Origin of the sequence: Catellatospora sp. TT07R-123 (assembly GCF_018327705.1) — a bacterium.
Lineage (GTDB): Bacteria > Actinomycetota > Actinomycetes > Mycobacteriales > Micromonosporaceae > Catellatospora.
Genome location: NZ_BNEM01000002.1, coordinates 3,037,018 through 3,093,140, shown reverse-complemented (window position 1 = coordinate 3,093,140; position 56,123 = coordinate 3,037,018). Strand labels below are relative to the sequence as shown.

Here is a 56,123-nt window from a genome sequence, read left to right as displayed (position 1 = left end):
CCCAGCCAACCGCCCATATCCCCCCAAATCTTGGTGCCTGATCCTTACCGATCATGAATTTTGGAAACGGACATCCATGCCAAGATTCGCATAATTTCTTGATCAACATGAATGGAGGGTGAGCTGACGGCACGAAATGGACAGTGCGATCGTCCAGGTTGGAGGGGGGAGGATTTGGTATCGAATACTGTACGTATGGACATTCTCCACCCCTTGTTATATCGGTCAGCCTCGTCGTACGATCGGCCGTCTGGAACGGGGGAAGCGCAACCAGACAGCGGTTTCATAGCTCGATGTAAGGACTCAGCGAAGCTCGTCGCGGACGAGGGGGGCGCGTGAATCCGTACAGCCACAGTGGACGGAAAGCAGTCGTCGCGGGACTCGTCGCCGCGATCCTCGGCCTGTCCGCCGGATGTGGCGGCCCGCGCGCCGTCGACCCTGACATCAAGCCCAACCGGGCCTCGGCCAAGCCGGTTGAGCCCGGACCCTCGCTCAGCCCCGAGGACCAGCAGAGCGTCGACGCGGCCTGGGCCAACTTCCTCAAACTCAACGGCATCTACATAAAGGCCGCCCAGACCGGCAAGTACGACTGGGCGCCCGACATCACCGCCCGCCCGATGTACGCCTACTCCGGCGGCCGTTACATGTCCGCGCTCGAACGCGACCTGGACGTGCTGGCCGAACAGGGCTACGTGCGCACCGGCCAGCCGAGCGTGGCCCTGCGCCGGGTGGTGTCGGTGAGCGAGACCTCGATCGTGGTCGAGGCCTGCGTCGACGACGCGGGCACCGACACCGTCGACAAGAAGACCGGCAAGTCCGTCGCAGCACCGAAGCAGAACCAGCGCTACCCGGTCACCATGCGCGCGGGGCTCTACCCCGACGGTGCCTGGCGCTGGGTCGAGTCGCAGGCAGACAGGGGTGCGTCATGCTGATCCGTCCGATCCTGACCCCGCGCCGGGCGTTCGCCGGCCTGGCCGCCACGCTGCTCGCGGTGGTGGTCGGCCTGGTGGTGACGCCGCCGGCGGCCTGGGCCGACTACATCTACTGCCCGCCCAACAGCGGCGACTGCATCCTCATCGTCACCGGCGGTGGCGGCGGGGGAGGCGGCGGCGGTGGGGGTGGCGGCGGTGGCAGCGGCGACGCCGTCTGCGAGCACGAGCAGCTGGGCGAGATCTCCTGCTACAAGCCTGGCCTCGGCTGGTTCAACCACACCGACAGCTGCTACTACGACCGGCTTGAGCTGTCCATCAACGACCCGGTGTGGGGAGGCCACAACCCGGCCAAGGGCTCCATGTACGCGGTCTGGTGCTGGGGCGGCCTGTCGGCCGGCTGGCAGCAGGCGACCACGCAGTACCTGACCGACCCGCCGCCGGGCTACGGCGGCCTGCCGTCGCCGATCAGCGTGGCACTGCGCGCGATCAACCAGCTCCCGCTGCGCGGCCCGGACATCGGCCTGGCGCCCGACCCCGGCAACGGGCCGGGGCTGGTCGGCCTGCCCGTGTGGATGTGGAACGACACCACGAACACCACCAACACCTGGGGTCCGGTCTCCGCGACCGCGTCGGTGCCGGGACTGTCGGTCACGGCCACCGCGCAGGTGCGCCGGATCGTCTGGACCATGGGCGACGGCAACAGGGTGACCTGCTGGAACGCGGGCACCGCGTACACCCCGTCGCGGGGGAACAGCTCTTCGCCCAACTGCGGCTACAAGTACGCCAAGTCCTCCCGCGACACCAGCTCCGGCAAGTACACGGTCACCGCCCGCAGCTACTGGCGCGTGACCTGGTCCGGCGGCGGCCGCAGCGGCACGGTCAACATCACGCGCGTGTCCACGACGTCGATCCGGATCGACGAGATGCAGGTGGTGAACAACTCATGAGCGATCCGGGGCGAGTGAGCGCACGGCAGGCAGGAGAAGAGCACATGAGCGAGCGGAACGAGCCGATGGGGCGTACGGCATGAGCATCTCGACGACGAACCCTCCCGCCCGGGCGCCGCTGCCGCCGATCGGGGTGGCCCGCTCGGCGCCGCGCCGCCGCTCGTGGGCCGCCGCGTCGCTGGCGGTGCTGCTGATCGTGCTCGGCGCGCTCACCGCCGGCTACGTGGTGCTGCAGATGGGCAGCACCCATGACTTCCTCGCCGTCGGCCGCCCGCTCGGGGCCGGGGCCGAGATCACGGCGGCGGACCTGCTGATCGTGCGGGTCAACGAGGCCGCCGGGCTCAAGCCGATCCCGGCCGCCGACGCCGCTGACGTCGTCGGCAAGCGGACGCTGATGGCGCTGGTGCCGGGCTCGCTGCTGACCATGGACCAGATCACCGACACCCCGGTGCCCGCCCCCGGCAAGGACCTGGTGGGCCTGGCGCTGGAGGAGGAGCGGATGCCGAGCCTGTCGCGCGTCCCGGTCGGCGCCACGGTGCTGCTCGTGCTGGAGCCCGAGCAGCGGCCGTCCGGCGAGACCGCGACTCCCGAGCTGGTGCCGCCCCGCACCATCGAGGCGAAGGTCATCGACGTCATCCCCAGCACCCGGGTCGGGATGACCATCATCAACGTCGAGGTCGCGACCGCCGACGCGCCGACCGTGGCGCTGTTCGCGGCCGACAAGCGCCTCGTGCTCGCCCTCGACGGACCGTAGGCGGCCGCCATGACGCTGATCGCCCTGGTCTCGGCGAAGGGTTCGCCGGGGGTCTCCACCGCCGCGCTGGCCTTCACCCTGACCTGGCCGGCGCCCACGATGCTCGCCGAGTGCGACCCGGCGGGCGGCGACCTGCTCGCCGGTTACCTGTCGCGCTACGAACTGCCCACCAACCGGGGCGTGCTGCCGCTGGCCTCCTCGGCCCTGCGCGGCACCGCCGAGCAGGACCTGGCCGGCAACCTGATCGACCTGGACTCCCCGCGGCAGCAGCGGATGGCGCTGCCCGGCCTGACCGAGCCGTCGCAGAGCTCGTCGCTGAACCTGGCCTGGACCAGCCTCGGCGACCTCTTCGCCCGGATGACCGGCAGCACGGTGCTGGCCGACTGCGGCCGCCTGGCCGCCGCGAACGCGCCCTGGGCACTGCTGGGCCGGGCCGACCTGGTGCTGCTCACGGTGCGGGCGCGGTCGCTGCGCACGGTCTCCCCGGCGGTGTCGGCGGTGGGCGCGATGCGGCGCGAGCTGCCGCCCGGGTTCGTGGAGAGCAGCGTCGGGCTGCTGCTGGTCGACAGCGGCATCTCCGGCCGTGACATCTCCCGCAACCTCGGCGTGCCCGTGGTCGCCTCCCTGCCGTGGGACACGGGCAGCGCCGCGGCGCTGGCCGGCGAGGGCCGGGGCCGGCGGCGGGCGCCGCTGATGAAGGCCGCGGCCGCGGCGTACGACAGCGTCTGCACGGCGCTGGCCGTGTCGCGGCCGGAGGCCTCCCGCCGCGACACCGAGCGGCTGCCGGTGATCCGATGACCGCCCGCCCGTACATCCCGCTGCCGCCGCCGGAGCCGAACCCGCCGATGCGCGTGAACGGTCACGCCCGGGTGCCCTCGCCGCACGGCAGCGCCGTGGCGTACGCCGGGCCGGGGTCCCCGGCGGCCGCGATCGCCCCGCCGAACCTGCCCGTGCCGATCGACTACGGCGTGGTGCGCCAGTTGCAGAGCCGGGTCACCGAGACGCTGACCCGCCTGCTCACCGACGCCGCCAACGTCACCCCGGCCTACCGGCGCGAGGTCGCCTCCCGCATCGGCCGCGAGATCATCGCCGACTACGCGGTGGCGATGGCGCACGCGGGGCAGCCGATCAGCCCGGCGCAGGAGCAGGCGCTGCTGGACGCGGTGGTGGCCGGCATGTTCGGCGCGGGCCGGTTGCAGCGGCTGCTGGACGACCCGCACGTCACCAACGTGCACATCATCGGCTGCGACCAGGTGCTGCTGCACCACGCCGACGGCTCCCGCAGCCGGGGCGAGCCGGTCGCCGACAGCGACGACGAGCTGGTCAGCATGCTCCAGGTGCTGGCGATGCGGGTGGCCTCGACCGAGCGCCAGCTCTCGGAGTCCAACCCCGAGCTGGACATGCAGCTGCCCGACGGCTCCCGGATGACGGTGCTGTACAAGGTGTCGCCGCGGCCGGTGGTCTACATCCGCAAGCACACCCTGTTCAACGCGTCGCTGGAGGAGCTGCGCGACCGGTTCGGGATGATCGACCTGCTGCTGTACCGGTTCCTGGTCAAGGCGCTGGAGTCGGGCGCGAACATCATGGTCGCCGGGCTGGCCGCCTCCGGCAAGACGACCCTGCTGCGGGCGCTGGCGCGCACCATCCCGGCGGGGGAGCCGTACATCACGCTGGAGGAGTCGCGGGAGCTGGGCCTGCACGAGGCCGCGATGCCCCACGACGAGAACTGGGTGATCAGCCTGGAGGCCCTGCAGGGCCACGGGGAGTACGACGCCAGCGGCAAGCGCCGCGGCGAGAAGACCCTGCACGACATGATGCCGATCACGCAGCGGCTCGGCGTGCGCCGGGTGATCGTCGGCGAGACCCGCGGCCGCGAGATCGTGCCGATGCTGCGGGCGATGACGGTCAGCCGGGGCGCGATGTGCACCATCCACGCCCGGCAGGCGCGCGAGGTGATGGACTCGATCGTGCAGCTGGCCTGCTCGTACGGTGACAACATCGGCGCCGAGCAGGCGCTGCGGATGGCGTCGCAGGGCATCGACCTGATCGTCTACACCAGCGTGGTCGACGAGCGGGCCATCGGCGGCGGCGAGCACCGGTTCGTGTCGCACGTGATCGAGGTCGGCGGCATGCGCGACGGCCGGGTGATCACCACGACGGTGTTCGGCCCCGGTCCCGACGGCCGCGCGGTGCCGCGCCACCTGCCCGAGCGCATCCGCGACGACCTGATGGACGTGGGCTACGACCCGCGCGAGCTGATCCCGTACATCGAGGCGGGGCCGCACAACCGGGGCTCGTGGACGCGCGAGCTGATCACCAAGCGGGTGCGCTCATGATCCAGATTCTGATGGTCCTCGCGGTGCTGCTCGTGTGCGGCGGAGTGGCGATGGCGATCATGTTCCTGGTCGGCACGACGAAGCCGATCGGCCCCGCGTCGCCGACGCGGCTGTGGTGGCGCCGGTTCTGGGCCGGTCCCGGCCGCACCGCCGCGCAGCGCCGTACCCACCGGGGTCTGCTGATCTTCGCGGTGATCGCGGGGGCGGCGGCGTGGCTGTTCACCGGCTGGCCCATCGGCGGGGTGATCGTGGCGCTGGCCATTCCCGGGGTGCCGTGGCTGTTCGCCGCGGCCAGCGCCGAGAAGAAGGCGATCGTCCGCCTCGGCGCGCTGGAGACCTGGACCCGGCGCGTCAGCGACTACGTCCGCAACGGCATCGGGTTGCAGGCCGCGATCATCGCGACCGCGCGCACCGCCCCGCCGCTGCTGGCTGTGGAGGTCAAGACGCTGGCGGCCCGGTTGCAGGCGGGCACCGACGCGCCCACGGCGCTGCGGCTGTTCGCCGAGGAGCTCAACGACCCCAGCTCCGACGAGGTCATCGCGCCGCTGATCCTCCAGGCGGCCGACGCCGGCGAGGGCCTGTACTCCGCGCTGGTCGACATCGCGCAGTCGCTGTCGGACGAGATCGTGGCCCGGTCCACCGTGGACAGCGAACGGGCCAGCGCCCGGTTCACGGTGCAGTTCCTCACCGCGGTCACCGTCGCCCTGCTGGTGTTCGGCGCGTTCAGCGCCGAGTACGCCGCGCCGTACCGCACCGGGATGGGCCAGACGGTCCTGGTCGGGCTGACGGGGCTGTACATCGGGCTGATGCTGTGGATCCGCGGGCTGTCGCTGCCGCCGAAACTGCCACGCCTGCTGCGCGCCGAGTCCGACAAGCCCCCGGTGGCGGCGTCATGACCGTCGACTTCTGGTTCGGCCTCGTCGTCACCGGCGGCGCGGTCGTCGGGTACGGCCTGTACCTGCTGGTCATCCAGTTCGTCCCGGCCAGTCCCGCGCTGGGCCCGGCGCTGCGCCGCCTGCACCCGACCCTGGGCGTCGACGGCGACCTCACCGTGACGGCCCCGGTGCGCACCAGCTGGCTGGCCCGGTTGCAACTGCCCACGGCCGACCTCAACATCCTCGGCCGCACGCCGGGCCGCCACCTGCTGAGCATCGGGCTGTCGGCGCTGATGGCGTTCCTGCTGCCGGTGCTGCTGACCTTCCTGGCCGTGCTGGCCGGGATCTACCTGCCGCTGATCATCCCGGTCGCCGCGACCCTGGTGCTCGCGCTGCTCGCCGCCGCGCTGGCGCACCTGGACATGATGGCCAAGGCCAGCTCGGCCCGCGCGGAGTTCGTCCGCGCGCTGTGCACGTACGCGGCGCTCACGGCGCACCAGGTGCGCTCCGGGCACGGCGCGGTCGAGGCGATGGAGCGGTCGGCGAGCATCTGCTCCGGGTGGCCGTACACCCGGCTGCGGACCACGCTGCTGACCGCGCAGCTCCAGATGCGCCCGCCGTGGGACGAGCTGAAGACCCTGGCCGGCGACATCAAGGTGGTGGAGCTGGACAGCTTCGCCGACATCATGCGCAGCGCGGGCAACGACGGGGCGCAGGTCTACCAGACCCTGCGGGCCCAGTCGTCGTCGCTGCGCGACCAGATCCGGGTGCGGGCACTGGAGGAGGCCAAGACCCGCACCTCGAAATTGGACATCCCCTCCACCCTGCTCATCGTCATCCTGCTCGTGCTCGTCGGATATCCCCTGATGGCGAGCTTGATCAACCAGAGGTAACACAGAAGGGAGCAACACGTCATGTTCCTGAAGCTGTCCGTGTCCGCCAGCGAGAAGTTGCGGACCCTGACCGACCCGGCCCTGCGCGACCGGGGCGAGGGCCCGGTGCCGCACGTCGTGATGATCTTCGTCATGGCGGCGGGGGCCATCGTCATCGGCGGCATGGTCATCGCCGTGGCCAAGGGCTGGGTCAACCGGATGCCGACCACGGCGCCCGCCCCGTAAGCCGATGCCCGCACAACCGCTCGTACGCCGTCGCCGGCCCCCGTCGCGGGGCCGGCGAGGGGTGCGCGCACCCTGGTTGCTCGACCCGGCCCGCCGCGACCGCGGCGGCGCCGCCGTCGAGATGGCGATCATGGCGCTGCCGCTGCTGATCCTGACGTTCATGGTGGTGCAGGCCGCGCTCGTGTACCAGGCAAAGGGCCTGGCCCTGGCCGCCGCGACCCAGGGTGCCAACGCGGCCCGCAACTACGGCTCCGACGCCACCACCGGCCGCGACCGGGCCCGCGCCTTCCTGCGGCGGGTCGGCTTCGGCATCACCGACACCGACATCTCCGCGTCGGTCAGCGGCGGCACGGCCACCATCACCGTCAAGGGCAAGGCCCAGAGCATCATCCCGTGGATGACCTTCGAGGTCTCGCAGACGGCGTACGGCCCGGTCGAGAGGTTCACCCGATGAGGGCGGGGACGGCGGACCGGGGCTCGGCGGCGATCGAACTCGCCATCCTGGCCCCCGTCGCGATCATCTTCTTCATCGCCGTGATGATGGCGGGGCGCCTCGGGCTGGCCCGCCAGGCCGCCGAGGCGGCCGCCTACGACGCGGCCCGCACCGCCAGCCTGGCCCGTACCGAGGACGCGGCGGCCGACCAGGCGCGCGACGCCGCCGCGCGGTCGTTCGCCGCACAGGGCATCCGGTGCCAGTCCATGACCATCGCCACCGACACCCGCGGCTTCGCGGTGCCGGTGGGCCAGCCCGCCACGGTCAGTGTGTCGGTGACCTGCGTCGCCGACTTCACCGACATCATCCTGCCCGGCATGCCCGGCCGCGCCAACCTCACCTCCACCTTCACCAGCCCCCTCGACACCTACCGGAGCCGCAGATGAGGCGCTGGTACCGGCGTGACGACGGCAAGGTGACCGTCTTCTTCACCATCATCGCCACCGCGTGGATCGTCACCATCGGGCTGGTCGTCGTCGGCAGCGGCCGCACCCGCGCACTCCAGCGCGCCGACAACATCGCGGCCGAGGCGGCCCGCGCCGCCGGGCAGGCCATCGACCCCGAGGACGCGATCCAGGGCAAGCCCAAGGTCGTCGACGCGACCCTGGCGGCCGCGGCGGCCCAGGCATACCTGCGCACCGTCGGCGCCACCGGCTCCGTCACGGTCGCCCCCGACCGCCAGCACCTGACCGTACGGGCGACGGTCAGCTACGACAACCCGGTCGGACTCGACTTCTTCGGCGGCGCCACCTGGACGGCGACCGGCGAAGCCACCGCAACACTCCTCATCGGATAGCGACCACGGAAAGGGCGCACCCATGGCCATCGACCAGCGCACCAGGCCGAACTGGTTCGTGCGCCTGCTCGCCGGGCTCGCCGCACTGGCGCTGCTAGCCGCGGTGCTCGTCGGCGCGCCCATGGCGCTGCTGAAGGTGGCGGGCAACCCGCTGCCCGACCACGTACCGTCCGTGGACGAGCTGACCACGCTGCTGACCTCACCCGACGACGGGCGGCTGTTCCTGCGGCTGCTGGCGCTGGCGGGCTGGTTCGCCTGGTTCACGTTCGCGGTCAGCGTGCTGCTGGAGATCCCGGCGCGGCTGCGCGGGCGGCGCGCCCGGCGCATCCCGGGCCTCGGCGTCCAGCAGCGCATCGTCGCGGCCCTGATCGGCGCGATGATCGCCGTCTTCGCCGGCACCAGCGTCGCCACCGCCGCCGTCAGCTCGGTGCCCCCGCCCTCGGCGGGCCGCGCGGTCGCGGTCGTGCCGGTCACCGCCCCGAACGCCCTGGCGCCGATCGGCGGCTCCGGCGTGCTGGCCCTCGGCCCCGCCACCACCGCGCCGCAGGCCGGTGCCCTGGTGCCGGTCTCGGCCCGCCCGCCGACCGACCTCGTCCGGCTCGCCCCCACCCACCAGCTCGTCGAGCGCCCCGTATACGTGGTCCGCCAGGGCGACTACCTGGGCTGCATCGCCGAGCGGTTCACCGGGGACTTCGACCGGTTCCACCAGATCGCCGCGCTCAACCCGCAGCTGGTGCGCAACCCCAACCACATCGAGCCCGGCTGGCGGCTGGTGCTGCCCGCCGACTCGTACGACCGGGGCAGCGCCCGCCACGCCACCGGCAAGCTGCTGCTGCCCGCGGTCGAGGACCCCACCGCGCCGCCGCCCGCCACCCAGACCCCGCCGCCGCCCACCCAGACCCCGGCCCCGGCCCCGTCCCCCTCGGCGATCCCGGCTCCTGCCGTACGCCCCAGCCTGCCCGCGACCTCGCCGACCGCGATCCCGTCCCCGGTGGTCACCACCCCGGCGAGCAGCACGCCCGCCAACCCGCCCGGTCTGGACGAGACCGACCCCGGCACCGGCCACATGAAGGTGCTCGCCACCGGCGCCGGGCTGGCCCTGGCCGGAGTGATGGCCGGGCACATGGTGGTGCGCCGGCGCATCCGCCGCATGCACCAGCTGCGGGTACGCCGCAAGCGCCGCCGCGGCTCGCGGGGCGCGTTCGACTTCCAGGTGCGCGAGGTGCCCCGCCACCAGGCCGCCGACCGCCTCGACGCGGGGCTGCGCCACCTCACCGTGGGCCTGCGCGGCCGGGCGCCGTGGGAGATGCCCGACGTCGCCGCGGCCTGGGAGAGCGGCGGCGACCTGGCCATCATCCTGGCCGCGCCGTGCGCCGACCCGCCTGAGCCGTTCGAGGTGCAGTGGCCCAACACCTGGTCGCTGCCGAGTGCCGCCTGGCTGCCCGACGCGCACACCGCCCCGTCGCTGCTGCCCGGCCTGCTGAAGGTCGGCAGCTGGCCGCAGGGCGGGGAGCTGTACGTCGACGGCGAGCGTACGGGCCTGCTGACCCTGGTCGGCGACCCGCAGCGCTGCGACGACCTGCTGCGCTTCCTGGCGGCCGAGGCGGCCACCGCGGCCTGGGCCGACGAGGCGTCGGTGGTGGTGGCCGGGTTCAGCAGCGCCGACGTACGTGCGCTGACCTCGCTCAACGAGCGGGTCCGGTACAGCTCGTCGGTCAGCGACGCGCTGGCGCGCATCGGGCGGCGGGCCGCGGCCAACGCGGCGGTGCTGCACGACACCCAGACCGCCGACACCGTCACCGCGCGCATCAACAACGTCACCACCTGGGCCACGCACGTGCTGTTCATCGCCGACCCGTGGGGCGAGCACACCGAGCAGCTGCGCGACCTGGACGCGCTGCTGGCCGACCTGGGCCGGGTCGGCGTGGTCGTGGTCACGACCCACCCGACCGCGACCCGCTGGTCGGCCACGATCGGCGGCGACGGCGGCGTGCACATGTCCTGGCTGGCCGTCACCGACATCATCGCCGCCGGCCTGAACAGCCCCGACCTGGTCACCCACGCCGAGGGCCAGGCCGAGGCGGCCCGCATCCCCCAGCAGCCCACCGGCGCCCGCCACCGGCTCCGTACCTGAGCCGCCCGCCGCCCGCCCCGGCCGCGCCGCGCCGCGCCGCGCCGCGCCGCGCCGCGGGGCGGGGCGGCCGGGGCGGGGCGGGGCGGGGCGGGAAGATCGCTGTCTGCGGTCACTTTCCGCGGTCAGGACCCGCTTTTCGACCGAGGACGGCGATCTCCGCGCGGAGATCGCCGTCCTCGGTCCGTTCCGGCGTCCGGCGTCGGGCGTCGGGCGCGGGCGTCGGGCGCCCCGGCGCCCGGGGTGCGGGTGGGCGGGGGTGCCGGTAGCTTTGCGGCATGCCGAGGCAGGTGGTCGATCGGGCGCTCACGCTGATGTGCGCGCATTACGTGTTTCCGGAGCGGGCCGTGCTGGCCGCGGCGAACATCCGGGAGCGGCTGGACGCCGGGCGCTACGACGGCCTCGACGAGGCGGGGCTGGCCGAGCGGCTCGGCGCCGACCTGCGGGAGCTGTGCGCCGACCAGCACCTGCGGCTGCGGGTGCGCCGCGCGCGACCCGCGAACACCGAGGCTGACGTGCTGTCGGCGTACCGGGAGCAGCTGCGGGCCGACAACCACCGGATCAGCCGGGTCGAGCGGCTCGACGGCAACGTCGGCTACATCGACCTGCGTGGGGTGACCGATCCGGCGGTCGGCGGCCGCGCGGTCGCCGCCGCGATGGAACTGGTGTCGCACACCTGCGCGCTGCTGCTGGACCTGCGGCACAACCGGGGCGGCTCACCCGACGGGGCGGTCTTCTGGTCCAGCTACTTCTTCCCCGACAGCGGCACGCACCTCAACAGCGTCGAGTCGGCCGAGACCGGCGCCACCCGGCAGTACTGGAGCCTGGCGTACCTGCCCGGCGAGCGCTACCTCGACCGTCCCGTATACGTCCTCACCGGCCCGGACACGTTCTCGGCGGGGGAGGAGATCTGCTACAACCTCAAGGCTCAGGGCCGGGCGGTGCTGGTCGGGGAGCCCACGGCCGGGGGCGCGCACCCGGCGCGGTCGCTGCCGCTGTCGCCGACGCTGGAGCTCACCGTGCCGTACGCCCGCTCGGTGAACCCGGTGACCGGCACCAACTGGGAGGCCGTCGGCGTCGAGCCGGACGTGCCCGTCCCGGCCGGGCAGGCGTACGCGACGGCGTACCGCGCCGCGCTGGAGCACGTGCTGGCCACCGCGACCGTGCCGGGGCTGCTCGACGAGGCCCGCGCCGCGCTGGCGGCGCTGTGACCGACGAGGTGGTGGCGCGGCTGCGCGCCGCGGGCTGCGTGTTCGCCGAGGAGGAGGCGGCCGTCCTGCGCGACGGCGACCCCGACCCGGTCCGGCTGTCCGAACTGGTGGCGCGGCGGGTGTCCGGGCTGCCGCTGGAGCACGTCGTCGGCTGGGCCTGGTTCGGCGGGCGGCGCGTCCTGGTCGACCCGGGCGTGTTCGTGCCGCGCCGGCGCACCGAGGTGCTGGTGGCGCGGGCGGCGGCGTACGTGCGGGGCGGGTCGGTGGTGGTGGACCTGTGCTGCGGCTCCGGCGCGCTCGGCGCGGTGCTGGCCGCGGGCGCGGACGGGCCGGTCGAGCTGTACGCCGCTGACGTCGATCCGGCGGCGGTGCACTGCGCCCGCCGCAACGTCACTCCGCTGGGCGGCACCGTGTACGAGGGGGACCTCTACGACGCCCTGCCGCCCTCGCTGCGGGGGCGGGTGGACGTGCTGGTGGCGAACGTTCCGTACGTGCCGACCGGGGAGATCGGGCTGCTGCCCGCCGAGGCGCGGCTGCACGAGGCGCCGGTGGCCCTGGACGGCGGCGCCGACGGCCTCGACGTGGCCGGCCGCATCGCCGCAGGGGCGGGAGCCTGGCTGGCCCCGGGCGGCCGGGTGTTCCTGGAGTGCGGCGAGCACCAGTCATCGGCCGCGGCGGCGGCGCTGCGCGCGGGCGGCCTGACCCCGTCCCTGCACCACGACGACGACCTCGACGTCACCGTCGCATCCGGCCACCACCCCGGCCTTTCATAGACGTTGGCCTATTACATCGACTGGTGCACACGATTACTCGACGTAATAGGCCAACGTCTATGAAAAACGGGTGGCCACGCCACGCCACGCCACGCCGCGGCGGGTGCGGGTGCGGGTACGGGTGAGGGGTGCGTGGCCGCGTGGTCGCGTGCGTGGCGGGTTGCTCGTCGGGGTTGCGGCGGCGCGCTACCGTTGCCGCGTGCCGATCGCCCTGCCGTCCCGCTGGACCGCCACCCTGTGGCTGGCCCTGCTGTGCACGGGTGTCGCCGCCGCCGGTTCCCCCGGCCTGACCGGCATGCTCGCCTCCGCCGCCGTGCTGGTCGTGGCGTCGATGGTCGCGTTGCGGGCGCTGGCGGGCATCACCGCCTCCGGCCACGGGCACGCCGCCTTCGGCAGCAACCTGCGCGAGCGCGCCAGGCGCCAGCGCGTGCCCCGGCACGCCGACCCGGACGCACCGGGTCGGCCCAGGCCACGCGCACCCGGCCACTTCTGAGGATCCACCGCTGATTCACCCGCCGCGCGGGTCGCTGCCGCGTGTGCGGATTCCGCCATCCTCAGAGGGGTCAGTCCATGCTTTCGTTCGCTCCGGTGGCCGATGCCACCGAATTCGCCTACTCCGCCGTCACCTGGCTGTCGGAGGTGCTCGCCCCGATCGGCGGCGCCACGGCCGGGGTCGTCCTGTTCACCTTGGTGGTGCGGCTGCTGCTGCACCCGCTGACCCGCGCCGCCGTACGCGGGGAGCGCGCCCGCGCCGTGCTGGCCCCGCAACTGGCCGCGCTGCGGGAGCGGCACGGCAAGGATCCGGTCGCCTTCAGCCAGGCCATGACCGAGCTGTACCGCGGCGCGGGCGTGTCCCCGTTCGCGGGCATCCTGCCGATGCTGCTCCAGGCACCGGCGTTCATCGTGCTGTACCAGCTGTTCGTGCGCACCTCGATCAGCGGGCACGCCAACACGCTGCTGGACAGCACCCTGTCCGGGGTGCCGCTGGGCGCGCACCTGCTCGTCCCGGCGGGCGGCCCGCACCTGGCCGTGTTCGGGCTGCTGCTGGCGGCGCTGGCCGGGCTGGCCTGGCTGTCGGCGCGGCGCGCGGTGAAGCTGGCGTCGCTTCAGCCGAAGCCGCCGACAGGGCTGCTCGCGGCGCTGCCGCGGCTGCTGCCGTACGCCATCCTGATCAGCGCGGCGGTGCTGCCGCTGGCCGCGGGCCTGTACCTGCTGACCAGCACGGCCTGGACCGTGGCGGAGAACACCGCGCTGCGGCGCGGCATGCCGGTGCCCGCGCCCGCCTGACCTTGGCCGACGGTCGGATAGCCGATCGCGATCGAGGGGGCTGCCTCGGTAGCCTGCTGGACCGTGAGCAAGCATCGGCGAGACGACCGCACCTGCCGCGAGCCGCTGCTCCCGGCGACCGTGGAGCAGCTGGCGGCGCAGGAGCGCGCGGCGGCGCCGGTCCGGCGCCGCGTGGTGATCGCAGGCGCGGCGGTGGCGGCCGTGCTGGCCGTCGCCGCCACCGCCTGGGCGGTGGCCGGGCCGGGCGGCGGCACGGCCGCGCCCACCGGCGGCTGGGCCACCGGCGCGGACCAGAACTACTCCGACGGGTTCGGCGACGCGCCGTCACCGAGCAGGTCGCCGTCGCCGCGCCCGCAGGCCTCGCCGTCGCCGTCGGTCTCGCCGTCGCCGTCGCCGTCGCGCGGCTCGGGGCTGGCCCCGAGTCCCGGGGCCGTCCCGGCTCCGGCAGGGCTGGCCGCGGGCAGCGTGCGGTCGCTGCGGATCGGCGGCAGCGCCGACACGTATGTCTTCGTCGCCGACGGCCTGGCCGTGGTCGGCCGGGTGGCCCCGGACAGCTCGGCGCAGGCGCGGCTGGCCGCCACGTTCACGGTGGTGGCGGGGCTGGCCGACAGCCGCTGTTTCTCGCTGCGGGCCGCCGACGGCCGCTGGCTGCGCCACCGCGACTACCGGCTGCGACTGGACCCCGACGACGGGTCCGCGCTGCTGCGCGCCGACGCGACGTTCTGCGCCCGTGACGGCGAGCCGCGCGGCACGGTACGGTTCGAGTCCCAGAACTACCCCGGCTACTACCTGCGCCCCCGCGACGGCGGCCTGTGGCTCGACCAGGGCAGGCGCGGCCGGGCGTTCGAGTCCGAGTCGTCGTTCGTCGTGACCGGACCCTGGGTATAGGTACCGCTGTCATCCGTACCGCGACACGGTTGTTTGCGTATGTCCTACCTAGCGCTCTACGGATTGTCGCCACGTCGGCCCTGACCGATCGTTATGGGTATGGGTGGACCACCTGGTAGCCGCCGTACGACTCCCCAGCGGCACGTGACAGCGTCTCCGTGTCGCTGGGTGGAAATCGTGCCCCCGACGGCGGCTCCGAACGGTTTCAGGTCTGGGCCGGTCACCGCCGGTCGAGGCCAGCGCGCTCGATGAGCGGTGTGGCAGAGCGGTGCGCCGTAAACCAGAGCTGGCGGCGTACTGCTTTGAGGCAGGGGAGCAGCCGATCGTTGCTCCCCTGCCACCAGCACAGGGCCAGGAGAGGCTCCCTGCCGGAGGCGCGTGCCGCGTCCGGCGGGCCTGGGGAGGAGGCGGCCTCCGGGACCGGCGACGGTTCCGGAGGCCGTTCAGGTCAGGTCTGCCCGGCCACGGAGGCGGTCAGGGCAGGTCCGCGACGGCCCCGGCCAGCTCGGCTCGGGAATGGACACCCAGTTTGTGCAGCGCCCGCGCCACGTGCTGCTCGACCGTACGCGGTGACAGGAACAGCACCTGCGCGATCTCCCGGTTGGTGCGCCCCTGCGCCGCCAGCTGCGCCACCTCCCGCTCGCGCGGGGTGAGACCGCCGCCGTAGCCGGGACGGCCGCCCTTGGCCACCACGCCGTGCTCCCGCAGCGTGCGCTGACATCGCGCGGCGTCCCAGCCGGCCCCGAGCCGGGCGAAGACGTTGCCCGCGTTGGTGAGCACGGCCAGCGCCTCACCGGCCTGCTCGGCGGTGAGTTCGCTGCGGGCCATGCCCTCCTCGGCCAGCGTCGCCTCGTACGGCCTGGGCAGCGCGGCGAACTGGAGCGCGGCGTCGCGGAAGTGCTTGGCGGCCTCGTCGTGCTCGCCGCGGGCGACGGCCAGGTTGGCCCGGCACATCTGCAGCGCCGCCGCCGCGTTCGGGGCGACCAGCCCGGCCATCCCCGCCTCGAACTCCTCGATCAGCCCCTGCGCCTCGTCGGCGCACCCGGCCTCGGCCAGCGCCTGCACCGCGTACGGCGCGAGCCCCGCCGCCCAGGACCACACGCCCTTGGCCCGTACCCGGTCCATGCCGCGCCGGGCCTCGGCCACCGCCTCCTCGCCCTGCCCCCGGGCCAGCAGCATCCGGATGTAGGCGCCCGACGCCGCCGCCACCACGTGCACGGTGCTGTTGTGCGGCGCGCTGAGCCCGGCCGAGGTCAGTGACGAGTCGGCGGTGTCCCAGTCGCCGCGCGCCACCGCCAGCAGGCCGGTGATGAGGTGCCCCTCGACCTCGGTGGTCGGCCCGTCCGGGCCGGTGAACTCGGCGGCCCGGTCGGCCAGGCCCGACCAGCGGCCCATGGCCCAGTCCAGGTGCAGCGCGGTGCAGCGGCCCGCGGTGGTGATGACCGACGCGCCGACCCGCCCGGCGAGCTCGGTCGACTGGCGCAGGAAGTCGTCGGCCTCGGCGTGCATGCCCAGCCATACCGTGGCGTCGGCGAGGTTCTGCAGGCCGCGCGCGGCCTGCTGGCGTTCGGCCAGCGTGGTCGCGTTGGCGGTCAGCCGCCGCGCGGCCTGCCAGGCCTCCGGGTCGCCGCAGTTCATCAGGAGGGTGGCCCGGTTCGCGGCGACCGCCATCTGGATCGCCACGTCGTCGCCGGCGGCCGCCGCCTGCTCGGCCCGCTCCAGCCAGCGCCGGTCGTCGGCGAACGAGGAGCCGTGCAGCACCGGCCAGGACAGCACCGACATGGCACGGGCCGCCAGCGCCGGGCGCTCGTGCAGCTCGTCCACGGCGCTCTCGACCTCGGCGGCACCCCCGGGGAAGTCGCCGACCTGGTTCATCAGCACCAGGCCCAGCATCAGCCGCAGCTCGCCGCGCGCCGCCATCGGCAGCCGCTCGTCGGTCATGATGCGCCGCAGCAGCGCCACCGTCTGCTCCGACCGCAGCCCCAGCTCGGCCGTCTGCGCTAGCCGGATCGTGAGCCGGGTACGGGTGGCCCGGGGCACGGTCTGGTCGGCCAGCACCTCTTCCAGCTGGGCCAGCGCGGCCTCGTTGTCGCCGTCGGCGATGTACCGGTCGGCGGCGGCCTCGGCGTAGCGCATCCACGCCCGCTCCTGCCCGCTGCGCCGGTTGTGGTGGGCCAGCCGGGCCAGCGCGCCGGCGCCGGTGCGCCGCGCCAGCGCGTTGGCGGCACGGGCGTGCAGCTCGCGGCGGCGCGGGCCGGGCAGCGCGTCGTACAGCGCGCGGGCGGCCAGCGGGACGCGGAAGCCGTACCGGCCGTCGGCGGTCTCGTCGAGCACCGCCCCGGCCAGCACCTCTATCAGCGCGGTGCGGCCGGCGGCCGGATCGAGTCCGGCCACATCGGACATGACCTCCTCGGGCGCGGACTCGTCGAGCACCGCCGCCGCCTCGGCCACGGCGCGCGCGGTGGGGGACAGGGCGGCGACGCGGGCGGCGGTCAGCTCGCGCAGCCGGGGCGGCGGGCACAGCTGCCCCGGCTCGGTGTCGTCACCGAAGCCGTTGAGCTGCGCCAGCAGATCCTCGATCACCCGGGGCACGCCGCCGGTCAGCACGGTCAGCCGGGCCACCATGTCGGCGGGCGGGTCCTGCCGCCGCACCTGTTTGACCAGCAGCCGCACGTCCTCGGCGGCCAGCGGGTCCAGGCGCAGCGCCGCCTGCCGCAGGCCGGGGGCGTACGCGGCCGAGACGCCCAGCGGCAGCCCCGGCACCGCCAGCTCCTCCGGCCGGTACGACAGCACCAGCGCGATCCCCGGCAGCGGCGCCGACAGCAGCAGGCACAGCAGGTCCCGCGAGTCGGGGTCTATCCACTGGAGATCCTCGACGACCAGGGTCGCCGGGGCCAGCGAGCCGAGCAGCGCGCACATGCCGCGCAGCAGCCGGTGCCGCTCCTCGGCCGGCTCGGCCAGCGGCGGCAGCGGCGGCGGCAGCTTGTCGGCCAGTTCCGGCAGCAGCGGGACGAGCGCGCCCAGCAGCGGGTTGAGCGTGCCCGGCGCGGGCAGCACCGGCCCGGCCGCCAGCAGCAGGCCGATGGCGGCGGCGAACGGCAGCGGCGGCCGGATCGGCGGGCACGCGGTGGCCAGCACCAGCGCGGTGTGCTGGCGCCGCCACTCGTCGATCAGGCGCGTCTTGCCGCTGCCCGCCTCACCTTCCAGGAGCAGAACCGAGGGCCGGTACGCGACAGTGGACCGGAGCAGTTGCAGAGTCTCTTGGCGCCCGACGAACAATCGGTCTGTCTGCACTTCCGTATCTTCCTCGGACCGGCGTGCGTACGCCAACTCGGACTCGCGGACGCGGCGGCACCCGGACGGGTGGTTGTCGCAGCCGGTAGTCTGGGCGGCCAGGCCGGACCGGTGGGAGCGTCATGGGCAGGATCATCGTCATCGGTGACGTCGGCGGGCATCCCGACCAGCTCACCCGGGCCCTGGTCGCGGCGGGCGCCCGCCGCAGGGATCTGCGGCTGCCGCCGGACCTGACCGTGGTGCAGGTCGGCGACCTGGTCGACCGGGGGCCGGACAGCGGGGGCGTGCTCGACCTCGTGCGCCGCCGCCTGGACGAGCAGCCGGACCAGTGGGTCCAGCTCCTGGGCAACCACGAGTCGCAGTATCTGGTCGAGGGCGAGCGGTTCACCTCCGACAAGCTGAGCAGATCGGACATACGGCTGCTGCGCGAGTGGTGGGCCGACGGGCGGCTGCGGGTGGCTGCCGCCGTACGCACCGCCGAGGGCGACGACTACCTGGTCACCCATGCCGGGCTGACCGCGCTGTGCTGGCAGGAGCTCGGCGAGCCGGCCACCGCCACGGCCGCCGCGCGCCTGCTCGACCAGCGCCCCGAACCGCTGCTCTGGCGCGGCAACGGCCCCGGCCTCGACCCCAAGGCGGGACCGCTGTGGGCGGAGGCGGGCACCGAGCTGTACGAGGAATGGCTGCGCCACCACGCCGCCGGCGGGTTCGTCTGGTTCGGACAGATCCACGGCCACTCCTCGATCGTCCGCTACCGCGACCGCAGCTGGCGGGCCCCGGGCCGGGTGCGCCAGCGCGCCACGGTCGACTGGGAGGCCCGCCACGTCCGGGTCCGCATCGGCGGCCGCGTCTTCTTCGGCGTCGACCCCAAGCAGGGCGTCTCCGGCACCTCCCACTGGCGCCCCCTCGACCTCCCCGACGCCGTCCTCCTCTCCCCGCCCCCGCCCCCGCCCCCATCCCCGTCCACCGCACCCTCCTCCTCCTCCTCCTCGCAAGTTGCCGGGCAATCGGGCACTGAAGGGCTCGTGATAAGCCCGATTGCCAGGCAACTCGGCCAGGAGGCCGGGCGCGGCGAGCGGGACTTCGATCTCGTCCTGTTCGGAGCGACCGGGTTCACCGGGGGCCTGACCGCCGAATACCTGGCCGCGCACGCGCCGCAGGGCTGCCGCTGGGCGCTGGCGGGACGGGACCGGGCCAGGCTGGCCGCGGTACGCGAGCGGCTGGCCGCGATCGATCCCGCCTGCGCCGACGTGCCGCTGCTGCCCGCCGACGCGAGCGACCCGGACTCGCTGCGTGAGCTGGCCCGGCGCGCCCGCGTGGTCGTCACCACGGTGGGCCCGTACGTCGCGCACGGCGAGCCGCTGGTCGCGGCGTGTGCCGAGGCGGGCACGGACTATGTGGACCTCACCGGCGAACCGGAGTTCATCGACCGGATGTTCACGGCGTACCACGAGCGGGCGGTCGCCTCCGGGGCGCGGATCGTGCACGCCTGCGGCTTCGACTCCGTGCCGCACGACCTGGGCGCCTACTACACGGTCGGGCTGCTGCCCGCCGACGCCCCGATCCGCCTCGACGGGTACGTCCGCGCCAAGGGCACCGTCTCGGGCGGCACGCTCGCCTCGGCGCTGACCGCGTTCGCCCGGCGGCGGCAGACCGCCGCGGCCGCCCGCGGCCGCCGCCGCCTGGAGCAGCGGCTGGCCGGGCCGGGCGACCGGAAGGTGCGCACCCCGCTGGGCAGGCTGCGCCGCGCCCGCGGCGCGAAGGGCTGGGCGGTGCCGCTGCCGACGGTGGACGCCGCGATCGTGGGCCGCTCGGCGCGCGCCCTGGACCGCTACGGCCCGGACTTCCGCTACCGCCACGCCGCCGCCGTACGGTGGCTGCCGGTCGCGCTGGCCGGGCTGCTCGGCGCGGCGGTCCTGCTCGGGCTGGCCCAGGTCGGCCCGATCCGCCGCGCCCTGTCCCGGCTGCGCCGCCCCGGCACCGGCCCGGACGCCGCGACCCGGGAACGGAGCTGGTTCAGCGTCCGCTTCGTCGGCGAGGGCGGCGGGCGCCGCGTGGTGACCGAGGTGCGCGGGGGCGACCCCGGCTACGGCGAGACCGCGAAGATGCTGGCGGAGTCGGCCCTGTGCCTGGCCTTCGACGAGCTCCCGCCGACGAGCGGGCAGGTCACCACGGCCGTCGCCATGGGCGACGCGCTGCTGGCCCGGCTGACCGCCGCCGGCCTCACCTTCCGCACCGTGGAGCCCGCAGGGGTGGGCGGGGATCGATTAATCGGTTAAGCTGTCCGCGGGTGCATGTAGGGAGCCAGGGCCAAGGGCAGGCCGGGCTGCGCCCAGACCTCTCGTCCGCCCCCGTCCCGGTCGAACCGGCGGGGCACCCTACCCGAGGTGTTTCCCTTGAAGAAGACAATCGCGCTCGCGGCCGCGTCCGCGCTGGCGCTGGTCACCGCGATGCTCGCGTTCAGTCAGCCCGCCCAGGCCGCCACCGGCATCCGGGTCAGCAACGGCAAGCTCGTCGAGGCCAACGGCACCGCGCTGAAGCTGCGCGGCATCAACCACCCGCACGCCTGGTACGCCACCCAGACCAGCTCGTTCGCCAACATCAAGGCGGCGGGCGCCAACGCGGTCCGCGTGGTGCTCAGCGGCGGCCGGTGGACCGCCAACACCGCCTCCGACGTCGCCAACGTCATCTCGCTGTGCAAGACCAACAAGCTGATCTGCGTGCTGGAGGACCACGACACCACCGGCTACGGCGAGCAGAGCGGGGCGTACACCCTGGACCAGGCGGTCAACTACTGGATCAGTGTCCAGAGTGCGCTGACCGGCCAGGAGAACTACGTCATCCTCAACATCGGCAACGAGCCGTTCGGCAACAACGCGACCACGCCGAACTGGACCGACGCCACCAAGAGTGCCATCCAGCGGCTGCGCAGCGCGGGCTTCCAGCACACCATCATGGTCGACGCCCCGAACTGGGGCCAGGACTGGGGCTTCGCCATGCGCGACAACGCCCCTGGCGTGCTGGCTGCCGACACCACCGGTAACACGATCTTCAGCATCCACATGTACGGCGTCTTCGACACCGCCGCCGAGGTGACCGCGTACGTCGACTCGTTCACCAGCCGCAACCTCGCGCTGTGCGTGTGCGAGTTCGGTGACATGCACTCCGACGGCAACCCCGACGAGGACACCATCATGGCCAAGACCCAGTCCGCCGGTATCGGCAACATGGGCTGGTCATGGAGCGGCAACGGCGGCGGCGTCGAGTACCTGGACATGGTGACGAGCTTCAACCCGGCCCAGCGCAGCACCTGGGGCACGCGGTACATCACCGGTGCCAACGGCCTGTCGACCACCTCGACCCAGGCGACCATCTACAACACGAGCACCGACACCCAGGCGCCGACCGCGCCGGGCACCCCGACCGCGTCCAACGTCACCAGCTCGTCGGGGAGCCTGTCCTGGGCCGCATCGACGGACAACGTGGGCGTGACCGGCTACGACGTGGTGCGCGTCAACGGTTCGACCGAGACCGTGGTGGCCTCGCCGAGCACGAACTCGGCCTCGGTCACGGGGCTGACGGCGTCGACGGCGTACACGTTCGCGGTGTACGCCAAGGATGCCGCGGGCAACCGTTCGACCCGGTCCGGCACGGTCGCCGTGACCACCTCGACGGCCCCCGTCGACACGCAGGCTCCGACGGCTCCGGGCACTCCGACGGCGTCGAACGTGACCAGCTCGTCGGTGAGCCTGTCGTGGACGGCGTCGACGGACAACGTGGGCGTGACCGGCTACGACGTGGTGCGCGTCAACGGTTCGACCGAGACCGTGGTGGCCTCGCCGAGCACGAACTCCGCCTCGGTCACGGGGCTGACGGCGTCGACGGCGTACACGTTCGCGGTGTACGCCAAGGACGCCGCCGGCAACCGTTCGACCCGGTCCGGCACGGTCGCCGTGACCACGTCGGGCACGAGCACCGGGGGCTGCACGGCGGCGTACACGATCACGAACAGCTGGCCCGGCGGATTCCAGGCCGAAGTCGTGATCACCAACGGCGCGACCGCCAGCACGGCCTGGACCGCGAGCTGGACCTTCGCCAACGGCCAGACCATCACCCAGCTGTGGAGCGGCCAGGACACGGCCTCTGGCGCGAGCCACAGCGTGCGCAACCTCAGCTACAACGGCACCCTGGCCCCGAGCGGCACGACCAGTTTCGGGTTCACCGGGACCTGGAACAACAGCGCCAACGCCGTTCCGGCGGTCGCCTGCGCGCGGAGCTGAGCGGGCATTTCCCCTCATATAAACGAGGTCCGTCCCCATCGGGGGACGGACCTCGTCCGCTTTTTATGGCAAATACCCGATATTACGAAACAGCCCGCGTGTATTGCCCGTTTTTTCATGATTGGTCGTTAGCCTGGCGCGGTCAACGACCTATTACCCGGAGGGCAGTCAGACGATGGGTACCAAGAGATCCAGGGCTGTCGGCGCGGTGCTGACGTCAGGACTGTTCATCATGGGCTCGCCCCTGGCGACGGCGCTCCCCGCCGCGGCGGCCCTGGCGGCGGGCGCCCCCGACGCGCCGCAGATCACCGAGCCCGGTGTCGACAACATGCTGGTCAGCGCGGCCGACGTGCACATGGAGACGGCGCCGTTCCACGACGCCGACGGTGACGCGCACCTGTGCAGCGACTGGGAGATCCGCACCGGCGAGGGCGAGCGCGTCTGGTACAGCAACTGCATCGGCGGCACGCAGAAGGTGCACACCCACCTCGGCGACGGCATCTTCGAGGGCTCGCACGCCGGCCGCCACGACCTCATCCCGGACCGGGACTACGAGGTACGGGTGCGCTTCCGCGACAACAGCGGCGACCCGGCCACCGAGTGGAGCACCTGGTCGACGCGGCCGTTCCGCACCGCCAAGGAGCGCCAGCCGCTGCCCGACGCACCGCAGTGGATCGTCAAGCAGCCCGGCTACCGGGTCGAGGAGGTCGCGGGCGGTTTCCAGCTGCCCGTCGACATCGCGATGACCCCGGGCCAGACCGTCGACCCGGCCAAGCCGCTGTTCTACGTCAGCGAGCTGTACGGCCAGGTCAAGGTCGTCCACGGCGACTTCTCGACCAGCACGTACGCCAAGAACCTGCTGAACTTCAACCCGACCGGCGACTTCCCCGGCTCCGGCGAGATGGGCGTGACCGGGCTGACCGTCGACCCCGCCAGCGGCGACGTGTTCGCCGCGATGGTGTACCAGGACGGCGGCGACATCCTGCCCAAGGTGGTCCGCTTCCACAGCACCGACGGCGGCCTGACCGCGGCGTCGGCGTCCACGGTCATCCGGATGGACAAGGAGCCGCAGAGCGCCTCGCACCAGATCTCGAACCTGAGCATCGGTCCCGACGGCAAGCTCTACGTCCACATGGGTGACGGGATGGACCCGAACCGCGCCCAGGACAAGAACTCCTTCCGCGGCAAGATCCTGCGGATGAACCTGGACGGCTCGGCGCCCAGCGACAACCCGTTCTACGACAGCTCAGACGGCATCGACTCGCACGACTACATCTTCGCGTACGGCCTGCGCAACCCGTTCGGCGGCGCGTGGCGGGCCAGCGACGGCAAGCTGTACGAGGTGGAGAACGGCCCCGGCGCCAACGACCGGTTCGCCCGCGTGGACCGCGGCGCCGACTACGGCTGGGACGGCGGCGCCACCGACATGAAGACCAGGGCGCTCTACAACTGGGAGCACACCCACGCGCCGGTCGACATCACCTTCGCCGAGCCGAGCGTGCACCACGCCTCCGGCTTCCCCGAGGACACGTGGGGGCACGCGTTCGTGTCCGAGAGCGGGCCGACGTACGCCACCGGCCCGCAGGAGAAGGGCAAGCGGGTGGTCGAGTTCGGCTTCAACGCCGACGGCTCGGCGACCGGCCCGAAGACCCTGGTCGAGTACAACGGCGGCGGCAAGACCACGGTCGCCGGCATCACCGCCGGTCCGGACGGGATCTACTTCTCCGGGCTCTACCCCGACTCCGCGTCGGAGGGCCCGACCGGCCGCAGCGCCAAGATCTACCGCATCCGGTACGTGCCGCAGCAGGCCGACGCCCCGGTGGTCGCCTACACCGACCGCGACTTCAAGGGCGGCTTCCAGTCGTTCGGCGCGGGCGTGTTCGACGCGAGCAAGGGCGACCTGGCCGCGGTCGGCAACGACAAGATCAGCTCGCTGCGGGTGGCCCCCGGCTACCGGGCCGTGGTCTGCGCCGACGACAGCGCGGGCGGCCGCACCAACGCGGGCAGCCTCGGCCTGTGCCGCTACTACGGCGCGGGCCAGCACGACTACGTCGGCGCCGACCTCAACGACAAGCCGTCGCTGATCAGCGTCATGTCCGAGCCCACCCAGGGCACCGGCGCGATCGCGTACCGGGGCGCCGACGGGACCGGCCCGTCGCAGTCGCTCGGCGTGGGCGGCTACGAGGCCACCGCCGGGGAGCTCAGCCAGGTCGGCGACACCATGACCAGCTCGCTGAGCGTCGCCGAGGGCTACCGGGCCGTGGTCTGCAAGAACGACCGCAGCGGCGGCCTCAACACCGGCGAGGTCGGCCCGTGCCGCTTCTTCGGCCCCGGCCAGTTCAACGTCGGCACCGCCTTCGACAACCAGATCGCGCTGATCGCGGTCGGCGGCCCCGCCGTCACGGCGTTCAGCGACGCCGGGTTCGCGGGCCAGCGGCAGGCCTTCGGCCCCGGCGTGTACGAAGCCAAGCCCGGCCAGCTCAAGACGGTCGGCAACGACGCCATCACCTCGTTCCGGGTCGAGCCCGGCTACCACGTGGTGGCCTGCGACAACGACAGCGTCGGGCACAAGAACACCGGCGACCTCGGCCCCTGCCACACCTACGGCGAGGGCAACCACTCGCTGGCGGGCCAGCCGCTGGACAACCGCATCTCGCTGCTGGCCGTGCAGGCCGGCCCGAGCGGCGGCACCCGGGTCACCGTGTACCGCGACAAGGACTTCAAGGGCGCCTCGACCAAGCTGGGCCCCGGCGTCTTCCAGTCCGGCAACCTCGGCGCGGTCGGCAACGACCAGGTCACCTCGCTGAAGGTGGCCTCGGGCACCCGTGCGGTGGTCTGCCGCCACGACAGTGCCAAGGGCGCGGCGGCGATCAGCCCGTGCCGCTTCTACGCCCCCGGCGACCACAAGTACGTCGGCGCCGACCTCAACGACGACATCTCCCTGATCATCACCGGTTCCTGACACCGCGCCCCGGCTCCGCCCGGCGCCCCGGTTTTTAATCGACGCTGGCCTATCTAGTAGACGGATTTCCACAATCCGTGCTCTAGATAGGCCAGCGTCAATGCTATGTGGCCGTCGCCCCGCTCGGGTCGGGCCGGCTCGCCCCGGTCAGGCAGCCTCGCCCCGGTCAGGCGGCTCGGGCTGCGGCGCGGGCGCGCGAGGCTTCCCGCTTCTCCTCGAACCGGGTCGCGGCCTTGTCCAGCCCGGCCACGAACTCGGCCAGGTCCTCGCGGGCCTGCTCGCCGTCGGGGCCGAGGTTGTCGCGCTCCATCACGCGCAGCTGGCGCAGCACCGGCTGCACCACCTCGTCGTGGTGGATGCGCAGGTCGTAGATACCCGCCACGGCGATCTGGACCGACTTGCGGCCGAAGTTCTCGATCGTGTGCCCCGGCATCTGGAAGTCCTTCACCACCCGGCGCACCGCGTCCATGGCGGCGTTGGGCGCCAGCTCGAACGCGGCGCTGAGCAGGTTGCGGTAGAAGAGCATGTGCAGGTTCTCGTCCGCGGCGACCTTGGCCAGCAGCTGGTCGCAGATCGGGTCGCCGCTGACGCGCCCGGTGTTGCGGTGCGAGACCCGCGTCGCGAGCTCCTGGAACGAGACGTACGACAGCGAGCCGAGCAGGTCGGGGTGGTCGGCGGTGAAGCCGCCCTCCATGTGCGTCATCCGGGCCCGCTCCAGCGCCACCGGGTCGACCGCGCGCGTGGTCAGCAGGTAGTCGCGGATGGCGGTGCCGTGACGGCCCTCCTCGGCGGTCCAGCGGTGCACCCAGGTGCCCCACGCGCCGTCGCGGCCGTACAGCGTCGCGATCTCGTGGTGGTAGCTGGGCAGGTTGTCCTCGGTGAGCAGGTTCACGATCAGCGAGGTGCGGGCCACGTCCGACAGCTTGGACTGGCCCGGCTCCCACGCCTGTCCACCGAGCACGCCGTCGAAATCGGTGCCCTGGCTCCACGGGACGTACTCGTGTGGGAACCACTCCTTGGCGGTTGCCAGGTGTCGGTTGAGGTTGCTCTCGACTACCGGCTCCAGCTCTTTGAGCAGGGCAATCGTGTCGACGGTCTCGGTCATACGCAGTGCCTCCAGAGGTTCGAGACTACGGTACCGTAACCTACGACACCGTAGCTACTCGTCCTCGGTCTCCTCGATCGACTGAGGTTCCGGCGCGCTCCCGCCCAGGTGGGCGGGCAGCCACCAGGAGTCCTCGGGGCCGCGAGGCTTATCCGGATAATCCTGCTGCGCCCGATTTAGGAGCGCCTTCATCCGCAACCGTAGCTCGGCCGCGACGTCTTCCTGCTTGTCCCGGCGGGCCGGGTGCATCGGCTCGCCGACCAGGATCGTCACCGGGATGTTTCGCTGGAGCAGGTTCCTCGGTCGCCCCTTGGTCCAGAACCGCTGCGTGCCCCACAGCGCCATCGGGATCAGCGGCACCCCGGTCGTGGCCGCCAGCCGCGCCGCCCCGCTCTTGATGTCCTTCACCGTGAACGACTGGTCGATCGTGGCCTCGGGGAACACCCCGACCACCTCGCCCGACTTCAGCGCGGCCAGCGCCGCCTTGTACGACGACAGCCCCGCGTCCCGGTCCACCGGGATGTGGTGCATCCCCCGCATCAGCGGCCCGGCGTACCGGTTGTCGAAGATCTCCTTCTTCGCCATGAAGCGGACCAGCCGCCGCGCCGGCCAGGCGCCGAACCCGGCGAAGATGAAGTCCAGGTAGCTGATGTGGTTGCTGGCGATCACCGCGCCGCCCGAGGCGGGCACATGTTCGGCCCCCTCGACCGTGATACGCATGGACAGCAGGCGGAAGGAGGCCTTCGCGAGGGCGATCACCGGCGGGTAGATGCGGTCCGACATGGCGTAACAGTAGAGCCACCCCTGCGCGGCCGTGCGCGGGGCGCGACCCATCGAGCCCCACACCACTCCCGCCCAGCCCCCGCACGTCCCGCCCACCCCACGCGCCCCGCGTCCCGCCGTCCCCACGCGTCCCGCCGGCCCGCCCGCCCCACGCGTCCCGCCGGCCCGCCCGCCCCACGCGTCCCGCCGTCCCGCCGTCCCCACGCGTCCTGCCGGCCCCACGCGTCCTGCGCGTCCGCCCGCCCGCGCCTCGCCCAAGACCCCGCAAGTTGCCGGGCAATCGGGCGTATCTTGCGGCCTCATTCGCCCGATTGCCCGGCGACTTCGCGGATCTTGGGGTGCGTGGCGCTGGGCGCTGGGCGGCGCGGGTCAGCGGGGGAGGCCGGAGACGATGACGCTGACGGTGCGGGCGTCGGTGGCGCCGGCGTCGTGGGCGACCAGCTCGTCCACGTGCGCGTAGAAGCGCTGCCAGAGCTGGTTGAGTGAGGTCGGGGTCAGGCGCACGACGAGGTCGCCCACGCCGCTCGCCTCGATCCACTCGGTGGGCAGGGTCGTCTCGGCCGCCTCGTACGCCCGGATGTCCGCGGCCAGGGTCTCGACCTGCTGCCGCCGGATCACCGCGACCGCCTCGCGGCCCTGCGCGCTGCCCGCCATGGCCACCGGATCCCAGTCCGTCAGCCGGTGTACGGCCTGCCAGCGCCTGGCGCGCGGGTGGCCCGGCTCGCCCGTCTCGGCGATGAAGCCGAACTCGGCGAGTTTGCGCAGGTGGTAGCTGGTGGAGCCGGTGTCGGTGGCGAACCGCTGGGCCAGCTCGGTGGCGGTGGCGGGGCCATGCTCGCGCAGCGCCCCCAGCAACTGCACCCGCAGCGGATGGGCCAGTGCCCGGAACTCGTCGACGTTGGCGATCTGCTTGATCTCATCGGTCATGAGAACCACTCTAGGCTTGCAGAATTCTGTTTGCAAACCAAATTCTGCAAGACTGTGAGCGGGGATATCGGCAACGGCGGCACGTACTGCAACCGAAAAGGACAGCGGGTTTGCCGGTGCGGGCTGGTCGGGCGGTGAGCGCGGAGCGGGTGGGCGCCGGGCGGGTGGGCGCCGGGCGCGCTGCCGGGTTGGGGGCTGGAGATCGCTGTCTGCGGTCGAAAGGTGTGCTGCGGCGGCGCTATCTGACCGCTGGCGACGATCAACGCGGCGTGATCGCTGTTTCGGGGCGCTTTGGGCGGTGGTTTCGTCCCGCCGGGGTCGGGCTTGGCCTCTTCGGTGGGGCTAGGGGCGGGTGATCACGGTGGTGGGGTGGCGACACGCCGTCGAACACGGCCATAAGTTCATGATCAACGGGGAAGGGGGATGCTGTGGGGCGGCGGGGGGACGGGTAGTCGGCGGAGGATTAGTTGATGCTGACTAGTCACACATGTATAGTCGGGACTGACTAAGGATGACGGACGTGGCTGAGAAGCGGCGGAAGGTGGGAAACCCGCTGGCACTGGCGGTGCTGGCCGAGATGGTCGTCGAGGCGATGCATCCGTACGAGATGGGTCGGCGCCTGCAGGAGCACGGCAAGGACCGCAACATCAAGTACAACCGCAGCTCGCTGTACATGGTGGTGGAACAGCTGCTCAAGGCTGGTTTCATCGCCGAGCGGGAGACGGTGCGCGACACCCAGCGCCCGGAACGCACCGTCTATGCGATCACCGACGCGGGGCGGGCCGAGTTCCTCGACTGGATGCGCGAGCTCGTCGCCGAGCCGAAGCACGAGTATCCGCAGTTCGGCGTCGCGCTGTCGCTGCTGGCGGCGTTGCCGCCCGAGGAGGCGGTGCCGCTGCTCCAGCGGCGGCTGGCGGCGCTGGCCGCGCAGCTCGACGAGGTCGGCGGCATGATCAAGGCGTCGACCGACGGCGGCCTGCCGTGGATCTTCCTGGTGGAGGAGGAGTACCGGCGGGTGGTGCTCGAGGCCGAGCGCCGCCTGGTCACCGAGGTCATCCAGTCGCTTCAGGAGCCGGAGTACGTCCGGCGGTGGCACGAGGTGATGGGGAGACTGACATGACGGCTGCCAGGACCGCGCTGGTGATCGGGGGCGGCATCGCCGGCCCGGTGACCGCGCTCGCGCTGCGCCGGGCCGGGATCGAGGCGAGCGTCTTCGAGGCGTACGACGACACTGCCGACGGCGTCGGCGGCATCCTGATGGTCGCGCCCAACGGCCTGGCCGCGCTCGACGTGCTCGGCCTGGCCGACGCGGTGAACGCGGCCGGGCAGGTCATGCCGGGCATGGCGATCGTGGACGCGGGCACGGGCCGGGACATGATGGCGTTCGGCGGCGTGCCCGGCCTGCCGCCGAGCCGGGTCGTCTGGCGCGGCGACCTGCACCGCGTCCTGCGCGAGCACGCCGCCGCGCAGGGCATCCCCATCGTGTACGGCCGCCGCCTGGTCGCCGTCGACGAGTCCCCGGACGGCGTCACCGCCCACTTCGCCGACGGGTCCAGCGCCGCGGCCGACATCCTGGTCGGCGCCGACGGCATCCGCTCGACGGTGCGCGGCCTGATCGACCCGGCCGCCCCGGGCCCCCGCTACGTCGGCCTCCAGTCGTTCGCCGGGTACGGCGGGCAGGGTCCGGTCAGCGACGGGCTGATGCGGTTCGCGCAGGGCAGGCGATCGTTCATGGGGTACTGGACGCAGCCCGACGGTCGCGTCGGCTGGTTCTGCAACATGCCGTACGACCAGCCGCTGACCGTGGCGCAGGCGCGGGCGGTCCCGGCCGGGCAGTGGCTGGACCGGTTGCGCGAGCTGCACGCCGACGACCTGCCCGCCCGGGACCTGCTGCGCCACGCCGACGGCCACGAGTTCTACGTGTTCGGGCCGTCGGAGATCATGCCGGCGGTGCCCCGCTGGCACCGCGACCGGATGGTGCTGGTCGGCGACTCCGCCCACGCCCCGTCGTCCAGCTCCGGCCAGGGCGCGTCGCTGGCGGTCGAGAGCGCGCTCGAACTGGCCCGCTGCCTGCGCGACCGGCCCGATCTGCCCGCCGCCTTCGCCGCGTACGAGCGGCTGCGGCGTCCGCGCGTCCAGCGGGTGGCGGCGTTCGCGGCGCGGCAGAACAACCGCAAGGCCGCCGGGCCGGTGGGGCAGGCGGTGTTCCGCGCGATCGCGCCGCTGATGATGCGTACCGTGCTCACGCCGAAGCGGATGTTCGGCTGGCTGCACAGTCACCGGATCGACTGGGACGCCCGCGTCGCCCCGTAACCGGCTTGGCGGGGGCGGCGGCTCGCGGCGACACTGTCGGGCGTGATCCCGCAGTCCGCCGCCGACGTCATCGCCCTGCGCGCCACCGGCGCCCGGGTCCGCTACCTCTACTTCTGGGGCCACCGGCCCGAGCCCGACGGCAGCATCGGCCGCGGCTGCCTGAGCCAATGGTGGCCGGTCGGGTTCACGGCCGACGGCGAGGTCTTCGCCAGCGCCGAGCACTACATGATGTGGCGCAAGGCGACGCTGTTCGGCGACCGCGCCGCGGCGGCGAAGATCCTGTCGGCGGACCATCCGGCCCAGGCCAAGGCGTTCGGCCGCGAGGTCCGCGGCTTCGACGAGGGCGTATGGCGGCAGCACCGCTTCGACATCGTCGTGGCCGCGAGCCTGGCCAAGTTCGGCCAGCACGACGACCTGCGGTCCTATCTGGTCGGCACGGGCGATCGGGTGCTCGTCGAGGCGAGCCCGCTGGACGCGGTGTGGGGCATCGGCGTGGCCGCCGACGACGCGCGCGCCGCCGACCCGGCCGCCTGGCCCGGCCTCAACCTCCTCGGCTTCGCCCTCATACACGCCCGCACCACCCTGTCCGGCCGCTGACCCGCCCCGCCCCGCCCCGCCCCGCCCTGGCCAAGACCGGCCAAGACCGGCCAAGTTGCCGGGCAATCGGGCGAAAGAGGGCCCAAGATACGCCCGATTGCCCGGCAACTTGGCTGATCTTGGGGTGGGGTCAGCGGGTGAAGGCGGGGAGGTGGCGGGTGCGGGCGGCGGTGAGGTGGCTGTGCATGGCGTCGGCGGCCGCGTCGGCGTCGCCCCGGGCGACGGCGGTGGCGATGCGGCCGTGCTCGGCGGCGGTGTCCCCGGCCTGGGTCGTGGAGGGGAAGTACAGGCGGTGCAGGTGCAGGTGCGAGTGCAGCCGGATGATCGCGTCGCGCAGCAGGGCGCTGCCGGAGACCTCGGCGACCAGGTCGTGGAAGCGCGCGTCCAGCGCCGTGAAGGCGGCGTGGCGCCGGTAGCCGTCGCCGCTCTCGACGGCGGGCTGCGCGGCGGCCTCGGTCTGGAGCAGGGCGCGGTCGTCGGCGGTGGCGTGCCCCGCGGCCCGCGCGGCGGCGGCCGGTTCGAGCAGCAGCCGCATCTCGAACAGCTCCTCGAACTCGGCCCGGGTGAGCAGCGGCGTGGTGGTGTACCCGGACATCGCCCGCTTGCGCACCAGCCCGTCGGACTCCAACCTGGCCAGTGCCTCGCGCACCGGAGTGGGGGAGACTTCGAGGGTGCGCGCGAGGCCGTCGATGCTGACCCGGTCGCCGGGCGCGATCGCATGCTCCATGATCAGCGTTTTGAGCGACTCGTACACGTCGTCGGTGAGCGTGAGCCGCTGGGCGGGCCGGACCCGGCCGCTGACGGATGGCGTGGTCATCGCTAGCCCCCTTGACTATCACCGGCGTGAGCGAGTAAACCTTACCGACATCCATTATGCTATAGGATCTACGATCGCTGTACCGGTACGGCGGTGACGACGCGTGCGCGTCGCCGGGAAGGGTGAACCGTGAGAATAGACGCGCATCACCACCTGTGGACCGCCGACTACGCCTGGCTGGCCGAGCCGGGGCTCGAACCGCTGCGCCGCGACTACACGGCCGCGGACCTGGCCGCCCACCTCGACGCCGACGGCGTGGACGCCACGGTGCTGGTCGAGGCCGGACGGTGCGAGCTCGCCGAGACGTACGCGTTCCTCGCCCTGGCCGCCGCGACCCCGCGCATCGCCGGGGTGGTCGGCTGGGTGTCCTTCACCGACCCCGACCTGCCCGCGACCCTGTCCGCCCTGCGGGCCGCCCCCGGCGGCGAGCGCCTCGTCGGCGTACGCGACCAGGTGCAGGGCCGGCCCGATCCGGGCTTCCTCGACCGCCCCGAGGTGCGCGCCTGCCTGGCCGCCGCCGGTGCCGCCGGCCTGGCCGTCGACCTGGTGGTGCGGCTGGACCAGTTGCCCGCCTGCGCCCGCGCGGCCCGGGACCTGCCCGGCACGCGGTTCGTGCTGGACCACCTCGGCAAGCCCCGGATCAGCGCCGAGGGGCTGACCGCCTGGCGCGCGGCGGTGGCGCCGCTGGCCGCCTGCCCGAACGCGGCCGTGAAGCTGTCCGGGCTGCTCACCGAGGCGGGTCCGGAATGGACGGTGGAGCGGATCGCCCCGTTCGCGGCGGCGGCGCTGGAGCTGTTCGGCGCCGACCGGGTCATGCTGGGGTCGGACTGGCCGGTCTGCGAGCTGGCCGCCCCGTACGCCGAAACCGTCGCGGCGCTGGCCGCCAGCCTGCCGCCCCTGTCCGCCGCCGAGCACGCCGCCGTGTCGGCCGGCACCGCGATCAGCATCTACCGCCTGGAGGTCCCACGATGAAGCTCATGCGGGTCGGCGCGCCCGGCACCGAACGCCCCGTCCTGTACGCCGACGGCCGCCACTACGACCTGTCCGGGATCACCGCCGACATCGACGGGGCGTTCCTGGCCGGGGGCGGCCTCGACCGGGTGCGGGCGGCCGCCGCCGACCTGCCCGAGACCGACGTCACCGGCCTGCGGGTCGGTGCCCCGGTCGCCCGGCCGGGGGCGATCGTCTGCATCGGGCAGAACTACGCCGCGCACGCGGCCGAGTCGGGCGCCCAGCCGCCGACCACCCCGATCATGTTCTACAAGGCCCCGAACACGGTCGTGGGCCCGTACGACGACATCCTGATCCCGCGCGGCTCGACGACCACCGACTGGGAGGTGGAGCTGGCCGTCGTGATCGGCCGCCGCGCCCGCTACCTGGAGTCCCCGGCGCACGCGCTGGCCCACGTCGCCGGGTACGTGCTGTCCGACGACGTGTCCGAGCGCGACTTCCAGCTGCACCAGTCGGGCGGGCAGTGGTCCAAGGGCAAGTCATGCGAGACGTTCCAGCCGCTGGGCCCGTGGCTGGTCACCCCGGACGAGCTCGCCGACGTGCAGGGCCTCGGGCTGCGCTCGTGGGTGAACGGGCAGCCGCGCCAGGACTCGGCCACGAAGGACATGATCTTCGACGTGGCGTACCTGATCTGGCACCTGTCGCAGTACACGGTGCTGGATCCGGGCGACGTGGTGAACACCGGCACCCCGCAGGGGGTGGCGCTGTCGGGGCGGTTCCCGTACCTGGCGCCCGGCGACGTGGTCGAGGTCGAGATCGACGGCCTGGGCCGCCAGCGCACCGTCTGCGCGGCGGCATAGTGTCGGTTACCGGCCGCCGGGTTTGCGGCGGCCGGTAACGCGGTATCGGTGTAACGAAACCACCTCCGCGCGCGATGACACATGGAACGCGCCATCCGAAGGCACCCCTCCTGCGGCGGCCGCTGCCGCGGCCGTGTTCGCCGCCGGAACGGGCGCTGCTCGCACACCTGGCGGTGACAGCCGATGACAGTGAAGATCGTGCAGCGGGACGACCTCGGCGTGGCCGTCGTCGTCCTGGGCCCCGAACTCGACCTCGACAGCGCGCCGCTGCTGCGGGCCGTCCTGAGCGACCTGCTGGACCGGGGCGAGTTCCGCATCGTGGTCGACGCGGGCGCGCTGCGGTTCTGCGACTCGGTCGGGCTGTCGGCCCTGCTGCTGTCGCACCGCGCCTGCGCCGCCCACGGCGGATTCCTGCGCCTGGCCCGGGTCGGCCCGCTGCTGGGCGGCCTGCTCGCCATGGTCGGCCTGGCCGAGGTGCTGGCCTGCTACGACACGGTGCCGGCCGCGGCGGCCGGAGACGAGAGCCTGCGCTCACCCCAGGCGGCGCGGCGGGGCCTCCACTGACCCCGCCGCACCATCGGTCAGCTCGGGTCCGCTGGGATCGCGACGGGGAAACCCAGCCTCGCGCACTCGGCCTCGGCCGCCGTCACCTTGTCCGGGTCGGGCGCGTGGGAGTACTCGGCCAGTTTCACCTGGCCCAGCAGGCTTCCGAGCTGCCGGTATCGGTCAGGGTCCTGTGCCGCGGCCGCCTCTGCGGCGTACACCGCGGTGCCGATCGGCTCGGAGGTCCCGTCCTCCAGCGGCTGGTGCCGTATGAAGCTTCCGAACGCCTGGCAGGCCTGCCCGGCCAGCTCGGCCGAGTTGCCCTTGTCGTCCGGGTTGGAACATCCTGCTGCCAGCAGCGCCACCGCGCATGCCAGCGCCAGCCCCCGTGCCTTCATGTCCCTGCCTTTCGAGGAGATCAGGAGAGTCTGCGTCAGAACACGCCGCGTGAGTGTCGCAGACCCTCCTGATCTGGCGCAGGACGGTCAGCGGACCAGCCGCAGACCCGACATGCCGCCGTCGACCGCCAGCGAGGTGCCGGTGGTGGCACCGGAGCGCGGCGAGGCCAGGTACGCCACCGCCTCGGCCACCTCGGCCGCGCTGACCAGGCGCCCGGTCGGCTGCCGGGCGGCCAGCCGCCGCTTCTCCTCGGCCGGGTCGGCGGCGCCGGCCAGCAGCCGCGCCACCCACGGCGTGTCCACGGTGCCCGGGGCGACCGCGCAGACGCGCACCCCGTCAGCGACCAGGTCGGCGGCCATGGCCAGGGTCAGCGCGTGTACGGCACCCTTGGTCGCCGAGTAGACGGCCCGGTTGACCAGGCCCGCACCGGCGGCGATGGACGAGATGTTCACGATGACGCCGCTGCCGGAGTGGCGCAGGTGCGGCAGCGCGGCGCGGCTGGCGCGGGCGGTGCCGACCACGTTGACGTCCAGGCAGCGGTGCCACTCGTCGTCGCCGGCCTGCTCGACCGTGCCGACGGCGCTGATGCCCGCGCAGTTGACCAGGATGTCCAGGCCGCCGAGCGCGGCGGCGACCTGGTCCATCGCGGCTTCGAGCGGGGCGGTGACGTCGGCGAGCACCGGCAGGTGCCGGGCCGGGCTGCCGGGGTCGCGATCCAGGATCGCCACCCGGGCGCCCCGGTCGGCGAGCAGGTCGGCGCAGGCGGCGCCGATGCCGGACGCGCCGCCGGTGACGGCGGCGACCAGGCCGGTGAAGTCACTCATCTTTCCACTCCGGACCGTCGGGGAACTCGAATCGGATCAGCGACTGCTCGTGCATGCGCGCGGAGAAGCCGGGGGCGGTGGGGGCGGCGTAGCGGCCGCCGGTGATGCGGACCGGGTCGGTGAAGTGCTCGTGCAGGTGGTCCACGTACTCGATCATGCGGCCGTCCAGGGTGGCCGAGACCGAGGTGTAGTCGAAGAACGACAGGTGCTGGACCAGCTCGCACAGGCCGACGCCGCCCGCGTGCGGGCACACCGGCTTGCCGTACGCGGCGGCCAGCAGCAGGATCGCCAGGTTCTCGTTGACGCCCCCGACGCGGGCGGAGTCGATCTGGACGACGTCGACCGCGTCGGCCTGGAGCAGCTGCTTGAACATGACCCGGTTGTGCACGTGCTCGCCGGTGGCGACCCGGATCGCGCGGCCGCCGGGCGCGGCACCGGACAGGGCGGCGCGGATGGCGGCGTGGCCGAGGATCTCGTCGGGGCTGGTCGGCTCCTCGATCCAGTACGGGTCCAGGTGCGCCAGCGCCGTCATCCAGTCGATCGCCTCGGCCACGCCCCAGCGCTGGTTGGCGTCGACGGCGATGGGGAAGCCGTCGCCCAGGGCCTGCCGCGCGGCGGTGAACCGGCGCAGGTCGTCGCCCAGGTCGGCGCCGACCTTGAGCTTGACCATGCTGAACCCGTCGGCGACGGCCTGGCGGGCGCGGCTGGTGACCTTGGCGTCGTCGTACCCGAGCCAGCCGGCCGAGGTGGTGTAGGCGGGGTAGCCGGTGGCCTCGATCGCCGCGGCGCGCTCGGCGCGGCCGGGGGCGCGGTCGGTGAGCAGGTCGAGGGCGGCGGCGGGGGTGAGCGCGTCGGTGAGGTAGCGCCAGTCCACGCAGTCGACCAGCGCGGCCGGGGACATGGCGGTGAGGAACTTCCACAGCGGCAGCCCGGCGCGGCGGGCGGTCAGGTCCCAGGCGGCGTTGATGACCGCGCCCGCGGCCAGGTGCACCACGCCCTTCTCCGGGCCCAGCCAGCGCAGCTGCGAGTCGTGGGTGAGCCGGCGGCCGAACTCGCCGAGATCGAGGCTGTCCAGATCCTGGCCGATCACGTACGGTCGAAGCGCTTCGATGGCCGCCGCGCAGATGTCGTTGCCGCGCCCGATGGTGAAGGTGAACCCGTGTCCGTGGTCGTCGCCGTCGGTGACAAGCTCGACGTACGCCGCCGAGTAGTCGGGATCGGGGTTCATCGCGTCGGAGCCGTCGAGGGAACGCGAGGTGGGGAAGCGGATGTCGCGTACGCGCAGGTCGAGAACCTTCATCGGTTCCTGCCCGGCGGCGGCTGGTCGGTCATCTCGTGGCTCCTTTCGCCTACATCATGGATCCTATAGGATCGCCGGGCAAGAGCGGAACCCACGTCCAGAGAGGAGGCCGTCGCGGTGCGCATCGCCCTGTTCGTGACATGTCTCAACGACGCGCTCTTCCCACAAGCCGGGATCGCGACCGTCGCGGTGCTGGAACGGCTCGGCCACACGGTGGCCTTCCCGCCGGAGCAGACGTGCTGCGGCCAGCTGCACGCCAACACCGGCTACGCCCGGCCCGCGCGCGAGCTGGAGCGGCACACCGAGGCCGCGTTCGCCGGGCACGACGTGATCGTGTCGCCGTCCGGCTCGTGCGCCGCGCACCTGCGCGCCCACACCGCCCTGCCCGTGTACGAGCTGTCCGAACTGCTCGTCGACGTGCTCGGGGTGACCGACGTGGGCGCCCGCTTCCCGCACCGGGTCACCTACCACCCGACCTGCCACGGCCTGCGCATGCTGCGCCTGGGCGACCGCCCGCAGCGGCTGCTGCGCGCGGTGTCCGGGCTGGAGCTGATCGACCTGCCCGAGCCCGAGCAGTGCTGCGGCTTCGGCGGCACCTTCGCGCTGAAGAACGCCGGCGTCTCCGGGGCGATGCTCGCCGACAAGTGCGCCAACGCCGCCGCCACCGGCGCCGAGTACCTGGCCGCCGCCGACAACTCGTGCCTGGCCCACATCGGCGGCGGGCTGGCACGGCGTCCGGGCGCCCCGCGGCCCATCCACTACGCCGAGATCCTGGCCGGCACGGGGGCGCGGGCATGAGCCGGCACCTGCCGATCGTGGCCGTGACGCCGTTCCCGGCCGCCGCCGCCCATGAGCTCAAGGACGCGCAGCTACGGGCCAACCTGGGCCGGGCCACCCGCACCATCCGCGACAAGCGGGCGCGGGTGGTGGCCGAGGTGCCCGACTGGGAGGAGTTACGGGAGCGGGCCGCGCGTACCAAGGACGAGGTGCTGGACCGGCTGCCGGAGCTGCTCGCCGCGTTCGAGGCCGCGGCCGTGGGGGCGGGGGCGGTCGTGCACCACGCGGCCGACGCGGCGGCCGCCAACGCGATCGTGGCCGACCTGGTGCGCCAGCAGGGCGCCGAGCGGGTCGTGAAGATCAAGTCGATGGCGACCCAGGAGATCGGGCTCAACGAGGCGCTGGCCGACGCCGGGATCACCGCGATCGAGACCGACCTGGCCGAGCTGATCGTGCAGCTGGCCGACGACACCCCGTCGCACATCCTGGTCCCGGCGATCCACTACAACCGCGCCCAGATCCGCGAGATCTTCGCCGAGCGGATGCCCGGGTTCACCGCCGAGTCCGACGAGCCCGCCGTGCTCGCGGGCGCGGCGCGGGAGTACCTGCGGCGTACGTTCCTGTCGGCGCAGGTGGCGGTGTGCGGGGCGAACTTCGCCGTGGCCGAGACCGGGTCGCTGGTGATCGTCGAGTCCGAGGGCAACGGGCGGATGTGCCTGACCCTGCCGGGCACGCTCATCGCCGTCGTCGGGGTCGAGAAGCTGCTGCCCCGGATGGCCGACCTCGGCGACTTCCTGCGGCTGCTGCCGCGCTCGTCGACCGGGGAGCGGATGAACCCGTACACCTCGATCTTCACCGGGGTGACGCCGGGGGACGGGCCGCAGCGGCTGCACGTCGTGCTGCTGGACAACGGGCGGACGAAGACCGCGCAGGACCCCGTCGGGCGGGCGGCGCTGCGCTGCATCCGCTGCTCGGCCTGCCTCAACGTCTGCCCCGTGTACGAGCGCACCGGCGGCCACGCCTACGGCTCGGTCTATCCCGGACCGATCGGGGCGATCCTGTCCCCGCAGCTCACGGGCCAGGACGCGGGCGCCAACCGGTCCCTGCCGTACGCCTCGACGCTGTGCGGGGCGTGCTACGACGTCTGCCCCGTGAAGATCAACATTCCGGAGATCCTGGTGCACCTGCGCCAGACCGGGCCCAAACCCGCCGCCGAACGGGCCGTCATGTCCACGCTGAGCTGGGTCATGCGCGACCGCAGGCGCTGGCGGGCCGCCCTGCGCGCGGCCCGGACCGGGGCGGCGCCGCTGCGCGCGGTGACCCGGCGCCACGGTGGCACGCTGCGGCGGGCGCCCTGGCCGATGACGGCGTGGACGGCGCACCGCGACGCGCCGCTGCCCGCACCCGAGTCCTTCCGCGACTGGTGGAGGCGTACCCATGCTGAGTGAGCTGTTCGCCGAGCGGGCCGGGGACTACCGCGCCGGCATCCACCGCTGCACCGAACCGGAGCTGCCCGGCGTGCTGGCGGGGCTGCTGGCGGGGGCGTCGGCGGTGGTCGTACCCCCGGGGCTGCCGCAGGCGTGGACCCGCGACCTGGCGCCGCCGCGGCTGCCCGACCACGGGCTCACCCCGGCGGAGCTGGACGCCCCCGGCCTGTCGGTGCTCACCGGCTGCGCCGCCGCGATCGCCGAGACCGGCACCATCGTCCTGGACACCGGCCCCGGCCAGGGCCGCCGCCTGCTCACGCTGGTCCCCGACCACCACGTCTGCGTCGTGTACGACGACCGCGTCGTGGCCGACGTGCCCGACCTGTTCGCGGCCTTGCCCGACCCGGCCCGCCCCCTCACGATGATCTCCGGGCCCTCCGCCACCAGCGACATCGAGCTCAACCGGGTGGAGGGCGTGCACGGGCCGCGCCGGCTCGACATCGTGTGCGTCCACGCCGACGCCGGAAAGGAACCGCGTTGACCGACCCTCTCGCCGCCGTGACCCCGCTGGGCCTGGGCTCCGGGCCGCTGGGCAACCTCTACCGCGCCATCGACGAGCAGCGTGCCGACGCCACCGTCGAGCAGGCCTGGGCCGACGGCGTGCGCTACTACGACACCGCGCCGCACTACGGCGTCGGCCTGGCCGAACGCCGCCTCGGCCGGGTGCTCGCCCGGCATCCGCGCGAGACGTACGCCCTGTCCACGAAGGTCGGCCGGGTGCTGGTCGACAATCCGGACGGCGGCAGCGACCGCGAGCACGGCTTCGACACCCCCGCCACCCATCGGCGCGTCTGGGACTTCAGCGCCGACGGCGTACGCCGCAGCCTCGACGACAGCCTCACCCGGCTCGGCCTCGACCGGATCGACATCGCGCTGCTGCACGACCCCGAGGCCAGCCCCGACCCGGACGCGGCGCTGCGCGAGGGCTACCCGGCCCTGGCCGCGCTGCGGGCGCAGGGCGTGCTCGGCGCGATCGGCGTCGGCACCAACGACCTCGGCCTGCTCGAACGGTTCGCCACCGAGACCGACGCGGACGTGCTCATGGTCGCCGGGCGCTACACCCTGCTGGAGCAGCGGGCACTGGACGCCGTGCTGCCCGCCTGCGCCGCGCGCGGCATCCGGGTGCTCAACGCCAGCGTGTTCAACAGCGGGCTGCTCGCCCTGGAACACCCCGACGAGACCGCCACCTTCGAGTACGGCCGCGTCTCCGCCCCCGTGCTGGCCCGCACCCGCGCCATCGCCGCCGTCTGCGCCAGGCACGGCGTCAGCCTGCCCCAGGCGGCCCTCGCCTTCGCCGGGGCGCACCCGGCCGTCGCCTCGGTCGTCATCGGCGCCGACCACCCCGACCACGTGGCCCAGGCCGCCGCCCGCATCGCCGCCCCGACCCCCGCCGACCTCTGGGCCGAACTGGTCGCCGAAGGGCTGCTCCGCCCGGACGCCCCAGTCCCCGTGTGAGCGTGTACCCGCACTTCGACCTGAGCACCGGCGAGCAGCGGACCGATCAGTGGACCGAGCAGCCGGACGGCTTCGGCGGGATCCTGCACGCCCTCGACGTGCAATCCCGCGCGATCGACGCCCAGACCGCCGGTGGCCGCCGCGGGGGGCGGCCGTTCGCGCCCGACGACGTGTTCGCGCTCGGCCGGGAGCGGCTGCGCCGCCAGCAGGCGATCGACGACAAGCTCGGGCACGGCATGGGTACGCTGCCCGACCGGTTCTTCGACGAGCCGGTCGCCGCCGGACCGCACCGGGGCGCGGTGCTGGACCGGGCCGCGTTCGCGTCCGGACTGGCGCGGCTGCGCGTGGCCTGGACGTAGGCCGCCGCAAGAATCCGAATCGGGCTCTGACCAGCCCGGACCCTGGCTAGGGTTTCCTTATGGCCCGGACCGCAGCCCAGCTCGACAGTGCGGAGCGGTTCCCCACCGCCCTGTTCGGGTACGCGATGGACGAGGTGGACGACTTCATCGAGGACATGGGACGGCGGCTGCGGCGGCTGGCCGCCGAGGTGCAGCGGCTCACCGAGGCGGAGGCGGCGCTCGGGGTGGCCCGGATGGAGGTCTCCCGGCTGGGCGCCGAGCTGGCCCAGGCCCGGCCGCACCTCACCGTCGGCCCCCGGATCCACGAGATGCTGCGGCTGGCCGAGCGGGAGGCCCATGACATCCGGGCGGCGGCGCAGGAGGTGCTGCGCAAGGCGTACGAGCAGGCGCGCGACATCCGGGAGCAGGCCGAACGCGACGCCGAGCGGTCCCGGCGCGACTACGAGCTGGCCCTGGCCCACCGCCGCAGCCAGGACGGGGGCCCCGCCCCGGCACCCGCCTTCCCCGCCGCCCCCGCCCCGAACCACGACCAGGACCTCACCCCGACCGACCCGGACCTCACGCCGACCGGCGACCTCTCTCCCGACGTCGCCCGCACTCCGCCGACGGCCCCACCGGAACCTGCGCCCCTCCAGCAAGCCACCGGACCGCAGCCGACCGAAACGCAGCCGACCGCCGCTCCAGCAGCCACCCCGTCAGCGGCCACCCCGTCAGCGGCCACCCCGTCAGCGGCCACCCCGTCAGCGGCCACCCCGCCAGCGGCCGGACCGCCAGCGGCCGGACCGCAAAAGGCCGGAGCACGAAAGGCCGGAGCCCAAGAGGTCAGAGCCCAAGAAGTCGAGACGCAGGCGGCTGACCTTCAGCCGATCGGTCCGCAGGAGGCCGTGGCGGAGGTGGTCGGTCCGCAGGAGGCCGTGGCGGAGGTGGTCGGTCCGCAGGAGGCCGTGGCGGAGGTGGTCGGTCCGCAGGAGGCCGTGGCGGAGGTGGTCGGTCCGCAGGAGGCCGTGGCGGAGGTGGTCGGTCCGCAGGAGGCCGTGGCGGAGGTGGTCGGTCCGCAGGAGGCCGTGGCGCAGGAGATCGTGCCGCAGGCGGCTGTGCCGCAGGTGGGTGAGCCGTCTGCGGCGTCTGGGCACGAGGCGGTGGTCGGGGCGGGAGCGGCCGACGGATCGGCCGGGGCGGCGGAAACCGCCGTGCCAGACGTTGAGGGCGGTCAGGAAGATCCGGAATCGTGGACGCCTGGTGCTGCCCCAGCGACATCCAGCGTCCACGATTCCGGATCACCGTCAGGCAAGGACAGCAAGGACAGCGGCAAAGACGGCAAAGACGGCAAAGGGAACCCGCGCAAACGCGCGCGCAACGATCATGGCGGCGCGGCCCACACCGAGCGTCCCTCGAACGGCCCGCGCGGCCGCAACAGCCGCTGACCCGCGCCCGATCGAGCAGAGCCACCCGCAGCGTTCATACACTTTCAGGGAAAGTGCTCGAATCGCGTCCAAGATTCGTCCACTTTCCCCGAAACTGCACCCACCACCCCGCGCCGCGGCGGCGACGAGGACAGCGCCGGCACTGGGCGCCCGCCGCAGCGCGACGTGGTCGGCCTGGTCGGCCTGGTCGGGCTGGTCGGGCTCAGTCCGCCTCGGGGTCGATCGGGAGCACGACGCGGAACCGGGTGTCGCCGGGCTGCGAGGAGACCCGGATGTCGCCGTGGTGCTTGTTGACCACGATCCGGTACGAGATGTCGAGCCCGAGCCCCGTCCCCTCGCCGACAGGCTTGGTGGTGAAGAACGGCTCGAAGATGCGCGGCCGGATCGCCGGGTCGATGCCGGGCCCGGTGTCGCCGACCTCGACGAACAGGCAGTCGCCGTCCTCCCGCCCGGTACGGACGGTGAGGGTGCCCTGCTCGCCCATGGCCGACAGGGCGTTGTCGATGAGGTTGGTCCAGACCTGGTTCAGCTCGGCGGCGTACCCGGAGATCTTGGGCAGGCTGCGGTCGAACTCCTTGACCACCGACACCCCCTTGGGGATCTTGGCCTGCATCATGATCAGCGTCGCCTTGAGCAGGTCGTGCAGGTCGACGGTCTGGTACGGCGCCCGGTCCAGCTGCGAGTACTGCTTGGCCGCCGCGACCAGCCCGGAGATCCGGGTGACCGAGTCGTCGATCTCGCCCATCAGCAGCTCGGTGTCCAGCGTGTACGTCAGCCAGCGCACCGCCGACTCCAGGTTCTCCCCGCCCACGGTCTCGGCGACCTTGCCCAGCCACTCCGGGTCGACCCCGCCCGCGACCAGCGTCGGGGCGATGTCCCAGGCCCCGGCGATGTCGTGCTCGTCGAGCCAGTCGGCGAGGGTGTCCTCGGCGTCGGAGGTCTGCATCGGGGTGAGCTGCGGGGCGGAGGCGACCCGCTTGACCGCCTCCTCCTGGAGGTCGACGAGCTGGCGCAGCTTGGTGCCGTCCAGCCGCCCGTCGGCGATCAGGGCGAGCTTGTGCCGCATCCCGGCCACCCGCTGGCGCAGCACCGAGGTGGCGCGTACGGCCGCGGCGGCGGGATTGTTCAGCTCGTGGGTCAGGCCCGCCGACAGCGAGCCCAACGCGAGCAGCCGCTCCCGCTCGCTGACGATGGTCTGCTGGCTGCGCATGCCGAAGAAGGCACCCTCCAGCAGGTGCATCGCCATCGGGAACCACTCGCGCATCATGCTCGCGAAGGTGTCGGCGGGCAGCACCAGGAAGTCGGAGTCGACGACCGCGCGCAGCGAGTTCGGGTAGACCTGGTTGACCCGGTCACCCAGGTATGCCTGGGTGGCGCCCGCGTACACGCCGCGCTGGTCGGTGCGGTTGGTCTCCAGCTGCTCGCCGTGGACCTGCCGGCTCATCGCGACGGCACCGGAGAGCAGCACGTAGAAGCAGGTGGCCGGGTCGCCCTCGCGGTAGACCGGCCCGGCGGCGAAGTGCTCGACGGCGCCGTGCTCGGTCAGCCAGTCCAGCCGGTCGTCGCTGAGCTTCTCGAACAGGAACAGGGTGCGCAGCTGCTCCCGCGACAGCCGCTCGGGCAGCGGGGTGCCGCCGCCGCAGGCGCGCACGGGCTCGTCGGTGGTGGTCATTGCGCCTCCAGGTAGCGGTGCACCAGCGAGATGGCCATGGCGCCCTCGCCGACGGCGGAGGCGACGCGCTTGACGGAGTCCGCGCGCACGTCACCGGCGGCGAAGACGCCCGGCACGCTGCATTCCAGGTGGTACGGGTCGCGCGGCAGGTTCCACCCGGCCGGGCGGTGCCCGCCGTGGATCAGGTCCGGCCCGGTCAGCACGAAGCCGCGCGGGTCGCGCGCGATGACGCCGTCGAGCCACTCGGTGCGCGGCTCGGCGCCGATCATGATGAACAGCCACTCGGCGTCCACGGTGCGCCGCTGCCCGGTGCGGGAGTCGACCAGCGTGATCCGGTCCAGGTGCTCGCCGCCCTCGCTGCCGCACACCTCGGTGAACGGGTGCACGGTGATGTTCTCGATCGCCTCGATCTGGTCGATCAGGTACTGCGACATCGACCGCTGTAGGTTCTCGGCGCGGATCAGCAGGTGCACGCGGCTGGCGTAGCGGGAGAAGTAGACCGCGGCCTGACCGGCCGAGTTGGCGCCGCCGACCAGGTAGACGTCCTGCCCGGCGCAGTTGGCCGCCTCGGTGGCGGCCGAGCCGTAGTAGACCCCGCGCCCGGTCAGGTCGGCGCAGCCGGGCACGTCGAGCATCCGGTACGACACGCCCGTGGCCAGCACCACGCTGTGTGCCGCGATGCGGCTGCCGTCGGCGAAGTGCACCACCCGGGTCGCCCCGGCCTGCTCCAGCGCCACCACCTCGCGGGCGCTGAGCAGCTCGGCGCCGAACTTGAGCGCCTGGCGGCGGGCCCGGTCGGTGAGCTGGGCGCCGGAGACGCCGTCGGGGAAGCCGAGGTAGTTCTCGATCCGGCTGCTCTGCCCGGCCTGCCCGCCGGTGGCGCGCCGCTCCACCAGCACGGTGCGCAGGCCCTCGGAGGCGGCGTACACGGCGGCGCCGAGGCCGGCCGGGCCCGCCCCGATCACGATCACGTCGTAGAAGTCCGAGCCCGGGGTGATGGTCAGGCCCGCGCTGCCGGCCAGCTCCGCCTCACCGGGCTGCACCAGCGTCTTGCCCTCGGCGGTGATCACCAGCGGCACGTCGGCCTCGGTCACCCCGGCCGCGCTGAGCAGCCGCTGGCCCTCCGGGTCGTCGGTGGTCAGCCACCGGTACGGCACCAGGTTGCGGGCCAGGAAGTCGCGCACCTTGTACGACGGCGCCGACCAGCGGTGCCCCACCACCCGGATCTCGGCCGTCGCCGCGTCGGGCGTGGTCTGCCACGCGTCCAGCAGCGTGTCGACGATCGGGTAGAGGTGCTCCTCAGGCGGGTTCCACGGCTTGAGCAGATAGTGATCCAGGTCGACCACGTTGATGGCGCTGATCGCGGCATCGGTGTCCGCGTACGCCGTCAGCAGCACCCGCCGGGCGCGCGGGAACAGGTCCATCGCCGCTTCCAGGAACTGGATGCCGTTCATCTGCGGCATCCGGTAGTCGGCGAGCAGCACCGCCACCTGTTCGCCCCGGAGTTTGATCTCCCGGAGCGCGTCGAGGGCCTCGGCGCCGGAGGCGGCGCGCACGATGCGGTAGCGCTCGCCGTACTGGCGGCGCAGGTCGCGGGCCACTGCCCGCGAGACGGCCGCGTCGTCGTCGACGGTCAGGATCGCCGGGTTGGTCATACCACCCATATAAGCACCACCGGCGGGGCCGCCGCCCCCACAGCCGCTGGTGATCTTCGTGACCGCCCGGCCGGCCGCCCTGGCCGCGCGGCGGGTGTCATACCGTCTCAATTGGACTTGTGTCGATGGCATAAGCTGCGCCTGGAGGTACGCGGATGAACATTCTCGACGCGCGCCAGGACTACATCCCCGCTCTGCTCTTCGGGGCCGACACCGTCGACGCGGTCACCCGCCCCGGTCACGGCGAGCACGGCGTCAGCAGGTTGCGCGACCCGTTGCACCAGGAACTCGACCGGGTCCGCCACAACTGGGACTGGTGCGACAACCCCATGGACGTCGACCTGGTCGCCACCGGGGCGCTGCGCGCCGTCACCCAGTACTGCGCACTGCGGCGCGCCAGCGCCCTCATCCTGCCCGGCCAGGCCCCGCTGCTGCTGTGGCCCGCCGCCGACCTGCGCCTGGCCGCGCTCGCCGAGGCCCTGGAGTTCGCCGGGCACTGCGCCGAGCAGGCGTGGCGCCACTCGCTGGACGAGCCGCTGCGCCACTGGTGGCGCGACCGGCTCGCGACCCTGCTGGCCCCGGTCGCCGCCGGCGAGAACACCCGCGCCCTGGCCGACCGGGTGCAGCGGGCGCTGGTCCTGTGCGACCGCTACCGGGTGCTGCGGCACGAGATCTTCCGCAGCCGCCACTCGGTGCGCCCGGGGGAGGCCGACTGGCTGTCGCCGGAGCCCGACCTGGTGGTCAAGGCCCCCTTCGACGGGTACGCCCACGGCGACCGCCCCGAATTCCTGCTGCGCCTGCTGCCCGCCCCCGCCGGGGTCCGGGCCGTGGCCGACTTCGCCGTCGCCAACGGCACCATCCGCGCCCAGACCTACCGGATCACGGTGTCCGAGGTGGACATCGGTGTGCCCGCTGAGCTGATCGGGGACGCCAACTGCCTCATCGAGCTGCGATCGGCGCTGCTCGCGGCGGGGGTGGCCGTGCCACCGGGTCCGCCGATGCCCGACGGCCCGTGCCCGCACCACCGTGACCGAGGTCGCTGAGTCTGATCGACGACAGTGCGGTGTGGCGTTGACGGCATTCCATTGCCGGTTACTCACGCGTTACCTAACGTCTGGCGCCGTGGGTATGGAAAAAAACATGGCGGAATCGATATCTGTACGTGAATTGATTGGCCGGAACATGCGCTGGCTTCGGCTGGACGCGGGCATCGGCCATGAGGAGATCGCGGCGGCTGCCCGCGGTCTCGGCTTCGAGTGGACCGTCTCCTGGCTGGCGTCGGTCGAGCGCGGCACCAAGCCGCTGTCGGCCGAGCAACTGCTCGTGCTGCCGGTGGTCCTCGGCACGGCCTGCAAGCACCGCGTCGCCATCGCCGACCTGCTCGTCGGCGACGAGGCGCAGGCGCTCCTCGGCCCGGCGAAGGAGCAGGTCGCGGTCGACGCGGCCAAGCTGCGCGACTCGGCCAGCGGCGCCCCCATGCGGCGGGCGTTCGGTGCGACCAGCATGCCGGCCGAGGCCGTCGTGCAGGAGAGCCCGGTGGAGAAGGCCCGCCGCCGCCAGCGCGACATCATCACCTCCGGCTTCGGCTGGGTCGACTCGCGGCTGCTGGCCGTGGCCGAGGCCGGTGCCACTGCGGCGGAGGAGAAGCTGGCCCGCAAGCTCGGGGTGCCGGTCGTCGCCGTGGTCGCCGCCGCGGCGACCCTGTGGGGACGTTCGCTGACCGAGCAGACCGAGGCCGAGCGGGGCAACGGCGAGCCGCAGACCCACATCAAGAAGCGGCTGACCGGCGAGGTGACGGTGCGCGTCAGCGAGGCGGCGCAGTGGGCCCGCGAGACCGGCGTGACCGACGGCCTGGGCGAACCCGACCTGGACCGCTTCACCCTCAGCGTCTGACCCGCCCCGGTCCACCCCGGGCGGCCAGGCCGGACCGCCCGGGGTGGGTCAGCCGGAGTGCTGCTGGCGCATGGCGCGTACGGCCGCGCGCAGGGCCTGGGCCAGGCTGATCGCCTCCAGGGCCGTCATCGCGGAACTGTTCAGCACGAACGAGTACGAGTCCGGCCGGAAGCTCAGCACGCCCGTCGTCGGCGTGATCCGCCCGACGACCCGGCCGCCGGCCGAGAACTCGAAGTTGCGGTCCGACCAGATGCTCGTCTGCCGTACGCCGAGGGAGCGGCCGCTGCCGAGCGTGATGGTGGCCCCGTTGATGGGCCGCCACAGGCCGAACCTGATGTCGACGACGGTGCGCCCGGCCGGGGTGCGCACCGTGAGCTGGCGTCCGGTCCAGCCCTGGGTGCCGCCCTCGGCGAGCACGGTGCCGCGCGAGTCCAGGATCTCGAACCGGCTGCGCACCGTCCAGAAGTGCCACTGCACGTGCGCGATCGCGTGCCCGTGGGCGTCGAGGACCGGCGAGGTGCCGGTGGTGAGCGCCTTGTCGGGCAGGTACAGCTGTCCCGTGAACGGTGCGTCCAGGCTCATGCGGCCAGGGTAGGGCGCGCCGGCAAGCCACCGATGGAGAGCGCTCTCCTTGGCATTGGCGTCTGTAGCCGCGCCATTCCGGGGAGAGCGATTTCCGTAGGCGACTTCGGGCGTGCTCTGCCGTGGGTACAAAAGGGATCAGAGAGAACAAGACGGCAGCAGATATTGACGTCGCTGCAACGGGAGCGTAATACTCGGGGACACTTTGGAGAGCGCTCTCCAGTCCCGCGAAGGCACTGTTCCCGCATCGCCCCGTACCCCCGTTCGGAAGGCAGAACATGAGTCCCGAGCCGCTCCCCGGCCTCGCGGCGCCGCCCCGGCGCCGCAAACTCCTCCTCGCGACGTCAGCCGCCGTGCTGGCCCTCGTCGGCACCTACGCGTTCGCCGTGCCCGCGGCCCACGCCGCCGACCCCCTGATCTCCGTCGGCAAGACCGCCACCGCCTCGTCGGTGCAGGGCGCCGACCTGCCCGCGAGCAACGCCGTCGACGGCAACGCGGGCACCCGCTGGGGCAGCGCCTGGAGCGACCCCCAGTGGATCCAGATCGACCTCGGCGCCACCGCGGCGATCAGCCAGGTCGTGCTCCAGTGGGAAGGCGCGTACGCCAAGGCCTTCCAGCTCCAGGTCTCCGCCAACGGCACCGCCTGGACCGACGTCTACAGCACCGTCAACGGCACCGGCGGCACCCAGACCCTGGCCGTCTCCGGCTCCGGCCGCTACATCCGCATGTACGGCACCCAGCGCAACAGCGGCTACGGCTACTCGCTCTACGAGTTCGGCGTCTACGGCGTCATCGGCGGCACCCCGCCGAGCCCCAGCCCGAGCCCCAGCACCTCGCCCGGGACCTGCGCGCTCGCCTCGCAGGGCAAGCCCGCCGCGGCCTCCTCGACCGAGTCCGGCACCCCGGCCGCCGCGTTCGACGGCAGCTCCAGCACCCGCTGGGGCAGCCTGTTCACCGACCCGCAGTGGATCCAGGTCGACCTGGGCAGCACCAAGTCCCTGTGCCAGGTGCAGCTGGAGTGGGAGACCGCGTCGGGCAAGGCGTTCCAGCTCCAGGTGTCCGATGACGCCGCGAACTGGACGAACGTCTACTCGACCACGACCGGCACCGGCGGCACCCAGACCCTGGCCGTCTCCGGCTCCGGCCGCTACGTGCGCATGTACGGCACCCAGCGCAACACCGGCTACGGCTACTCGCTGTGGGAGTTCAAGGTGTACGCGGGCGGCGGCGTCGTCACCGACCCGGTCGAGCCGACCGACCCGATGAACCCCAACCTCGGGCCGAACACCATCGTCTACGACCCGTCGACCCCGACGGCGACCATCCAGAACCGGCTCAACCAGATCTTCACCGAGCAGGAGACCAACCAGTTCGGCGCCAGCCGGTACGCGGTGCTGTTCAAGCCGGGCACCTACACCGCCGACGTCAACCTGGGCTTCTACACGCAGGTCGCGGGCCTGGGCCTCTCGCCCGACGACGTGAACCTCAACGGCCACGTGCGGGTCGAGGCGCTGTGGATGGGCGGCAACGCCACCCAGAACTTCTGGCGTACCGCCGAGAACCTGTCGGTGACGCTGCCCGCGGGCACCACGGTCGAGCGCTGGGCGGTCGCGCAGGCCGCGGCGTACCGGCGGATGCACCTCAAGGGCGCCGGCAACCAGATCCAGCTCTGGAACGGCGGCGACGGCTGGGCCTCCGGCGGCCTGATGGCCGACAGCAAGGTCGACGGGCTGGTCTCGTCGGGCTCGCAGCAGCAGTGGTTCTCGCGCAACAGCGAGTTCGGCAGCTGGACCGGCTCGGTGTGGAACATGGTGTTCACCGGCGTCACCGGCGCCCCCGCGCCGCACTTCCCGAACCCGTCGCACACCGTCGTCACCAACTCCCCGGTCGTGCGGGAGAAGCCGTTCCTGTACATCGACGGCACCGGCACGTACCGCGTGTTCAAGCCGGGTGTGCGCCTCAACTCGCAGGGCACCAGCTGGTACAACAAGACCCCGGTCGGCACCTCGATCTCGCTGGCCGACTTCTACGTGGTGCGCCCCGGCGCCACCGCGGCCACCATCAACAACGCGCTGGCGGCGGGCAAGAACCTGCTGTTCACCCCCGGCGTGTACCACCTGAACCAGACCCTGCAGGTCAACCGGGCCGACACGGTCGTGCTGGGCCTGGGCCTGGCCACCCTGATCCCGGACAACGGCATCACCGCGATCAAGGTCGCCGACGTCGACGGCGTCCAGGTCGCGGGCCTGCTCATCGACGCCGGCACCGCCAACTCGGCGACGCTGATGGAGATGGGCGCGGCCGGGTCGACCGCCAACCACGCCGCCAACCCGAGCTCGCTGCACGACGTGTACTTCCGCATCGGCGGCGCGGGCGCCGGCAAGGCCACCACCAGCCTGGTCATCAACAGCAACAACGTGATCGGCGACCACATGTGGCTGTGGCGCGCCGACCACGGGACCGGCGTGGGCTGGACGGTCAACACCGCCGACACCGGCCTGATCGTCAACGGCAACGACGTCACCATGTACGGCCTGTTCGTCGAGCACTACCAGAAGTACGAGGTCATCTGGAACGGCAACGGCGGCCGCACGTACTTCTTCCAGAACGAGCTGCCGTACGAGGCCCCGAACCAGGCCGCCTGGATGAACGGCACCACCCGGGGCTACGCCGCGTACAAGGTCGCCGACTCGGTGACCACGCACGAGGCGTGGGGCGTGGGTTCGTACTGCGTCTTCACCCAGGACCTGTCCATCGTCGGCGAGCGCGGCTTCGAGGTCCCGGTCAAGCCCGGCGTGAAGTTCCACAACCTGGTCATCGTCTCCCTGGGCGGCCAGGGCACCATCGCCCACGTCATCAACAACACCGGCGGCCCCGCCAACACCGCAACCCCCACGGTCTACCTGAACGACTTCTCCGGCTGACCTCGTCCCCATAACCCCCCAACCCCCGGCGTGCGTCGCAGACTCCCCGAGTCGCGGCGCACGCCGGCCACCTTCCTCCCGTCGATCATGAACTTGTGGACGTGTTCGACGGTGTGTCCCCACCCTGGCGCCGTGATCGACATCGGCGCCGGGCAGGGTGGGGGGATGGATGAGCGGTTGGTTGAGCTGGTGGTGTGGGCGGAGCGGGATCTGGAGCTGCTGCGACGGGTGAACACGCCCGAGATGAAGCGGCATCTGGGCGGTCCCGAGACCGACGAGCAGGTGCTGGCCCGCCACCAGCGGTATCTGGCGCTGCCGAACGGGCAGATGTACCGGATCGCGCTGCCCGGCGGCGAGCCGGTCGGGACCATCGGCTGGTGGGTGCGCGACTGGCAGGACGAGACCGTGTACGAGTCCGGCTGGCACATCCTGCCCGACTTCCAGGGACGTGGCCTTGCCGTGGCCGCCGCCGAGGAGATCGTGGCGATCACCCGGGCCGACGGACGATTCCGCTGGCTGCACGCCTTTCCCAGCGTCGACAACCCGGCCTCCAACGCGATCTGCCGCCGCGTCGGCTTCGAGCTGGTCGGCGAGACCGACTTCGAGTTCCCCAAGGGCCGCCTGATGCGCAGCAACGACTGGCGCCTCGACCTCCGCGCCGCAGCCGCGCCGTCCAGCCCCGCGCCGTCCAGCCCCACGCCGTCTAGTTGATCAGGAAGCCGTGCCTTCGACACACCGTCGAACCGTGCCATAAGTTCATGATCGACGGGATATAGGTGGGGGTGAGTGGTTGTGGGGGAGATGGGGGCGGGTTAGGGTCGGCGCGGGAGAACTGAGGCACCGTGCGCAAGCGGCGGCGCCGGGGGCGTCTGGGCAGGACGTTCGGCGGCGGGAATCGGCTTGGCGTGTCTGGTGGCGGGATCTGAGTGCGGTCCGCGGCCCTGGAGCGGCGAACGGCAGTGCGCATCTTGACCGCTGGGCGGTAGCGCCCGGTGAGTCCGTTCCCCCAGGAGAGATCATGCGATCACCAACGCGCCGCTTCGCGTTGCTCGCCGCCACGACCGCGTCCCTGCTTGCCGCGGGCACCCTCGTCGCGGTCAGCGCGCAGGCGGCCGCCGGATGCAGCGTCGCCTACAAGGTCACCAACGAGTGGCAGGGCGGCTTCGGCGCCGACATCACCATCACCAACCTCGGCGACCCGGTCACCAGCTGGGCCCTGACCTGGGCATACCCGGCAGGCCAGACGGTGGGCCAGTTCTGGAACGCCGACGTCACCCAGTCCGGCGTGAACGTCACCGCGCGCAACGTCAGCTACAACGGCAGCCTCGGCACCGGCGGCACCGCCAACTTCGGCTTCAACGGCAGCTGGACCAGCAGCAACCCGGCCCCGGCGTCGTTCGCCCTCAACGGCACCACCTGCACGGGCGGCACCACGCCGACCTCGCCGAGCGCGTCGCCCTCCCGCAGCACCGCGCCCAGCCCCAGCACGCAGCCCAGCCCCAGCCAGTCCCCGTCGACCCCGACCGGTCCCAACGGGCGGCACCAGGCCGAGAAGCTGGACCGGGGCCTGATCAGCGTACGGTCGGGCAGCGCCAACCTGGTGTCCTGGCGGCTGCTGGCCGGTGACGCCGCCAACACCGGCTTCAACCTGTACCGGGGCAGCACCAAGGTCAATTCCTCGCCGATCACCGACTCCACCAACTACCTCGACAGCGGCGCCGCCGCCGGGGCCGCGTACACGGTGCGGGCCGTCGTCAACGGGGCCGAGCAGGCCGCCTCGGCGGGTGCGCTCCAGTTCACCAACGGCTACCTGGACGTGCCGATCCAGAACCCCGGCGGGTACGTCGCCAACGACGCCTCCGTCGGCGACCTGGACGGCGACGGCGTCTACGAGATCGTCCTGAAGTGGGACCCGACCAACTCCAAGGACAACTCGCAGGCCGGCGTCACCAGCAACGTCTACGTCGACGCGTACAAGCTCAACGGAACCCGGCTGTGGCGCATCGACCTGGGCCGCAACATCCGGGCCGGGGCCCACTACACCCAGTTCCAGGTGTACGACTACGACGGCGACGGCAAGGCCGAGGTGGCCATGAAGACCGCCGACGCGACCGTCGACGGCGGCGGCACCGTCATCGGCAGCGCGAGCGCCGACTACCGCAACTCCGACGGCTACGTCCTGTCCGGCCCCGAGTACCTGACCATGTTCAACGGGCAGACCGGCCGGGCCATGTCGACCGTCAACTACGACCCGCCGCGCGGCACGGTCTCGTCCTGGGGCGACAGCTACGGCAACCGGGTCGACCGGTTCCTGGCCGGCACGGCGTACCTGGACGGCGCCCGGCCGTCGCTGGTCATGGCGCGGGGGTACTACACCCGTACCGTCATCGCGGCCTGGGACTTCCGCAACGGCAGCCTCACCAAGCGGTGGACGTTCGACAGCAACACCTCGGGCAACTCGGCGTACGCCGGCCAGGGCGACCACCAGCTGTCCATCGCCGACGTCGACGCCGACGGGCGCGACGAGATCATCTACGGCTCGATGGCGATCGACGACAACGGTGCGAAGCTGTGGAACACCGGCAACGGGCACGGCGACGCCATGCACGTCGGCGACCTCGACCCGGCCCGTCCCGGCCTGGAGGAGTTCAAGGTCGACGAGGACGGCAGCAAGCCGTCGTCGTGGGTCGCCGACGCGCGCACCGGGCAGGTGCTGTGGACCACCACCCCCAACGGGGACAACGGCCGCGGTGTCGCCGGTGACGTCTGGGCGGGCAGCGCCGGGGCCGAGAGCTGGTCGTCGGCCGACTCGGGGCTGCGGTCGGTGCGCACCGGCGGCGTGGTCAGCAGTCGCAAGCCGGGCTCGACCAACTTCCTGTCCTGGTGGGACGCCGACCCGGTGCGGGAACTGCTCGACGGCACCCACATCGACAAGTACGGCACCGGCGGCGACACCCGGCTGCTGACCGGGGCGAACGTCCACTCCAACAACAGCACCAAGGCGACGCCGTCGCTGTCGGGCGATCTGTTCGGCGACTGGCGCGAGGAGGTCATCTGGCCGGTCACCGGCGACACGGCGCTGCGGATCTACAGCACGCCGACGCCGACGACCCGGCGCATCTACACGCTGATGCAGGACATCCAGTACCGGGAGGCGATCGCCTGGCAGAACACCGCCTACAACCAGCCGCCGCACCCGAGCTTCTTCATCGGCGACGGCATGGCCACCCCGCCCGTGCCGGACGTGTACCTCCGATGACCGTCGCCTCGTTCTGAACGAGGCACCGGCCGCCGGGGCCGCTTCCGCCGAAAGGGTCGTCAATGGCCCGGCTGATGCGTTCCCGGCGGCCCTTCAGTCGGTAAGCCTCACGCCGCGAGGTTCACGGTGTAATTGATCATCATCTTGGTCGGATAGTCGCCGGCGGCATGTGAGTAGTGGCACGGGACATCCATGAATCCGACGATGTCGTCGTGCCGGACCTTGCAGCTGTAGGACCCGGAGTAGTGCCCCTCGTGTTCGTCGTCGCCCTCGTGGAGGTCGGTATAGAACATCAGCATCTCATCCGGATTGATCGTCAGCTGCTTGGTGACGCTGTAGGTCAGGCTCTTGTTCTGCGCGATGAAATGCGCACCGCTCGGGTGCATCGCCTCGGTGCCCTGCGGTCTGTCGTACAGGACCTCCTGGGAGTGCACCTCCTCGTCGTCCACTGCTCTGACTATCCGGCCGAGGATGACGCCGAACGGCGAGATGTTGTTGTCCTGATCGCTGGTGTTGCGCATGCTCGCGAAGGTTATGTCGATCAACTTGGTCATGGACGTGCCCTCCGTGGCGGCTTCTCGTCATCCCGCGCCGGTCAGCGTCCGGCTAAGCAAGTTATACCGGTTGAAGATCGCTGATTGTGGACATTTGGCGGTGCCAGACTCGACTCCCTGACCGAAAACGGCGATCTTGCCGCGCCGGGCCAGGTGCGGGTCGCCGCGCCGTACGTGGTTGTCCGCCGCGGAAAGTCGGCCGCGCGACGTTAGGCATCGCCGCGAACGGGTATCAAGGCGGCACATCAGTCCAACACGAGCATGGGAGGCGAGCAGAATGACGGCCATGAACCCGATGTGGGATCCGTGGAGCTACCGCGAGACGCTCGACTACAAGCCTGTCGACGACGGCGGCGACCGATCGATCACGGGCTTCCACGTGGAGGCGGTCGACGGCGGTATCGGCAAGATCGATGAGGCGACCGGCGCCGTCGGTTCGCGCTACATCGTGGTCGACACCGGTCCGTGGATCTTCGGCAGCAAGGTGCTGCTCCCGGCGGGAGTCATCAAGAACATCGACTTCGCCGACGAGCGGGTCTTCGTCGACCGCACCAAGGCCGAGATCAAGGACGCGCCCGAGTACGACCCGGACCGGCGCGACGACGCCGGCTACCGGGACCGGCTCGGCGACTACTACGCGGGCGGATCGCCACGCTGATGACCGCCGGGGCGGGACGGCCTCAGGGCCGCCCCGCCCCGGCACATTCGACTACAGGTGACTCCGGGTGACCGGCCGTCGGGCCGGATTCCGGTAGGGGGTGGAACGCGGTGCGGGCCGCGTTCCGTGTGCGGGCCGGTCCGGCAGGGAGACGCCGGACCGGCCCGCACACGTCGTCACGCCGTGCAGGCGTCCACGAGGCGGGCCAGGGCCGCCCCGATCCCGGCCAGCCCCTCGGTGGGCGGGCCGCCGGGCCCGGCGGAGTACACGTCGCGGCGCAGCTCGATCATCAGGGCGGTCACCCGGGAGTCCTGCCCGTAGTGCTTGAGCGGGACGTAGCAGCCCGCGAACGGGCTGTCGAAGGCGACGTCGTAGTCCGCGAACGCCGCCCGCGCCGCCTCGACCAGCCAGGACGGCGTGTGCGTGCCGTCGGTGCCGAGGCAGACCTCGGGCCGGTGGGCGCCGCCGATCTCGTACGGCAGCCGCTGTCGCGGGTAGGAGTGCACGTCGACGACGACCGCCCGCCCCGTCGCGGTCAGCCGGGCGTCGACCAGTTCCGTCATCGCCGCCGCGTACGGCTCGAAATAGCGCCGTACCAGGAGCTTCGCGGCCGCCGGGTCGTCGGCGCGCAGCGGTGCCCCGGTGCTGGTGCGGGTGTAGACCGCCCCCATGCCCACCGCGGCCATCGCCTCGCGCTCGTCGGGGAACCGCTCGGGGTCCACGACCAGCCGCGACAGCGTGTTGGCGAACGTCCACGGGCGCAGCCGGGCGGCGTCGGCGGCGTACGCGGCGATCAGGTCGGTGTGCGCGTCGGTCATCGCCGCCAGTTCGGCGGCCAGCTCGGCGTCGTCGAGCAGCAGGCCGGCCCGTACCCGCGCCGGGATCGCCGTGGCCGCGTGCGGCACGTGCAGGATCACCGGACTCCCGG

51 protein-coding genes and 1 pseudogene (1 of these 52 running past the window's edge) are annotated in these 56,123 nt (G+C 72.7%); 39 read left to right on the top strand and 13 right to left on the bottom strand.

Going from position 1 to position 56,123, the window contains the following annotated elements; genetic code table 11:
- Positions 1-335: 335 nt before the first annotated feature.
- From Cs7R123_RS33520 to Cs7R123_RS33440, 17 genes are all read left to right on the top strand, one after another.
- The gene (locus tag Cs7R123_RS33520; RefSeq protein WP_212832529.1) at positions 336-932 is read left to right on the top strand and encodes a hypothetical protein; all 597 of its coding nucleotides are present in this window, start codon (positions 336-338) and stop codon (positions 930-932) included.
- Positions 926-1,879, top strand: coding sequence for a hypothetical protein (locus tag Cs7R123_RS33515; RefSeq protein ID WP_212832527.1), 954 nt, complete (start codon positions 926-928; stop codon positions 1,877-1,879). Before Cs7R123_RS33520 ends, Cs7R123_RS33515 begins: the two co-directional genes overlap by 7 nt.
- Positions 1,880-1,958: 79 nt before the next feature.
- Positions 1,959-2,633, top strand: coding sequence for an SAF domain-containing protein (locus Cs7R123_RS33510; RefSeq protein WP_212832526.1), 675 nt, complete (start codon positions 1,959-1,961; stop codon positions 2,631-2,633).
- Positions 2,634-2,642: 9 nt separating this feature from the next.
- Positions 2,643-3,431 (top strand): ParA family protein, encoded by a 789-nt coding sequence (locus Cs7R123_RS33505; protein WP_212832525.1) that lies wholly within the window; start codon positions 2,643-2,645, stop codon positions 3,429-3,431.
- Positions 3,428-4,969, top strand: a complete 1,542-nt coding sequence (locus Cs7R123_RS33500; protein ID WP_244872311.1) for a CpaF family protein — start codon at positions 3,428-3,430, stop codon at positions 4,967-4,969. The genes Cs7R123_RS33505 and Cs7R123_RS33500 overlap by 4 nt, the downstream gene beginning before the upstream one ends.
- On the top strand, positions 4,966-5,865 hold the full coding sequence (locus Cs7R123_RS33495; protein WP_212832524.1) for a type II secretion system F family protein: 900 nt from the start codon (positions 4,966-4,968) through the stop codon (positions 5,863-5,865). The genes Cs7R123_RS33500 and Cs7R123_RS33495 overlap by 4 nt, the downstream gene beginning before the upstream one ends.
- On the top strand, positions 5,862-6,737 hold the full coding sequence (locus Cs7R123_RS33490) for a type II secretion system F family protein (RefSeq protein WP_212832523.1): 876 nt from the start codon (positions 5,862-5,864) through the stop codon (positions 6,735-6,737). The genes Cs7R123_RS33495 and Cs7R123_RS33490 overlap by 4 nt, the downstream gene beginning before the upstream one ends.
- Before the next feature lie 21 nt (positions 6,738-6,758).
- Entirely contained in the window at positions 6,759-6,962 is a 204-nt protein-coding gene (locus tag Cs7R123_RS33485) for a hypothetical protein (protein ID WP_212832522.1), read from the top strand.
- A 61-nt stretch (positions 6,963-7,023) separates the two neighbouring features.
- Positions 7,024-7,416, top strand: a complete 393-nt coding sequence (locus Cs7R123_RS33480) for a TadE/TadG family type IV pilus assembly protein (RefSeq protein ID WP_212832521.1) — start codon at positions 7,024-7,026, stop codon at positions 7,414-7,416.
- A complete protein-coding gene (locus Cs7R123_RS33475) occupies positions 7,413-7,841 on the top strand; it encodes a TadE/TadG family type IV pilus assembly protein (RefSeq protein ID WP_212832520.1) in 429 nt (142 codons plus the stop codon). The genes Cs7R123_RS33480 and Cs7R123_RS33475 overlap by 4 nt, the downstream gene beginning before the upstream one ends.
- Positions 7,838-8,251: a hypothetical protein gene (locus Cs7R123_RS33470; RefSeq protein ID WP_212832518.1), complete on the top strand. Its 414-nt coding sequence runs from the start codon at positions 7,838-7,840 to the stop codon at positions 8,249-8,251. The genes Cs7R123_RS33475 and Cs7R123_RS33470 overlap by 4 nt, the downstream gene beginning before the upstream one ends.
- A 22-nt stretch (positions 8,252-8,273) precedes the next feature.
- Entirely contained in the window at positions 8,274-10,385 is a 2,112-nt protein-coding gene (locus Cs7R123_RS33465) for a LysM peptidoglycan-binding domain-containing protein (RefSeq protein ID WP_212832516.1), read from the top strand.
- 275 nt (positions 10,386-10,660) lie between these two features.
- Complete coding sequence (locus Cs7R123_RS33460) at positions 10,661-11,593, top strand: S41 family peptidase (protein ID WP_212832514.1); 933 nt, start codon at positions 10,661-10,663, stop codon at positions 11,591-11,593.
- Positions 11,590-12,366, top strand: coding sequence for a putative protein N(5)-glutamine methyltransferase (locus tag Cs7R123_RS33455; RefSeq protein ID WP_212832512.1), 777 nt, complete (start codon positions 11,590-11,592; stop codon positions 12,364-12,366). The genes Cs7R123_RS33460 and Cs7R123_RS33455 overlap by 4 nt, the downstream gene beginning before the upstream one ends.
- A 199-nt stretch (positions 12,367-12,565) precedes the next feature.
- A complete protein-coding gene (locus tag Cs7R123_RS33450; RefSeq protein ID WP_244872310.1) occupies positions 12,566-12,859 on the top strand; it encodes a DUF6412 domain-containing protein in 294 nt (97 codons plus the stop codon).
- 77 nt (positions 12,860-12,936) lie between these two features.
- Positions 12,937-13,653 carry a membrane protein insertase YidC gene (locus tag Cs7R123_RS33445; RefSeq protein WP_212832510.1) on the top strand — a complete coding sequence of 239 codons (717 nt, stop codon included), beginning with the start codon at positions 12,937-12,939 and terminating at the stop codon, positions 13,651-13,653.
- A 63-nt stretch (positions 13,654-13,716) separates the two neighbouring features.
- Positions 13,717-14,541, top strand: coding sequence for an AbfB domain-containing protein (locus tag Cs7R123_RS33440; RefSeq protein WP_244872309.1), 825 nt, complete (start codon positions 13,717-13,719; stop codon positions 14,539-14,541).
- 474 nt (positions 14,542-15,015) lie between these two features.
- Here Cs7R123_RS33440 and Cs7R123_RS33435 read toward each other — a convergent pair whose 3' ends face one another.
- On the bottom strand, positions 15,016-17,835 hold the full coding sequence (locus Cs7R123_RS33435) for a LuxR C-terminal-related transcriptional regulator (RefSeq protein WP_212832508.1): 2,820 nt from the start codon (positions 17,833-17,835) through the stop codon (positions 15,016-15,018).
- A 122-nt stretch (positions 17,836-17,957) separates the two neighbouring features.
- On the opposite strand from Cs7R123_RS33435, the pseudogene Cs7R123_RS40535 reads away from it, so the two are divergent.
- From Cs7R123_RS40535 to Cs7R123_RS33415, 4 genes and pseudogenes are all read left to right on the top strand, one after another.
- Positions 17,958-18,347, top strand: a pseudogene (locus Cs7R123_RS40535) (metallophosphoesterase); the annotation flags it as partial.
- Between the two features lie 525 nt (positions 18,348-18,872).
- A complete protein-coding gene (locus tag Cs7R123_RS33425) occupies positions 18,873-20,114 on the top strand; it encodes a trans-acting enoyl reductase family protein (protein WP_212834825.1) in 1,242 nt (413 codons plus the stop codon).
- Positions 20,115-20,231: 117 nt separating this feature from the next.
- Complete coding sequence (locus tag Cs7R123_RS41000) at positions 20,232-22,115, top strand: cellulase family glycosylhydrolase (protein ID WP_212832495.1); 1,884 nt, start codon at positions 20,232-20,234, stop codon at positions 22,113-22,115.
- A 175-nt stretch (positions 22,116-22,290) separates the two neighbouring features.
- Entirely contained in the window at positions 22,291-25,077 is a 2,787-nt protein-coding gene (locus tag Cs7R123_RS33415; protein WP_212832494.1) for a sorbosone dehydrogenase family protein, read from the top strand.
- Positions 25,078-25,243: 166 nt separating this feature from the next.
- On the opposite strand, the gene Cs7R123_RS33410 is transcribed toward Cs7R123_RS33415, so the two are convergent.
- From Cs7R123_RS33410 to Cs7R123_RS33400, 3 genes are all read right to left on the bottom strand, one after another.
- The gene (locus Cs7R123_RS33410; protein ID WP_212832493.1) at positions 25,244-26,182 is read right to left on the bottom strand and encodes an acyl-ACP desaturase; all 939 of its coding nucleotides are present in this window, start codon (positions 26,180-26,182) and stop codon (positions 25,244-25,246) included.
- Between the two features lie 54 nt (positions 26,183-26,236).
- Positions 26,237-26,965: a 1-acyl-sn-glycerol-3-phosphate acyltransferase gene (locus tag Cs7R123_RS33405; RefSeq protein WP_212832492.1), complete on the bottom strand. Its 729-nt coding sequence runs from the start codon at positions 26,963-26,965 to the stop codon at positions 26,237-26,239.
- 369 nt (positions 26,966-27,334) lie between these two features.
- Positions 27,335-27,892, bottom strand: coding sequence for a helix-turn-helix domain-containing protein (locus tag Cs7R123_RS33400; protein ID WP_212832491.1), 558 nt, complete (start codon positions 27,890-27,892; stop codon positions 27,335-27,337).
- Between the two features lie 520 nt (positions 27,893-28,412).
- Between Cs7R123_RS33400 and Cs7R123_RS33395 the strand changes: the two genes are divergently transcribed.
- From Cs7R123_RS33395 to Cs7R123_RS33385, 3 genes are read left to right on the top strand one after another with little or no spacing between them, the layout of a single operon-like run.
- Positions 28,413-29,012, top strand: a complete 600-nt coding sequence (locus tag Cs7R123_RS33395) for a PadR family transcriptional regulator (RefSeq protein ID WP_244872308.1) — start codon at positions 28,413-28,415, stop codon at positions 29,010-29,012.
- Positions 29,009-30,205, top strand: a complete 1,197-nt coding sequence (locus Cs7R123_RS33390; protein ID WP_212832487.1) for an FAD-dependent monooxygenase — start codon at positions 29,009-29,011, stop codon at positions 30,203-30,205. The genes Cs7R123_RS33395 and Cs7R123_RS33390 overlap by 4 nt, the downstream gene beginning before the upstream one ends.
- Positions 30,206-30,247: 42 nt before the next feature.
- Positions 30,248-30,802 (top strand): NADAR family protein, encoded by a 555-nt coding sequence (locus Cs7R123_RS33385; RefSeq protein ID WP_244872307.1) that lies wholly within the window; start codon positions 30,248-30,250, stop codon positions 30,800-30,802.
- A gap of 130 nt (positions 30,803-30,932) precedes the next feature.
- Here the strand turns inward: Cs7R123_RS33385 and Cs7R123_RS33380 are convergent, their stop codons facing one another.
- A complete protein-coding gene (locus Cs7R123_RS33380) occupies positions 30,933-31,619 on the bottom strand; it encodes a GntR family transcriptional regulator (RefSeq protein WP_212832485.1) in 687 nt (228 codons plus the stop codon).
- A 129-nt stretch (positions 31,620-31,748) separates the two neighbouring features.
- On the opposite strand from Cs7R123_RS33380, the gene Cs7R123_RS33375 reads away from it, so the two are divergent.
- The 3 genes from Cs7R123_RS33375 to Cs7R123_RS33365 all read left to right on the top strand — a co-directional run bounded on the left by Cs7R123_RS33375 (position 31,749) and on the right by Cs7R123_RS33365 (position 33,994).
- Positions 31,749-32,591, top strand: a complete 843-nt coding sequence (locus Cs7R123_RS33375; protein ID WP_212832483.1) for an amidohydrolase — start codon at positions 31,749-31,751, stop codon at positions 32,589-32,591.
- Positions 32,588-33,430 (top strand): fumarylacetoacetate hydrolase family protein, encoded by an 843-nt coding sequence (locus tag Cs7R123_RS33370; protein WP_212832481.1) that lies wholly within the window; start codon positions 32,588-32,590, stop codon positions 33,428-33,430. The genes Cs7R123_RS33375 and Cs7R123_RS33370 overlap by 4 nt, the downstream gene beginning before the upstream one ends.
- Before the next feature lie 183 nt (positions 33,431-33,613).
- Positions 33,614-33,994: an STAS domain-containing protein gene (locus tag Cs7R123_RS33365; RefSeq protein WP_212832479.1), complete on the top strand. Its 381-nt coding sequence runs from the start codon at positions 33,614-33,616 to the stop codon at positions 33,992-33,994.
- A gap of 17 nt (positions 33,995-34,011) precedes the next feature.
- Here Cs7R123_RS33365 and Cs7R123_RS33360 read toward each other — a convergent pair whose 3' ends face one another.
- From Cs7R123_RS33360 to Cs7R123_RS33350, 3 genes are all read right to left on the bottom strand, one after another.
- Positions 34,012-34,371 carry a hypothetical protein gene (locus Cs7R123_RS33360; RefSeq protein ID WP_212832477.1) on the bottom strand — a complete coding sequence of 120 codons (360 nt, stop codon included), beginning with the start codon at positions 34,369-34,371 and terminating at the stop codon, positions 34,012-34,014.
- Positions 34,372-34,458: 87 nt separating this feature from the next.
- A complete protein-coding gene (locus tag Cs7R123_RS33355) occupies positions 34,459-35,196 on the bottom strand; it encodes an SDR family NAD(P)-dependent oxidoreductase (RefSeq protein WP_212832476.1) in 738 nt (245 codons plus the stop codon).
- Complete coding sequence (locus Cs7R123_RS33350) at positions 35,189-36,496, bottom strand: enolase C-terminal domain-like protein (RefSeq protein WP_212832475.1); 1,308 nt, start codon at positions 36,494-36,496, stop codon at positions 35,189-35,191. The genes Cs7R123_RS33355 and Cs7R123_RS33350 overlap by 8 nt, the downstream gene beginning before the upstream one ends.
- A 117-nt stretch (positions 36,497-36,613) precedes the next feature.
- Here Cs7R123_RS33350 and Cs7R123_RS33345 point away from each other — a divergent pair, with 117 nt between their 5' ends.
- Genes Cs7R123_RS33345 through Cs7R123_RS33320 form a run of 6 tightly spaced genes read left to right on the top strand, consistent with a single transcriptional unit; the run spans position 36,614 to position 41,998 of the window.
- Complete coding sequence (locus Cs7R123_RS33345) at positions 36,614-37,294, top strand: (Fe-S)-binding protein (protein WP_212832474.1); 681 nt, start codon at positions 36,614-36,616, stop codon at positions 37,292-37,294.
- Positions 37,291-38,721, top strand: a complete 1,431-nt coding sequence (locus Cs7R123_RS33340) for a lactate utilization protein B (RefSeq protein ID WP_212832473.1) — start codon at positions 37,291-37,293, stop codon at positions 38,719-38,721. Before Cs7R123_RS33345 ends, Cs7R123_RS33340 begins: the two co-directional genes overlap by 4 nt.
- Positions 38,711-39,241 carry an LUD domain-containing protein gene (locus Cs7R123_RS33335; protein ID WP_212832472.1) on the top strand — a complete coding sequence of 177 codons (531 nt, stop codon included), beginning with the start codon at positions 38,711-38,713 and terminating at the stop codon, positions 39,239-39,241. Before Cs7R123_RS33340 ends, Cs7R123_RS33335 begins: the two co-directional genes overlap by 11 nt.
- The gene (locus tag Cs7R123_RS33330; RefSeq protein ID WP_244872306.1) at positions 39,238-40,215 is read left to right on the top strand and encodes an aldo/keto reductase; all 978 of its coding nucleotides are present in this window, start codon (positions 39,238-39,240) and stop codon (positions 40,213-40,215) included. The genes Cs7R123_RS33335 and Cs7R123_RS33330 overlap by 4 nt, the downstream gene beginning before the upstream one ends.
- Positions 40,212-40,574, top strand: coding sequence for a hypothetical protein (locus Cs7R123_RS33325; RefSeq protein WP_212832471.1), 363 nt, complete (start codon positions 40,212-40,214; stop codon positions 40,572-40,574). Before Cs7R123_RS33330 ends, Cs7R123_RS33325 begins: the two co-directional genes overlap by 4 nt.
- 59 nt (positions 40,575-40,633) lie before the next feature.
- A complete protein-coding gene (locus Cs7R123_RS33320) occupies positions 40,634-41,998 on the top strand; it encodes a DivIVA domain-containing protein (RefSeq protein WP_212832469.1) in 1,365 nt (454 codons plus the stop codon).
- A 202-nt stretch (positions 41,999-42,200) separates the two neighbouring features.
- Here Cs7R123_RS33320 and Cs7R123_RS33315 read toward each other — a convergent pair whose 3' ends face one another.
- Positions 42,201-43,670, bottom strand: coding sequence for an ATP-binding protein (locus Cs7R123_RS33315; RefSeq protein WP_212832467.1), 1,470 nt, complete (start codon positions 43,668-43,670; stop codon positions 42,201-42,203).
- A complete protein-coding gene (locus Cs7R123_RS40920; protein ID WP_280517342.1) occupies positions 43,667-45,334 on the bottom strand; it encodes an FAD-dependent oxidoreductase in 1,668 nt (555 codons plus the stop codon). Before Cs7R123_RS40920 ends, Cs7R123_RS33315 begins: the two co-directional genes overlap by 4 nt.
- A gap of 146 nt (positions 45,335-45,480) precedes the next feature.
- On the opposite strand from Cs7R123_RS40920, the gene Cs7R123_RS33305 reads away from it, so the two are divergent.
- Both Cs7R123_RS33305 and Cs7R123_RS33300 read left to right on the top strand, forming a co-directional pair.
- Positions 45,481-46,368, top strand: a complete 888-nt coding sequence (locus Cs7R123_RS33305; protein ID WP_212832465.1) for a hypothetical protein — start codon at positions 45,481-45,483, stop codon at positions 46,366-46,368.
- A gap of 139 nt (positions 46,369-46,507) precedes the next feature.
- A complete protein-coding gene (locus tag Cs7R123_RS33300; RefSeq protein WP_212832463.1) occupies positions 46,508-47,218 on the top strand; it encodes a hypothetical protein in 711 nt (236 codons plus the stop codon).
- Between the two features lie 48 nt (positions 47,219-47,266).
- Here the strand turns inward: Cs7R123_RS33300 and Cs7R123_RS33295 are convergent, their stop codons facing one another.
- Positions 47,267-47,800, bottom strand: a complete 534-nt coding sequence (locus Cs7R123_RS33295; protein ID WP_212832461.1) for a hypothetical protein — start codon at positions 47,798-47,800, stop codon at positions 47,267-47,269.
- A 278-nt stretch (positions 47,801-48,078) separates the two neighbouring features.
- Between Cs7R123_RS33295 and Cs7R123_RS33290 the strand changes: the two genes are divergently transcribed.
- From Cs7R123_RS33290 to Cs7R123_RS33280, 3 genes are all read left to right on the top strand, one after another.
- The gene (locus Cs7R123_RS33290; protein WP_212832459.1) at positions 48,079-50,724 is read left to right on the top strand and encodes a discoidin domain-containing protein; all 2,646 of its coding nucleotides are present in this window, start codon (positions 48,079-48,081) and stop codon (positions 50,722-50,724) included.
- Between the two features lie 165 nt (positions 50,725-50,889).
- A complete protein-coding gene (locus tag Cs7R123_RS33285; protein ID WP_212832457.1) occupies positions 50,890-51,435 on the top strand; it encodes a GNAT family N-acetyltransferase in 546 nt (181 codons plus the stop codon).
- Between the two features lie 307 nt (positions 51,436-51,742).
- Positions 51,743-53,983, top strand: a complete 2,241-nt coding sequence (locus tag Cs7R123_RS33280) for a cellulose binding domain-containing protein (RefSeq protein ID WP_212832456.1) — start codon at positions 51,743-51,745, stop codon at positions 53,981-53,983.
- A gap of 107 nt (positions 53,984-54,090) precedes the next feature.
- Here Cs7R123_RS33280 and Cs7R123_RS33275 read toward each other — a convergent pair whose 3' ends face one another.
- Complete coding sequence (locus tag Cs7R123_RS33275) at positions 54,091-54,537, bottom strand: hypothetical protein (protein ID WP_212832455.1); 447 nt, start codon at positions 54,535-54,537, stop codon at positions 54,091-54,093.
- A gap of 286 nt (positions 54,538-54,823) precedes the next feature.
- Between Cs7R123_RS33275 and Cs7R123_RS33270 the strand changes: the two genes are divergently transcribed.
- Entirely contained in the window at positions 54,824-55,195 is a 372-nt protein-coding gene (locus tag Cs7R123_RS33270) for a PRC-barrel domain containing protein (RefSeq protein ID WP_212832454.1), read from the top strand.
- Between the two features lie 176 nt (positions 55,196-55,371).
- On the opposite strand, the gene Cs7R123_RS33265 is transcribed toward Cs7R123_RS33270, so the two are convergent.
- Positions 55,372-56,123 carry the 3' portion of an N-formylglutamate amidohydrolase gene (locus tag Cs7R123_RS33265; RefSeq protein ID WP_212832453.1) on the bottom strand. The gene runs 43 nt beyond the window's last position, so only the last 752 of its 795 coding nucleotides appear in the window; its start codon lies beyond the right edge, outside the window; the stop codon is at positions 55,372-55,374.

What these genes read in the sequence shown, in the direction of transcription:
- Cs7R123_RS33515 (WP_212832527.1), top strand. Translation starts at nt 926, where the DNA reads ATGCTGATCCGTCCGATCCTGACCCCGCGCCGGGCGTTCGCCGGCCTG.
- Cs7R123_RS33510 (WP_212832526.1), top strand. Translation starts at nt 1,959, where the DNA reads ATGAGCATCTCGACGACGAACCCTCCCGCCCGGGCGCCGCTGCCGCCG.
- Cs7R123_RS33505 (WP_212832525.1), top strand. Translation starts at nt 2,643, where the DNA reads ATGACGCTGATCGCCCTGGTCTCGGCGAAGGGTTCGCCGGGGGTCTCC.
- Cs7R123_RS33500 (WP_244872311.1), top strand. Translation starts at nt 3,428, where the DNA reads ATGACCGCCCGCCCGTACATCCCGCTGCCGCCGCCGGAGCCGAACCCG.
- Cs7R123_RS33495 (WP_212832524.1), top strand. Translation starts at nt 4,966, where the DNA reads ATGATCCAGATTCTGATGGTCCTCGCGGTGCTGCTCGTGTGCGGCGGA.
- Cs7R123_RS33490 (WP_212832523.1), top strand. Translation starts at nt 5,862, where the DNA reads ATGACCGTCGACTTCTGGTTCGGCCTCGTCGTCACCGGCGGCGCGGTC.
- Cs7R123_RS33485 (WP_212832522.1), top strand. Translation starts at nt 6,759, where the DNA reads ATGTTCCTGAAGCTGTCCGTGTCCGCCAGCGAGAAGTTGCGGACCCTG.
- Cs7R123_RS33475 (WP_212832520.1), top strand. Translation starts at nt 7,413, where the DNA reads ATGAGGGCGGGGACGGCGGACCGGGGCTCGGCGGCGATCGAACTCGCC.
- Cs7R123_RS33470 (WP_212832518.1), top strand. Translation starts at nt 7,838, where the DNA reads ATGAGGCGCTGGTACCGGCGTGACGACGGCAAGGTGACCGTCTTCTTC.
- Cs7R123_RS33465 (WP_212832516.1), top strand. Translation starts at nt 8,274, where the DNA reads ATGGCCATCGACCAGCGCACCAGGCCGAACTGGTTCGTGCGCCTGCTC.
- Cs7R123_RS33460 (WP_212832514.1), top strand. Translation starts at nt 10,661, where the DNA reads ATGCCGAGGCAGGTGGTCGATCGGGCGCTCACGCTGATGTGCGCGCAT.
- Cs7R123_RS33445 (WP_212832510.1), top strand. Translation starts at nt 12,937, where the DNA reads ATGCTTTCGTTCGCTCCGGTGGCCGATGCCACCGAATTCGCCTACTCC.
- Cs7R123_RS33415 (WP_212832494.1), top strand. Translation starts at nt 22,291, where the DNA reads ATGGGTACCAAGAGATCCAGGGCTGTCGGCGCGGTGCTGACGTCAGGA.
- Cs7R123_RS33410 (WP_212832493.1), bottom strand. Translation starts at nt 26,182, where the DNA reads ATGACCGAGACCGTCGACACGATTGCCCTGCTCAAAGAGCTGGAGCCG.
- Cs7R123_RS33405 (WP_212832492.1), bottom strand. Translation starts at nt 26,965, where the DNA reads ATGTCGGACCGCATCTACCCGCCGGTGATCGCCCTCGCGAAGGCCTCC.
- Cs7R123_RS33400 (WP_212832491.1), bottom strand. Translation starts at nt 27,892, where the DNA reads ATGACCGATGAGATCAAGCAGATCGCCAACGTCGACGAGTTCCGGGCA.
- Cs7R123_RS33390 (WP_212832487.1), top strand. Translation starts at nt 29,009, where the DNA reads ATGACGGCTGCCAGGACCGCGCTGGTGATCGGGGGCGGCATCGCCGGC.
- Cs7R123_RS33380 (WP_212832485.1), bottom strand. Translation starts at nt 31,619, where the DNA reads ATGACCACGCCATCCGTCAGCGGCCGGGTCCGGCCCGCCCAGCGGCTC.
- Cs7R123_RS33370 (WP_212832481.1), top strand. Translation starts at nt 32,588, where the DNA reads ATGAAGCTCATGCGGGTCGGCGCGCCCGGCACCGAACGCCCCGTCCTG.
- Cs7R123_RS33365 (WP_212832479.1), top strand. Translation starts at nt 33,614, where the DNA reads ATGACAGTGAAGATCGTGCAGCGGGACGACCTCGGCGTGGCCGTCGTC.
- Cs7R123_RS33360 (WP_212832477.1), bottom strand. Translation starts at nt 34,371, where the DNA reads ATGAAGGCACGGGGGCTGGCGCTGGCATGCGCGGTGGCGCTGCTGGCA.
- Cs7R123_RS33355 (WP_212832476.1), bottom strand. Translation starts at nt 35,196, where the DNA reads ATGAGTGACTTCACCGGCCTGGTCGCCGCCGTCACCGGCGGCGCGTCC.
- Cs7R123_RS33350 (WP_212832475.1), bottom strand. Translation starts at nt 36,496, where the DNA reads ATGAAGGTTCTCGACCTGCGCGTACGCGACATCCGCTTCCCCACCTCG.
- Cs7R123_RS33340 (WP_212832473.1), top strand. Translation starts at nt 37,291, where the DNA reads ATGAGCCGGCACCTGCCGATCGTGGCCGTGACGCCGTTCCCGGCCGCC.
- Cs7R123_RS33335 (WP_212832472.1), top strand. Translation starts at nt 38,711, where the DNA reads ATGCTGAGTGAGCTGTTCGCCGAGCGGGCCGGGGACTACCGCGCCGGC.
- Cs7R123_RS33320 (WP_212832469.1), top strand. Translation starts at nt 40,634, where the DNA reads ATGGCCCGGACCGCAGCCCAGCTCGACAGTGCGGAGCGGTTCCCCACC.
- Cs7R123_RS33315 (WP_212832467.1), bottom strand. Translation starts at nt 43,670, where the DNA reads ATGACCACCACCGACGAGCCCGTGCGCGCCTGCGGCGGCGGCACCCCG.
- Cs7R123_RS40920 (WP_280517342.1), bottom strand. Translation starts at nt 45,334, where the DNA reads ATGGGTGGTATGACCAACCCGGCGATCCTGACCGTCGACGACGACGCG.
- Cs7R123_RS33305 (WP_212832465.1), top strand. Translation starts at nt 45,481, where the DNA reads ATGAACATTCTCGACGCGCGCCAGGACTACATCCCCGCTCTGCTCTTC.
- Cs7R123_RS33300 (WP_212832463.1), top strand. Translation starts at nt 46,508, where the DNA reads ATGCGCTGGCTTCGGCTGGACGCGGGCATCGGCCATGAGGAGATCGCG.
- Cs7R123_RS33295 (WP_212832461.1), bottom strand. Translation starts at nt 47,800, where the DNA reads ATGAGCCTGGACGCACCGTTCACGGGACAGCTGTACCTGCCCGACAAG.
- Cs7R123_RS33290 (WP_212832459.1), top strand. Translation starts at nt 48,079, where the DNA reads ATGAGTCCCGAGCCGCTCCCCGGCCTCGCGGCGCCGCCCCGGCGCCGC.
- Cs7R123_RS33285 (WP_212832457.1), top strand. Translation starts at nt 50,890, where the DNA reads ATGGATGAGCGGTTGGTTGAGCTGGTGGTGTGGGCGGAGCGGGATCTG.
- Cs7R123_RS33280 (WP_212832456.1), top strand. Translation starts at nt 51,743, where the DNA reads ATGCGATCACCAACGCGCCGCTTCGCGTTGCTCGCCGCCACGACCGCG.
- Cs7R123_RS33275 (WP_212832455.1), bottom strand. Translation starts at nt 54,537, where the DNA reads ATGACCAAGTTGATCGACATAACCTTCGCGAGCATGCGCAACACCAGC.
- Cs7R123_RS33270 (WP_212832454.1), top strand. Translation starts at nt 54,824, where the DNA reads ATGAACCCGATGTGGGATCCGTGGAGCTACCGCGAGACGCTCGACTAC.